This is a genomic window from Mesorhizobium sp. RCAM 05104, from assembly GCF_059683645.1.
The window spans coordinates 4461936-4518696 of the sequence record NZ_CM185033.1; the positions used below are offsets into that span (position 1 = coordinate 4461936).

The 56761-nt window shown below is 63.7% G+C and carries 52 protein-coding genes and 2 pseudogenes (2 of these 54 only partly in view); 34 read left to right on the plus strand and 20 right to left on the minus strand.

The window, feature by feature from the left end; genetic code table 11:
• Positions 1–214, plus strand: the 3' end of a protein-coding gene (locus AC56QP_RS21875; protein WP_489858103.1) for an extracellular solute-binding protein. 863 nt of this gene lie to the left of the window's left edge; 214 of the gene's 1077 nt are visible here — the last part of the coding sequence; its start codon lies beyond the left edge, outside the window; the stop codon is at positions 212–214.
• Positions 211–1521 (plus strand): flavin monoamine oxidase family protein, encoded by a 1311-nt coding sequence (locus AC56QP_RS21880; RefSeq protein WP_489858102.1) that lies wholly within the window; start codon positions 211–213, stop codon positions 1519–1521. The genes AC56QP_RS21875 and AC56QP_RS21880 overlap by 4 nt, the downstream gene beginning before the upstream one ends.
• On the opposite strand, the gene AC56QP_RS21885 is transcribed toward AC56QP_RS21880, so the two are convergent.
• The 3 genes from AC56QP_RS21885 to AC56QP_RS21895 are packed head-to-tail and all read right to left on the minus strand — an operon-like array spanning position 1485 to position 4349.
• Positions 1485–2558: an ABC transporter ATP-binding protein gene (locus AC56QP_RS21885; protein WP_489858101.1), complete on the minus strand. Its 1074-nt coding sequence runs from the start codon at positions 2556–2558 to the stop codon at positions 1485–1487. The genes AC56QP_RS21880 and AC56QP_RS21885 overlap by 37 nt on opposite strands.
• A gap of 52 nt (positions 2559–2610) precedes the next feature.
• The gene (locus AC56QP_RS21890; RefSeq protein ID WP_489858100.1) at positions 2611–3435 is read right to left on the minus strand and encodes an ABC transporter permease; all 825 of its coding nucleotides are present in this window, start codon (positions 3433–3435) and stop codon (positions 2611–2613) included.
• Complete coding sequence (locus AC56QP_RS21895; RefSeq protein ID WP_489858099.1) at positions 3432–4349, minus strand: ABC transporter permease; 918 nt, start codon at positions 4347–4349, stop codon at positions 3432–3434. The genes AC56QP_RS21890 and AC56QP_RS21895 overlap by 4 nt, the downstream gene beginning before the upstream one ends.
• 257 nt (positions 4350–4606) lie before the next feature.
• Between AC56QP_RS21895 and AC56QP_RS21900 the strand changes: the two genes are divergently transcribed.
• On the plus strand, positions 4607–6025 hold the full coding sequence (locus tag AC56QP_RS21900; RefSeq protein ID WP_489863545.1) for an aminotransferase: 1419 nt from the start codon (positions 4607–4609) through the stop codon (positions 6023–6025).
• Between the two features lie 47 nt (positions 6026–6072).
• Here AC56QP_RS21900 and AC56QP_RS21905 read toward each other — a convergent pair whose 3' ends face one another.
• Positions 6073–7275 (minus strand): aromatic ring-hydroxylating oxygenase subunit alpha, encoded by a 1203-nt coding sequence (locus AC56QP_RS21905; RefSeq protein ID WP_489858098.1) that lies wholly within the window; start codon positions 7273–7275, stop codon positions 6073–6075.
• Positions 7276–7789: 514 nt separating this feature from the next.
• Here AC56QP_RS21905 and AC56QP_RS21910 point away from each other — a divergent pair.
• Positions 7790–8200 carry a hypothetical protein gene (locus AC56QP_RS21910; RefSeq protein WP_489858097.1) on the plus strand — a complete coding sequence of 137 codons (411 nt, stop codon included), beginning with the start codon at positions 7790–7792 and terminating at the stop codon, positions 8198–8200.
• A 122-nt stretch (positions 8201–8322) separates the two neighbouring features.
• Here AC56QP_RS21910 and AC56QP_RS21915 read toward each other — a convergent pair whose 3' ends face one another.
• Both AC56QP_RS21915 and AC56QP_RS21920 read right to left on the minus strand, forming a co-directional pair.
• Positions 8323–10410 carry a PAS domain S-box protein gene (locus AC56QP_RS21915; protein WP_489858096.1) on the minus strand — a complete coding sequence of 696 codons (2088 nt, stop codon included), beginning with the start codon at positions 10408–10410 and terminating at the stop codon, positions 8323–8325.
• Between the two features lie 141 nt (positions 10411–10551).
• Complete coding sequence (locus AC56QP_RS21920; RefSeq protein ID WP_489858095.1) at positions 10552–11325, minus strand: response regulator; 774 nt, start codon at positions 11323–11325, stop codon at positions 10552–10554.
• Positions 11326–11370: 45 nt separating this feature from the next.
• Here AC56QP_RS21920 and AC56QP_RS21925 point away from each other — a divergent pair, with 45 nt between their 5' ends.
• Positions 11371–12057, plus strand: a complete 687-nt coding sequence (locus AC56QP_RS21925; protein WP_489858094.1) for a winged helix-turn-helix domain-containing protein — start codon at positions 11371–11373, stop codon at positions 12055–12057.
• Between the two features lie 69 nt (positions 12058–12126).
• On the opposite strand, the gene AC56QP_RS21930 is transcribed toward AC56QP_RS21925, so the two are convergent.
• Together AC56QP_RS21930 and AC56QP_RS21935 are read right to left on the minus strand one after the other, a co-directional pair.
• Positions 12127–12294, minus strand: coding sequence for a hypothetical protein (locus AC56QP_RS21930; RefSeq protein WP_489858093.1), 168 nt, complete (start codon positions 12292–12294; stop codon positions 12127–12129).
• A 40-nt stretch (positions 12295–12334) separates the two neighbouring features.
• A complete protein-coding gene (locus tag AC56QP_RS21935; protein WP_489858092.1) occupies positions 12335–12667 on the minus strand; it encodes a hypothetical protein in 333 nt (110 codons plus the stop codon).
• 352 nt (positions 12668–13019) lie between these two features.
• Between AC56QP_RS21935 and AC56QP_RS21940 the strand changes: the two genes are divergently transcribed.
• Complete coding sequence (locus AC56QP_RS21940; protein ID WP_489858091.1) at positions 13020–13481, plus strand: L,D-transpeptidase; 462 nt, start codon at positions 13020–13022, stop codon at positions 13479–13481.
• A gap of 200 nt (positions 13482–13681) precedes the next feature.
• On the opposite strand, the gene AC56QP_RS21945 is transcribed toward AC56QP_RS21940, so the two are convergent.
• Together AC56QP_RS21945 and AC56QP_RS21950 are read right to left on the minus strand one after the other, a co-directional pair.
• The gene (locus AC56QP_RS21945) at positions 13682–16765 is read right to left on the minus strand and encodes an efflux RND transporter permease subunit (RefSeq protein ID WP_489858090.1); all 3084 of its coding nucleotides are present in this window, start codon (positions 16763–16765) and stop codon (positions 13682–13684) included.
• Positions 16762–18102: an efflux RND transporter periplasmic adaptor subunit gene (locus AC56QP_RS21950; protein WP_489858089.1), complete on the minus strand. Its 1341-nt coding sequence runs from the start codon at positions 18100–18102 to the stop codon at positions 16762–16764. The genes AC56QP_RS21945 and AC56QP_RS21950 overlap by 4 nt, the downstream gene beginning before the upstream one ends.
• 145 nt (positions 18103–18247) lie before the next feature.
• Between AC56QP_RS21950 and AC56QP_RS21955 the strand changes: the two genes are divergently transcribed.
• The 6 genes and pseudogenes from AC56QP_RS21955 to AC56QP_RS21980 all read left to right on the plus strand — a co-directional run bounded on the left by AC56QP_RS21955 (position 18248) and on the right by AC56QP_RS21980 (position 24395).
• Positions 18248–18802, plus strand: coding sequence for a TetR/AcrR family transcriptional regulator (locus AC56QP_RS21955; RefSeq protein ID WP_489858088.1), 555 nt, complete (start codon positions 18248–18250; stop codon positions 18800–18802).
• A 399-nt stretch (positions 18803–19201) separates the two neighbouring features.
• Positions 19202–20530 carry an NAD(P)H-dependent oxidoreductase gene (locus AC56QP_RS21960; RefSeq protein ID WP_489858087.1) on the plus strand — a complete coding sequence of 443 codons (1329 nt, stop codon included), beginning with the start codon at positions 19202–19204 and terminating at the stop codon, positions 20528–20530.
• Positions 20531–20532: 2 nt separating this feature from the next.
• The gene (locus tag AC56QP_RS21965; RefSeq protein WP_489858086.1) at positions 20533–21561 is read left to right on the plus strand and encodes a thiamine pyrophosphate-dependent dehydrogenase E1 component subunit alpha; all 1029 of its coding nucleotides are present in this window, start codon (positions 20533–20535) and stop codon (positions 21559–21561) included.
• Positions 21561–22559, plus strand: a complete 999-nt coding sequence (locus AC56QP_RS21970) for an alpha-ketoacid dehydrogenase subunit beta (RefSeq protein ID WP_497100366.1) — start codon at positions 21561–21563, stop codon at positions 22557–22559. The genes AC56QP_RS21965 and AC56QP_RS21970 overlap by 1 nt, the downstream gene beginning before the upstream one ends.
• Positions 22560–22562: 3 nt before the next feature.
• Positions 22563–23911: pseudogene (locus AC56QP_RS21975) on the plus strand (pyruvate dehydrogenase complex dihydrolipoamide acetyltransferase).
• A 115-nt stretch (positions 23912–24026) separates the two neighbouring features.
• The gene (locus tag AC56QP_RS21980; RefSeq protein ID WP_489858084.1) at positions 24027–24395 is read left to right on the plus strand and encodes a hypothetical protein; all 369 of its coding nucleotides are present in this window, start codon (positions 24027–24029) and stop codon (positions 24393–24395) included.
• A 15-nt stretch (positions 24396–24410) separates the two neighbouring features.
• On the opposite strand, the gene AC56QP_RS21985 is transcribed toward AC56QP_RS21980, so the two are convergent.
• A complete protein-coding gene (locus tag AC56QP_RS21985) occupies positions 24411–25382 on the minus strand; it encodes a sugar-binding transcriptional regulator (protein ID WP_489858083.1) in 972 nt (323 codons plus the stop codon).
• A gap of 261 nt (positions 25383–25643) precedes the next feature.
• On the opposite strand from AC56QP_RS21985, the gene AC56QP_RS21990 reads away from it, so the two are divergent.
• The 6 genes from AC56QP_RS21990 to AC56QP_RS22015 all read left to right on the plus strand — a co-directional run bounded on the left by AC56QP_RS21990 (position 25644) and on the right by AC56QP_RS22015 (position 32657).
• Positions 25644–26630, plus strand: a complete 987-nt coding sequence (locus tag AC56QP_RS21990) for an ABC transporter substrate-binding protein (protein WP_489858082.1) — start codon at positions 25644–25646, stop codon at positions 26628–26630.
• A 96-nt stretch (positions 26631–26726) separates the two neighbouring features.
• Complete coding sequence (locus AC56QP_RS21995) at positions 26727–28430, plus strand: ABC transporter permease (protein ID WP_489858081.1); 1704 nt, start codon at positions 26727–26729, stop codon at positions 28428–28430.
• Positions 28418–29497 carry an ABC transporter ATP-binding protein gene (locus AC56QP_RS22000; protein WP_489858080.1) on the plus strand — a complete coding sequence of 360 codons (1080 nt, stop codon included), beginning with the start codon at positions 28418–28420 and terminating at the stop codon, positions 29495–29497. Before AC56QP_RS21995 ends, AC56QP_RS22000 begins: the two co-directional genes overlap by 13 nt.
• Positions 29497–30660, plus strand: a complete 1164-nt coding sequence (locus tag AC56QP_RS22005) for an MBL fold metallo-hydrolase (protein WP_489863544.1) — start codon at positions 29497–29499, stop codon at positions 30658–30660. Before AC56QP_RS22000 ends, AC56QP_RS22005 begins: the two co-directional genes overlap by 1 nt.
• Positions 30660–31403, plus strand: coding sequence for a 5'/3'-nucleotidase SurE (surE, locus tag AC56QP_RS22010; protein ID WP_489858079.1), 744 nt, complete (start codon positions 30660–30662; stop codon positions 31401–31403). Before AC56QP_RS22005 ends, surE begins: the two co-directional genes overlap by 1 nt.
• Before the next feature lie 105 nt (positions 31404–31508).
• Positions 31509–32657 carry a DUF930 domain-containing protein gene (locus AC56QP_RS22015; protein ID WP_489858078.1) on the plus strand — a complete coding sequence of 383 codons (1149 nt, stop codon included), beginning with the start codon at positions 31509–31511 and terminating at the stop codon, positions 32655–32657.
• On the opposite strand, the gene AC56QP_RS22020 is transcribed toward AC56QP_RS22015, so the two are convergent.
• A complete protein-coding gene (locus AC56QP_RS22020) occupies positions 32654–33328 on the minus strand; it encodes an HAD family hydrolase (RefSeq protein ID WP_489858077.1) in 675 nt (224 codons plus the stop codon). The two genes, AC56QP_RS22015 and AC56QP_RS22020, sit on opposite strands and share 4 nt — an antisense overlap.
• Positions 33329–33422: 94 nt before the next feature.
• Positions 33423–34064 (minus strand): hypothetical protein, encoded by a 642-nt coding sequence (locus AC56QP_RS22025; protein WP_489858076.1) that lies wholly within the window; start codon positions 34062–34064, stop codon positions 33423–33425.
• Between the two features lie 194 nt (positions 34065–34258).
• Here AC56QP_RS22025 and AC56QP_RS22030 point away from each other — a divergent pair, with 194 nt between their 5' ends.
• From AC56QP_RS22030 to ptsP, 5 genes are all read left to right on the plus strand, one after another.
• Complete coding sequence (locus tag AC56QP_RS22030; RefSeq protein ID WP_489858075.1) at positions 34259–34696, plus strand: transcriptional regulator GutM; 438 nt, start codon at positions 34259–34261, stop codon at positions 34694–34696.
• A 166-nt stretch (positions 34697–34862) separates the two neighbouring features.
• Entirely contained in the window at positions 34863–35624 is a 762-nt protein-coding gene (gene srlA / locus AC56QP_RS22035) for a PTS glucitol/sorbitol transporter subunit IIC (protein ID WP_489858074.1), read from the plus strand.
• 16 nt (positions 35625–35640) lie between these two features.
• A complete protein-coding gene (gene srlE, locus AC56QP_RS22040) occupies positions 35641–36645 on the plus strand; it encodes a PTS glucitol/sorbitol transporter subunit IIB (RefSeq protein WP_497100365.1) in 1005 nt (334 codons plus the stop codon).
• A 26-nt stretch (positions 36646–36671) separates the two neighbouring features.
• Positions 36672–37052, plus strand: a complete 381-nt coding sequence (locus AC56QP_RS22045) for a PTS glucitol/sorbitol transporter subunit IIA (protein ID WP_489858073.1) — start codon at positions 36672–36674, stop codon at positions 37050–37052.
• 55 nt (positions 37053–37107) lie between these two features.
• Positions 37108–39093, plus strand: a complete 1986-nt coding sequence (gene ptsP / locus AC56QP_RS22050) for a phosphoenolpyruvate--protein phosphotransferase (RefSeq protein ID WP_489858072.1) — start codon at positions 37108–37110, stop codon at positions 39091–39093.
• 20 nt (positions 39094–39113) lie between these two features.
• Here the strand turns inward: ptsP and AC56QP_RS22055 are convergent, their stop codons facing one another.
• Positions 39114–39917 (minus strand): hypothetical protein, encoded by an 804-nt coding sequence (locus AC56QP_RS22055; RefSeq protein WP_489858071.1) that lies wholly within the window; start codon positions 39915–39917, stop codon positions 39114–39116.
• A 156-nt stretch (positions 39918–40073) separates the two neighbouring features.
• Between AC56QP_RS22055 and AC56QP_RS22060 the strand changes: the two are divergent.
• A pseudogene (locus AC56QP_RS22060) lies at positions 40074–41091 on the plus strand (sugar-binding transcriptional regulator).
• Here the strand turns inward: AC56QP_RS22060 and AC56QP_RS22065 are convergent.
• From AC56QP_RS22065 to AC56QP_RS22075, 3 genes are read right to left on the minus strand one after another with little or no spacing between them, the layout of a single operon-like run.
• Positions 41078–41929, minus strand: coding sequence for a TIGR01459 family HAD-type hydrolase (locus tag AC56QP_RS22065; RefSeq protein WP_489858069.1), 852 nt, complete (start codon positions 41927–41929; stop codon positions 41078–41080). The pseudogene AC56QP_RS22060 and the gene AC56QP_RS22065 overlap by 14 nt on opposite strands.
• The gene (locus AC56QP_RS22070; protein WP_489858068.1) at positions 41926–43200 is read right to left on the minus strand and encodes an FGGY-family carbohydrate kinase; all 1275 of its coding nucleotides are present in this window, start codon (positions 43198–43200) and stop codon (positions 41926–41928) included. The genes AC56QP_RS22065 and AC56QP_RS22070 overlap by 4 nt, the downstream gene beginning before the upstream one ends.
• A 15-nt stretch (positions 43201–43215) precedes the next feature.
• Positions 43216–44256: a class II aldolase/adducin family protein gene (locus AC56QP_RS22075; RefSeq protein ID WP_489858067.1), complete on the minus strand. Its 1041-nt coding sequence runs from the start codon at positions 44254–44256 to the stop codon at positions 43216–43218.
• 195 nt (positions 44257–44451) lie between these two features.
• On the opposite strand from AC56QP_RS22075, the gene AC56QP_RS22080 reads away from it, so the two are divergent.
• The 9 genes from AC56QP_RS22080 (at position 44452) to AC56QP_RS22120 (ending at position 53772) form a co-directional block, all read left to right on the plus strand.
• Positions 44452–45234 carry a DeoR/GlpR family DNA-binding transcription regulator gene (locus AC56QP_RS22080; RefSeq protein ID WP_489858066.1) on the plus strand — a complete coding sequence of 261 codons (783 nt, stop codon included), beginning with the start codon at positions 44452–44454 and terminating at the stop codon, positions 45232–45234.
• Positions 45231–46610, plus strand: a complete 1380-nt coding sequence (locus tag AC56QP_RS22085) for an FGGY-family carbohydrate kinase (protein ID WP_489858065.1) — start codon at positions 45231–45233, stop codon at positions 46608–46610. The genes AC56QP_RS22080 and AC56QP_RS22085 overlap by 4 nt, the downstream gene beginning before the upstream one ends.
• Positions 46607–48151, plus strand: coding sequence for a sugar ABC transporter ATP-binding protein (locus AC56QP_RS22090; protein ID WP_489858064.1), 1545 nt, complete (start codon positions 46607–46609; stop codon positions 48149–48151). Before AC56QP_RS22085 ends, AC56QP_RS22090 begins: the two co-directional genes overlap by 4 nt.
• Positions 48148–49164 carry an ABC transporter permease subunit gene (locus tag AC56QP_RS22095; RefSeq protein WP_489858063.1) on the plus strand — a complete coding sequence of 339 codons (1017 nt, stop codon included), beginning with the start codon at positions 48148–48150 and terminating at the stop codon, positions 49162–49164. Before AC56QP_RS22090 ends, AC56QP_RS22095 begins: the two co-directional genes overlap by 4 nt.
• Positions 49165–49241: 77 nt before the next feature.
• Positions 49242–50180, plus strand: coding sequence for an ABC transporter substrate-binding protein (locus AC56QP_RS22100; protein WP_489858062.1), 939 nt, complete (start codon positions 49242–49244; stop codon positions 50178–50180).
• Between the two features lie 69 nt (positions 50181–50249).
• Positions 50250–51143 (plus strand): sugar phosphate isomerase/epimerase family protein, encoded by an 894-nt coding sequence (locus tag AC56QP_RS22105; protein ID WP_489858061.1) that lies wholly within the window; start codon positions 50250–50252, stop codon positions 51141–51143.
• Positions 51144–51281: 138 nt separating this feature from the next.
• On the plus strand, positions 51282–51635 hold the full coding sequence (locus AC56QP_RS22110; RefSeq protein ID WP_489858060.1) for a cupin domain-containing protein: 354 nt from the start codon (positions 51282–51284) through the stop codon (positions 51633–51635).
• A gap of 211 nt (positions 51636–51846) precedes the next feature.
• Positions 51847–53331, plus strand: a complete 1485-nt coding sequence (locus tag AC56QP_RS22115) for a multicopper oxidase family protein (RefSeq protein ID WP_489858059.1) — start codon at positions 51847–51849, stop codon at positions 53329–53331.
• A gap of 6 nt (positions 53332–53337) precedes the next feature.
• Positions 53338–53772: a YqaA family protein gene (locus AC56QP_RS22120; protein ID WP_489858058.1), complete on the plus strand. Its 435-nt coding sequence runs from the start codon at positions 53338–53340 to the stop codon at positions 53770–53772.
• A 35-nt stretch (positions 53773–53807) separates the two neighbouring features.
• On the opposite strand, the gene AC56QP_RS22125 is transcribed toward AC56QP_RS22120, so the two are convergent.
• The 3 genes from AC56QP_RS22125 to AC56QP_RS22135 all read right to left on the minus strand — a co-directional run bounded on the left by AC56QP_RS22125 (position 53808) and on the right by AC56QP_RS22135 (position 56552).
• Positions 53808–54368 (minus strand): cytochrome b, encoded by a 561-nt coding sequence (locus AC56QP_RS22125; RefSeq protein WP_489858057.1) that lies wholly within the window; start codon positions 54366–54368, stop codon positions 53808–53810.
• 207 nt (positions 54369–54575) lie between these two features.
• Positions 54576–54752 carry a site-specific integrase gene (locus tag AC56QP_RS22130; protein WP_489858056.1) on the minus strand — a complete coding sequence of 59 codons (177 nt, stop codon included), beginning with the start codon at positions 54750–54752 and terminating at the stop codon, positions 54576–54578.
• An 804-nt stretch (positions 54753–55556) separates the two neighbouring features.
• A complete protein-coding gene (locus tag AC56QP_RS22135) occupies positions 55557–56552 on the minus strand; it encodes a LysR substrate-binding domain-containing protein (protein ID WP_489858055.1) in 996 nt (331 codons plus the stop codon).
• Between the two features lie 141 nt (positions 56553–56693).
• Between AC56QP_RS22135 and AC56QP_RS22140 the strand changes: the two genes are divergently transcribed.
• Positions 56694–56761: the start of a cupin domain-containing protein gene (locus AC56QP_RS22140; protein WP_497103660.1), read on the plus strand. 337 nt of this gene lie beyond the right edge of the window; the window shows 68 of its 405 coding nt (coding positions 1–68); its start codon is at positions 56694–56696; the stop codon falls past the right edge of the window.

Here is a 56761-nt window from a genome sequence, read left to right on the forward strand (position 1 = left end):
TGCGCCTGGCGTGTCGGACTACATGGTCAAGACCTTCGGCTACGGCCACGGCAATGGCGCCGGCATGGCAGCAATCGACCACAAGGTGCTGGTCGACCGTGGCTTCGACAATCTCGACAAGTTCCTCGACAAGACGCTGTTCCAGCAGCCGGTGGCGCCGGAACTCAAGCAGCGGATGGTCGCCGAGTTCGAGAAGATCAAGGCCGGCTATTGACGAGCGAACCGGAAAGAACCGACGTCGTCATCGTCGGTGCCGGCTTTACCGGCCTGTCGGCAGCGCTTGAGTTGAAGGCAGCTGGCATCGATTTCGTCCTGCTCGAAGCGCGCGACCGTGTCGGCGGGCGCGTCGAGGCGACATCAAACGGCCTTGGCGAGCGCGTCGACAGCGGCGGTCAGTTCCTGTGCGAGGATATGCCGGAGCTGATGGCGCTGCTGCGGGCGCGTGGCAAGACGCTGGTCGAGACTTTTGTCGACGGCGAATTCGTCTCCCAGCCAATCCTGTCCGCGAGAGAGGCCGAGCGCACCTATCTCGCCTCGATGGCGATCCGCGACCGCATGAATGCGATCGCACCGGACGATCCGACCATTGCCGGCTTGACCGTCGCCGCATGGCTCGATCGTCAGAGCGACCCTGAAGCGGCCAAGGCGGCGTTTCGCTCGATGATCGAAGGCCTGTGGTGCCAGGCACTGGAAAAGATGCCGCTCTGGCACCTTATCGACAATGATCGCCGCATCACCAATGAGGTGTCTGAACTGCAGTATTTCGTGCGCGAAACCATGCATTCGCTGGCCGACGATCTGGCCCGCGATCTCGGCGATCGGCTGCGGCTGAGCACAGCGGTCACGGTGATCGAACACGGGCCGGGAAGGGTTCGTCTCGCCTCGACGGCTGGCACCATCGAGGCTCGGACGGTGTTGATCGCAGTGCCGCCGGTGATGGCCGCGAAACTGGATTTTTCGCCACCGCTGCCGGCGGCCTTGGCCGGGGCGCTCGGCGTCTGGGAAAGCGGCGCCGTGATCAAGGTGCTGGTGCGCTATCCCACAGCCTTCTGGCGCGACCACGGCCTGAGCGGCATGGTGATGTGGCGTGACCTGCCTGGGCTTTTTGCCTGTGATGCCGGCAAGGACGATGACCATGCGGCGCTGGTGGTCTTTATCGGAGGGCCGCTCGCCTCGCGCTGGCGCGAACTTGGCGATGCTGCACTGCGCGTCGAAGTGACGGCGAGGCTGGTCGAAGCTCTTGGCGCGCAAGCGGCTGGCATCCTTGATTTCAGCTGTCGCGACTGGACGCATGACCGCTGGAGCGGCGGCGCGTACGGCGATCTCATCATCGATACGACGGCAACCGATGCCGAGCGCACGCTCCTGGCAGGTGCCGCGCCGGTCCATTTCGCCAGTTCGGAATTGTCGCCATCATTCCCAGGCTATGTCGAAGGCGCGATCGTTGCCGGGCGCATCGCCGCGCGCAAGGTCATGGCAGAGCTTCAGTCCGCCATCGCCACCAGCGCTTCTGGATCATAGGCGAGGCGGATCGAGGTGCCGACCGGGATGTCGTCGGCGCCGAAGTCGTTGGTCTCGGTCACCGACAGCGGCTTTTCCAGTCCCGGTATCTCGACGATCAGATGGGTGATCTCGCCGAAGTAGTGGCGTTCGACCACCTTGCCGGCGACTTCGAACTTGGCTGTCGCATTGTCCCACAGCACGCGCAGGCGTTCAGGCCTGATGCCGAGCGTGGCGGCGGCGCCGTTGCGCACAAAGGCCTTCGGCTTGTCGGTCTTGACGCGGCCGAAGCCCAGCGTGTCGACGACCAATGAGGCGCCGTTCTCCTCGACGATCTCGGCCTTGACGAAATTCATGCCGCCGAGGAAGTCGGCGACCTGGCGGTTGACCGGCCGCTGGTAGATTTCCTTGGGCGAGGCGACCTGCGCGATCCTGCCGCCGAACATCACGGCGATGCGGTCGGACATGGCCAGCGCCTCATACTGGTCGTGGGTGACAAGGACGAAGGTGATGCCAACCGCCTGCTGCAGGCGGCGCAGCTCGACCTGCATCTGCTCGCGCAGCTTCTTGTCGAGCGCCGACAGCGGTTCGTCGAGCAAGAGCACCTTGGGACGCATCACCAGCGCGCGGGCGAGCGCCACCCGCTGCCGCTGGCCGCCGGAAAGCTCGGTGGCAAGGCGCTTGCCGAGGCCAGTCAGCGAGACCTGCGCCAGCGCCTCCTCGACACGGCGCTTCTCTTCGCCGCCCTTCAGCTTCAGCCGCTTCAGTCCGTAGGCGACGTTCTGCTCGACATTGAGATGCGGGAAGATCGCATAGCTCTGGAACACCATGTTGGTCGGCCGGCGATTGGCCGGGATGCCTTCCATCGGTTGCCCGCCGACCGAGATCGAACCGCTGGTCGGGTTGTCGAAGCCGGCGATCATCCGCAGCAGCGTGGTCTTGCCGCAGCCTGAGGGGCCGAGCAGGGAGAAAAATTCACCCTCCTTGATGGTCAGCGAAGCGTCGTCGAGCGCCTTGAACGCCCCATAGCTGCGGGTGACGTTGCGGATCTCAATCATGGGCCGATCAGTTTGGGGCCGCTCGGACTGGGCACGCTCGCTCTGGGACTGCTCAGGCATAGAGGCCTCCCTCGTTCTGGGTGCGTCTGGCGGCACGGCGGCGCAGGATTTCGGCGATTGTCATCAGCAGGAAAGAGGCAACCAGCAACAGCGTGCCCAGCGCCAGCACGCCTGGCAGTTTCGCCGCGAAGCGCAACTGACCCCAGATGTAGATCGGCAGCGTCGCTTCGGTGCCGGTCAGGAAGAAGGCGATGATGAACTCGTCGAGCGAAATGGTGAAGCAGACCAGCAGGCTGGAAATGATGGCCGGCGCCACCATCGGCAGCGTCACGCGCCGGAAGGTGCCGAAGGCACTCTCGCCGAGATCGGCGGAGGCCTCTTCCAGGCTGCGGTCGAAGCCTTCGAAGCCGGACGTCAGCACGGTCATCGAATAGGGGATGCAGACCAGCACGTGGCCAAGCACCACGGTGAAGAGCGACAGACTCAAGCCCAGTTGCAGCATCACCAGCAGCATCGAGATGGCGACGATCACTTCGGGCAGCACCAGCGGCGCCATGATCAGGCCGTTGATGGCGCGGCGGCCGGGGTAGCGGTAGCGGGTGATCGAACGGGCGGCGAGGATGCCGAGCACGGTGGAGAGGATCGCGGCCGACACGCCGACGATCAGGCTGTTCCAGGCGGCGTCGAGCAGGGCCGGGGTGCGCGGCAGGTCCTCGTACCAATGCAAGGTGAAGCCGGTGAGCGGGAATTTCGGCGTCGCCGCCGTGTTGATCGAGAAGATCGGCAGGAAGATCACAGGCAGATAGAGGAAGACCACATAGAGGAACGCGTAGGCCGGCAGCCAGCCGCCGGCCAGGAAGCGCCGCGCCGCCGTCATCGCGCCAGCCTCTGCAGGGCGCGGATGATCAGCACCGTGGCGCCCGCCATCAGCGTCACGATCACCATGGTGGTGACGGAAAGGGCAGCGCCCAGCGGCCAGTTGGAGGCCTTGCCGAACTGCGCCTGGATGGCATTGGCGATCATGACGCCGTCCTTGCCGCCGACGAGCTTCGGCGTGACATAATCGCCGACGGTCGGGATCATGACGATCAGCGCCGCCGAGATGACGCCGGGTGCGGACAGCGGCAAGGTCACGCGCAGGAACGAGCGCAGCGGGCCGTCGCCGAGATCGGTGGCTGCCTCGACCAGTGTGCGGTCGACCTTTTCCAGCGAAACGAAGATCGGCAGGATGGCGAAGGCCGCCCAGGCATGGGTCAGCGTGATGATCACGGCGCTGGAATTGTAAAGCAGCGCCGTCGACGGCTCGTCGATGATGCCAAGGCCCATCAGGCCGGAATTGAGGACGCCGTTGTAACCGAGGATGACCTTCCACGACATCACGCGCAAGAGATAGCTGGTCCAGAACGGGATGGTGATGAGAAACAGCCACAGGCTCTTGTGACGGCCGCCATGGAAGGAAATGAAATAGGCGATCGGATAGGCCAGCAGGACGGTGAGCAGACTGACCGTCAGCGAGATGTAGAGCGAGCGCCACAGCAAATCCCGGTAGATCGGCTCGGTCAGCGCGATGCGGTAGTTCTCCAATGTGAAGCTGCGGTCGATGGTCAGGTAGTGCTGCGTCCAGAAGGAATGGGCGATGACCACCAGGATCGGCAGGACCAGAAGGATGAGCGCGTAGACAAGGGTCGGGCTGATCAGGGCAAGACCCTGCACGGGTTCGGACTGCAGAAGGGCATTTCGTCTGGCCCGCGTCATGCGCAACGGGGGCGACCCTTCCGCAGTCGCCGTCATTGCAGGGCTCCGGGTGTGACCTCGGTTGCTGGCCTGGACCGTTCCGCCATGCGGCATCCCATTGTGCTGGCGCCGGCTCTCTGTTCCCCTTGCCGGCTTTCTTTCATCATGCGCGCATACGCGGATTGAAATCAAGCGCCAATTCTGCGATATTGATTGAACGGACATTCAAAATTTGATGGAGTAAGCCGGCATTTCCGGCGTTAGCACCGAATTTCATGTCCGAGAAAAATTCGACGAAATGGTGCGAGGCAATGATGGCGGCTGCCAGGGATATGAAGGCGACGGAAATGGCCCGGGCCGCGGAGGACGATGCGGTCGAACTGGCCAAGCGCCATCTCATCCAGCCCTGGCCGTTCGCCGGCTCGGTCGGTGCCGAGGCGCGCGCGCTGATCGGCGAAGGCGACGGCATCTACATCACCGACAGCACCGGCAAACGGTTGATCGACGGGCCTGCCGGCATGTGGTGCGTCAATGTCGGCCACCGCCGCGAGGAACTTGCCAAGGTGATGTACGACCAGGCGATGGCGCTGTCCTACAACACGCCCTGGTACACGATGAACGCGCCGTCGGCCGAACTTGCCATGCGCATAGCCGGCCATGCGCCGGGCGATCTCAGCCACGTCTTCTACACCACCGGCGGCTCTTCGGCCGTCGAGACGGCGCTGCGCTTCATGCAGTTCTACAACAATGTGCGTGGCCGGCCGGAAAAGAAGCTGATCCTGAGCCGGGGCGGCGCCTATCACGGCTCGACCTATCTGTCGGCCTCGCTCAACGGCCGCCCGCGCGACCGCGACTGGATGGACGGCGCCGACGAGCTGGTGATCAAGCTGTCTTCGCCGGATCCGTTCCGCCGTCCACAAGGCATGAGCCTTGCCGCCTTCACCGATTTTCTCGTCGACCAGTTCCGCGACACGGTCGCCCGCGTCGGCGCCGACAGGATCGGCGCTTTCGTTGGCGAGCCGGTGCAGGCATCCGGTGGCGTCATCGTGCCGCCCGACGGCTATCTCAAGCGCATCCGCGAGATCTGCCGCGACAACGACATCCTCTATGTTTCCGACGAGGTGGTGACGGCTTTCGGCCGGCTAGGCCATGTCTTCGCCTCTGGCGACGTGTTCGGCATCGATCCGGACATGATCACCTTCGCCAAGGGCGTCACCTCGGGTTACTTCCCGCTTGGCGGCGTCATCATATCGGAGCGTCTGCTGGAGGAACTGCGGCGTTCGAACCATCCGGACGCGATGTTCGGCCATGGCCTGACCTACACCAGCCATCCCATCGGCTGCGCCGTGGCACTGAAAAACCTCGATCTGCTGGAGGAGAGTGTGCTTGCCCACACGCAAGAGGTCGCGCCCTATTTCCAGGCGCGACTGAAGACCTTGGAAGAGCTGCCGCTGGTAGGCGAGGTGCGGGGCGTGGGGCTGATGGGCTGCGTCGAATGCGTCGCGGACCGCGAAAGCAAGGATCCGCTGCAGCTCGACAAGGATGTCGGCAAGCGCATCGATGCGCATTGCCACGAGCTTGGCCTTTTGGTCCGGCCGCTGATCAACATGTGCGTGATGTCGCCACCGCTGATCATTTCGCGAGAGCAGATCGACGACATGGTCGGCATCTTGCGCGAAGGCATTTCGCGCACGATGGATGATCTCAGGAAAGAAGGGGTGTGGCGGGGATGACGGCCGATCTCCCCAGGTGAGGGAGATCGCCAGCTCTGCCTTCGTGCCTACGACCGCGACCTGAGCGCGTCGTTCAAATTCCACATGTCCTTCTCCTCGGGCGCGGTCTCCAGCCCCAGCACCGGCAGCATCTTGCGCAGATGGTCGTGATGGGTGCGCACGCCATATTCGAGATCCGAGAGGTAGAAGCCCTCGAAGGCTTCGGACAGCATGGATTCGTTCGACCACACCGAGAGCTGCACGTCTTCCGACATCGTATCGCGGTCGATGCGGAAGGACAGGTAGCGGGCGGCGGCCTGCTCGCGGCTTTCGTCGCGATAGCGGTAGATGGCGCCGCGCAGCAGCGTCTCACCCGTCGACAGCGGAAACTCCTGATAGAACTGCACCGATTCCGGCATCACCGAGATGACCGCATTGGGGAAGATGCCGTAATAGACCCAGGCCTTCTTCAGATAGTCCGGCAGATGCGCCGGCTCCGGCGCGATCTTGACATAGTTCCTGACGCTCCAGCGGCGGCCGGCATGCGGGTTGTAGGTGGCGAAGGAGCGTGACACGCCATTGATGAAGGGTTCGTCGAAATAAGTGGCGCCATAAAGATCCTGCAAGGCGGGATGCGCCATGGCGACATGGTAGCCTTCATTGTCGACGTCGCGCACCGACTTCCAGTTGACCGGGGTCTTCTGGGTCCAGATACCCCAGGAAGGCACCATGTCGGCGGCCTTGTAATGCGCGAATTCGGGCTCGATCGGCTTCATCAGCTCGGCGACCGACGGCTGCGGGCCACCGTTGCGGAAGCGGATGAAGATGAAGCCCATCCAGACTTCGAGATCGAGCGGCATCAGGCCGAACTCGGTTTTGTCGAGATCGGGGAAGGAGCGCGGCCGCGCCGCACCGCGCAGCGTGCCGTCGAGATTGTAGACCCAGCCGTGGAAAGGGCAGACCAGGGCGTTCTTGCAATTGCCCTGGCTGTCGGCGACGACGCGGCTGCCGCGATGGCGGCACATATTGTTGAAGCCGCGCACCACGCCGTCCTTGCCGCGCACGATCAATGCCCGCTCCCCAACCACGTCCATGGTCAGATAGTCGCCGACATTCGGCAGGTCGGAGACGTGGCCGACGATCTGCCAATGATTGCGGAAGACATGCTCTTTCTCCAGCTCGAGAAGGGCATCGGAGTGATAACTCCAGCCCGGCAGGCCTCGCCTGTCCCAATCATTGGGGATCGCCACGTCACGGAGGTGCGGGTTCATGGGCGGGTCTTCTTTTTATTGAACGACTGTTCAATAAAATCATATTTTTCATTGAAATGCAATGGCTTGTAGAAATACGAGGCTCGCATGAACCCTCATTGGAGCCGCCCTGAAACCGGTGCGGCCGAAGAAAACCCCGAGAATTCCGAGCCTTAACATGGGTTGTGGAGCGCGCTTTCCGCGTCGGCATCAACGCTTGATGCGGGAGAAATCTCGCCCGTTTCCCGCAGAAAAAATGTGCCCCGCTGGCCGGAGTGTGAGGTCGCTCATAGTTCGACTGGCTGCGTTTGAGCTTTGCTGCCTAACATCGATAGCTCAGCAACATCCTGATCGCGCACATGAAACAGCTTCGCAAACGAACCAATGCATCGGAAAGTGACCGATTTTGCCCGGATATGCCCGTATCCGTTGTTTCGGAGCTGTTACACGGGCATCCCTCACGTATCATTCGCCCGTTACCAAGTGCGGTTAAATTCGTTTTATAGAAAAAAGAAAATCGACGAAGGGAACGACGATGCATGAGAAAGTCCAGATTGCCAGCGCCGAGCGCCGCCTCCAGGCTCCAGAGCGCTCTGACCGCCGCCCGAAACTGGCACTGCGCCAGCGCGCCAGCGACCACCCCATGGCGATGTTCATGGCGCTGGCTGCTTGCGCCTTCGCCGGCATGGCGTTCACCCCGACGGTCGGGCCAGCCTTCGCTTCCTTGAATCCGCCAGCCAACATCGTCGAAGGCGCATCGACAACGACCAAGACCGCGCGCCTGCCGGTGCCGACGATCGATTTCGCCTGCAAGGGGCAGTCATGGGGCGCCGAGAGCGTGGATTGCCTGCGCGCCATCGCCGAGCAGTCGGGGACGCACAAGGCCCGCGCCATCCGCATGATCGCCAACGCCGCGCCGCTGACCAACACGCCGAACATTTTCTGATTCTTGTCGAAGCATGATCCCGAAATTCGGTTCCCACTTCGGGACCATGCTCTGACCTCCCCGAGCGCTTCCTCCAGCGCTCCCTTCGGCTCCCGCCCGCATGTCGGCCGGGAGCCTTTTTTCTATCCTTTGAATGTCGCCTGTTCGGCAATGGCCGACAGCACGCTGCGCACATCCAGCGTGCTGAACGGTTTTTCCAGGATCTGCGGCCGCTGCTGCGCCGGCAGGGCCTCGATTTCGGCTTTCGCGCCGATCAGGTCGCCGGTGACCAGCACGAAACGCCGGGCCAATCCAGGCCTTTCGGCAAGCAACTCCCGATAGATTGCAATGCCGCTGGTGCCGGGCATGCGCAGGTCCGAAAAGACGATGTCCGGCGGCATATGGCCGTCCAGGGTGGCAGCCCCGGATTCCCAGACGGGTGCGACCCGCGACTTGATGCCCATCAATTCGAGAATGTCGGAGAGCGAGCCGGCGACATCGGGCTCGTCATCGATGATCAAGGCATGGCGCAAGCCGCTCGAGCGCGGCTGGTTCTCGCCGGCAATGGCGATGCCAGCCGAAATGGCCGGCAGCTGGACGACGAAACGCGCCCCTCTCGGCAGCACTTCCTCGAACCAGACATTGCCATTGTGCCGCTCGATGATCGATTTCGAGATCGACAGGCCGATGCCGGTGCCGACGCCGACCGGCTTGGTGGTGAAATAGGATTCGAAGATGCGGTTGCGGATCGCTTCCGGCACGCCAGGGCCATTGTCCTCGACCGAGAAGCCGGGTTTGCCCAGTTCGCTGCGGAAGGTGCGCACCTTGATCAGCCGGTCGCCGGCGACGCCGGCCAGCGCATGCTGGCTGTTGATGAGGAAATTGGCCGCCACCTGTGTCACATGATCGGCGTCGGCCATCGCCAGCAGCGGACCGGCAGCGAAATCGGTGTCGATGATGATGCCGCTCGATCGCGCGCCATAGGCGGTCACCTCGAGTGCCGCGCGGATCACCTGGTTGAGATCGGTCTCGGCTTGTGCCGCGGGATGCAGGCGGACCATCGACAGGAAGCTCTTGACGATGCGGCCGCAGCGCTCGGCGGCGGCACGCACTTTCTCGGCGCGGACCTTGGTCTGCGGATCCGAGGCGAATTCGTGCAGCAGCGTCGATTGCGCCACCACCACGGCCAGCGGGTTGTTGAGCTCGTGCGAGACGCCGGCCAGCAGCGAGCCCATCGCCGCCATCTTCTCGTTCTGATGCAGCTTTTCGCGCTGCCGGTTGATCTCCTCCTCGGCGCGCAGCCTGTCGCGCAGGTCGCGGATCGACCCGAAGATCAGGCGACGGTCGGCGACGCGCATCTCGGTCGCCGTCAGCTCGATCGGAAACACCTCGCCGGCGGCATTCTGCGTCACCGTCTCGAGTCGCTGGCCGACCATCGGCGCGCCGCGGCCCGACATATAGTCGGCGCCCGACGAATAGCCCTTGCGGTAGTATTCCGGCACGACGGTATCGAGCAGGTCCTTGCCGAGGATGTCGCTGCGCTGGAAGCCGAACATCTTTTCGGCGGCCGGGTTGAATTCGATGATCGATCCGGCCTCGTCGATGACGATGATGGCGTCGAGCGAGGCCTGCAGCATGGTGCGGCGGATGACCTCGCTGGCATGGGCATCGGAGGGCGAGCGTTCGATGGCGTCGCCGATGGCGAGCGCGATGATGTGCAGCGTCGCCTCTTCCTCGTCGGTCCACTCCCGCTCGTCGACGCAATCGTTGACCGCCAGTGTGCCCCAGAGATGGCCATGCGCGAAGACGGACACCGACAGGAACGACTTGATGTTCTGCTTTTCGAAATCGGTTCTCAGAAAGCCCTCGAGGTTGCGCGTATGGCCGGCGAAGACCTTGCCTTGCCGTTCGTCCTCGGCCAACCGCTCCAGCAGCGGATCCGAATTGACGATCGATTGCATGATAACGGTGGGCGACGCCAGCTCGCCGCCGAAATCCGGGTCGATCCAGTAGGCGGCGACCGACTGGGCGAAACCCTGGCCGGGCAGCTCGCGCAAGCGGAACAGGATGCCGCGCTGGCATTCCATGGCGCGGCACAGCGTTTCGAGGATGCCCTCCATCTCGCGCTGCCAGTCGCCGGCCTCGCGCAGCCGGCGAACGACACGCACGGCCGCCATCGCCGCGCCCTGGCGGTCGCCGTGCATGTCCGTGCGTGCTGCGTCAGTGGTCATGGTCAGCAGTCATGGTCGGCTGTCATCTAGACCCACATTAGCAAATTTTGGAATTTGGTGGGTCTGGATTTGAAAATTCCCGGCGCCAGGACCGCCAAGGTAGCCCGAACGCCGAACCTTCTCACCAGGCCGTTGCGCGGCTCAGTTGCCGTCGCCGGCCGGCAACGAGAAGATATAGCCTTCACCGCGCACCGTGCGCAGGAATTTCGGGTTGGCCGGGTCGGTCTCGATCTTCTTCCTCAGGCGCATGATGCGAATGTCGACCGCGCGCGATGATTCAGGATCCTCGGTGAAGCCGATCGCCTCGGAGATCGCGGCACGCGTCAGCAGCCGGTTGGCGCGGGTCAGGAAAACCTCCAGCACGTCGAATTCGCTCTTGGCCATGTCGATCACCGCCCCGTTGGCGCCGGTGACCAGCCTGCCGTCGAGATCGGCCTGGAAGGGACCGAAAGCAACGGAACGGCGGTCCGTCCTGGCCTTCTTGTCCTGCGGCTCCGTCGGCTGCGGGACGCGGCGCAGCACACTGCGTACTCTCGCCAGCACCTCGCGCAATTCGTATGGCTTGACGATGTAGTCGTCAGCACCGAGTTCCAGCCCGACGATGCGGTCGAGCGCGGTGCCGGCGGCGGTCGCGTAGATGATGCCGATCGGCATCCGCGAGCGCAGCCAGCGGCCGAGCGAGAGGCCGTCCTCGCCCGGCATGGCGATGTCGAGAATGGCGAGATGGAACGACTGCGTTTCCAGCAGGGTTCGTGCCGCTGCAGCGCTTTCAGCGGTGACCGTGTCAAAGCCGGCGGCTCCGAGATATTCGGCGACCGCGTCCCTCAGGTCGGGCTCGTCCTCGACGATGATAATTCTTGCCCGCACGATGCTCTCGCTCCCACTTTCAGTGGAAAGTAGATTGGGTATAAACATGATGTCCAGCACTCATATCTGGTTGCCAGGGAACGGTTGGAAAACATGGCCGCACGATCCGTCATCGCGCTTGTTTCCGTAGCCGAAGTGGTCGCGACCGAACTCGCCGACCATCTCGAGCGGCGTGGCCACGATGTGCGTCAGGCGCGGCAGCCGTGGGAGGCCGAATCGCTGCTCTCGGGGAAGGGCATCGAGGTCGTCGTCGTTGGCGACAGCCTCAGCCAGGCGGAAGGGCGTGATCTGTTGCGGCGCCATGGCGGCGAGGACGGGCCGGATTTCATCCTGATCTGCCGGCCGGCCGATCTTGTCGACAAGGTGCTGGCGCTCGAGCTCGGTGCGGCCGATGTCGTCGAAAGCCCGCTCAATGTCAGGGAGCTCGCCGCCCGTGTTGGCGGCCTGCTGGCGCGGCGCGGCAGGCCGGCCCAGGAGTTGATTGTGCTGGAAAATGCGACCGTCGATCTGAGGTCGGCCATGGTCATGCATCGCTCCGGCACGGAGGAGCAGCTTTCGCCGGGTCAGGTGGCGCTGCTCAGGCTGTTCCTGGCCAGTCCGCGCAAGGTGTTGACGCGTGACGACATCATCGCCGCGGCGCCAGCCGAAAACGCCGACGCCTTCGACCGCTCGATCGATTCGCGCATCGTGCGGCTGCGCCGCAAGCTCGATACCGAGACCATCATCACCATACGCGGCGCCGGTTACCGGTACGATCCACCGCGGCAATTCGACGACTGACGGCCGGGCGCTCGCGCTATTTCCTTGGCTGAGCATCGGATTTTCCACTTGGCCCGATGCCGCCGGAGCTTAACGCACCACGAGAAGCGATGGCCCCATGGGCGTGTCGTTGCCCATGGTTAGTTCGCTGGCATGGGCGCGGTCCCTGAGGAGCACGGTGGCGAGGCCAGCAAAGCCGAGCAGGCCCTGCGCGTAAAGCAGTGCGGAAAGCACCGAAGCTGCGAATTTCGTTTTCATCGTGGCAATTCCCCAAAAAATCAATGTGTTGCAGGTCGCTTCAGGAAACCTCCGAAGTGCCCGCGCCGCCGGTGGAGCCCCCCATCGCGGCGCGGGCACTCGGTCCTCTCGGCAGCAAGTAGCCGGAGGGGCCGCGCATTCTCATCAGCCGAAGGCCGACCCGCCAGAGGGCCTTGAGCCGGGTGATGCGCAGGCTGGAAACAATCCAGACCGTGACGAAAAACAGGGTGGCGTGGAGGGTTGAAACTTCGCTCGAGGTCATCGCCGCGAGCTTGCCAGCCGGGCTGCCGGCGATCGTGCCGACGCCGCCGATGACTGCTGCCGCGATGCTGATCCTGAGAAACCAGGACTGCGTGTTCGTTTTCGTTCCCATGGTCGTTGCCGTCTGCTTTCGTTAAGTCAACCCTGACGGCGCGCTGTTTCCGGATCATGCCGCCTGAAGCCGCGCTTTGTTGCAGTTTGGTTTCGAAACTGACGGCGATTCTTTCGTATGCTGGAAATTCGCACTTTCGTTTAAGGGCAAGTCCCTATGTTCCTGGCCAGGCTGCTCGTCAGCAGATGGTGTCCATCCTCTCTTTTCCACGCCGCGAACAGTTCCGTTTGTTAACCACGGGAAACATATTCGAAACACAAACGAGCATTTTGCGAAATCTGCCCGAAACATTACGCAGGGATAAGCGGCCATCGAATTGGAGCCGGCCAAGTCCGGCAGAGAGAGGGACATCATGCACACCGCCATTTCCGCCAAGCTCATCCACATCACCGCCGCCGCCCTGACGGGTGCCGCACTTCTGTTCGGCGCCGGCTCAGGCGCCGCCCACGCCGCCAACAAGATCGTGGCGCGCGTTTCGCTTTCACAGCAGATCATGGAAGTCTCGGTCGATGGCCGGCCGACCTTCGCGTGGAAGGTTTCCACGGGCGACAAGGCGCATGTGACGCCGACCGGCTCGTTCAAGCCGACGCGCATGCACCAGATGTGGTATTCGAAGAAGTACGACAACGCGCCGATGCCGCACTCGGTCTTCTTCAGCGGCGGCTATGCGGTGCATGCCACCTACGCGATCAAGCGTCTCGGCCAGCCGGCTTCGCATGGCTGCGTGCGGCTGCATCCCGACAACGCCGCCGATTTCTATCAGCTTGTCGAAACGTTCGGGCCGACCAACACCAGCATCGTCATCGTCAAGTAGCAGGCTGCGAAGGCCGGCTTACCGCCGTGCGCTTCTCACAGCTCCCGCCGGAAAGTGTCCTGCGGTATTGAGTACAGCTCAACCGGCGGTATCGAGCGCAGCCAAAAAAGAGGCCGGAATTTTCCGGCCTCTTTTTTCTGTCGTCTGTCCTTGCGCAATTGGGGACGGAAAAACCGCTACACACTTTTCCTGAGATTGCCCTAGTTCGGCAGTGCCGGCATCAGCTTGGGATCCGGCTTCTCGGCCAGATGAGGCAGGTCCTTGCTGGCGATGAAAGTGTAGAACATGGGCACGACGAAGAGCGTGAAGATGGTGCCGACCAGGATGCCGGTGAAGATGACCAGGCCCATCGAATAGCGGGCCGCGGCACCCGCGCCACTGGAAACGATCAGCGGCACCACGCCAAGCGCCATCGCCGCCGTCGTCATCAGGATCGGCCGCAGTCGCACCTTGGCCGAGGCGATGATGGCGTCGCGCCGCCGCATGCCATGGATTTCGCGCTGCTGGTTGGCGAACTCGACCAGCAGGATGCCGTGCTTGGTGATCAGGCCGATCAGCGTGATCAGGCCAACCTGCGTGTAGATGTTGAGCGTGCCCAGACCCAGATTGAGCGGCACGATCGCACCGAAGATGGACAGCGGCACCGCCATCATGATGATCAGCGGGTCGCGGAAGCTTTCGAACTGCGCCGCCAGCACCAGATAGATGACGAGAACGGCGGCGGCAAAGGCGATCAGGATGGTGTTGCCCTGTTCCTTCTCCTGCCGGGACTGGCCCGAGTAGTCGATGAAGAAGGTGTCGGGCAGGCTCTCCTTGGCGATGTCCTCGAGGGCTTTCAATCCATCGCCGGTGGTGACGCCGGGCAGCGGAAGTGCGGAAATCGTCGCCGAATTCAGCTGGTTGAACTGCTCGATCGCGGCCGGCGACGCATTGGTCGAAATCTTCACCACCGCCGACAGCGGCACCATTTCGCCTGTCACGCTGCGCACGAAGTATTGGCCCAGCTTTTCGGGATTGTCGCGGAACTCCTGCGGCACCTGCGGGATGATGTCGTAGCTGTTGGAGTCGCGGTCGAACTGCGCCACTTCGGCGCCGCCGACCAGCAACGTCAGCGTCCGCCCGATATCGGCGATCGGCAGGTTCAGCGCCGCGGCGCGGTCACGGTCGATGGTTACCGTCACCTGCGGCGCGTCATAGGCCATCGAATTCTGCACGACGATGAAGCGGCCGGAGGCTTGCGCCTTGTTCTTGATCTGCTCGGCCGCCTCGTAGACCTCGGAAGCATCGCCGGTCGAACGCACCACCATCGCAATGGGCAGGCCGCCACCGGAGCCCGGCAACGTCGGCGGCGCAAAGACGAAGGCCTGGACTCCCGCCACCTTGGCGATACGAGCCGTTATGTCGGCCTGCAATTCCTTCGAGCTGCGCTTGCGCTCAGCCCAGTCCTTGAAGGCAAAGCCAACGAAGGCGCTGTTTGTCTGACCACCGAAGGCGACGGCCGAGAACTGCGCCCGCGTCTCCGGAATGTCCTTCACCAGGCCAAGTATCTGGTTGACGTATGTCTCGGTGTAATCGGACGTCGCATAGCGCGGCGCTGTCACGATCGAGAGCAGAAAGCCCTGATCCTCTTCCGGCGCCAGCTCGGTCGAGGTCTTGGTGAACATGAAGCCGGTGACGCCGACAAGCGCAAGCACGATGATCAGGGTCAACGGACGATAGTTCAGCGAACCGGTTACGGCCCGCTCATAGACACGCTCGACCCGTGCGAAGGTGCCGTCGACAATGCGCTGGAAACGGCCGGGCGTGCCGGCCTTCAAGAGGCGTGCCGACATCATCGGGGTGATGGTGATGGCGATGATGCCCGACAGCACCACCGAGCCGGCGAGTGTGACCGCGAATTCGCGGAACAGCGCGCCGGTCAGGCCGCCTGTAAAGGCCAGCGGCGCGAACACGGCAGCCAGCGTCATCGTCATGGCGACAATGGCCGACGCGATTTCGCGCATTCCGCTGAATGCCGCCTGCATCGGCGACATGTGGTCTTCCTCCATGTGGCGATGGATGTTCTCCACCACCACGATGGCATCGTCGACGACAAGGCCGATCGCCAGCACCATGGCCAGCAGGGACAGGAGGTTGATCGAATAACCCACCGCAAACAAAAGGAAGCAGACGCCGATCAGCGACAGCGGGATGGTGATGATCGGCATCATCACCGATCGGAAAGAGCCAAGGAAGAGCAGGATGACGACGACGACGATGGCAACCGCTTCGGCGATGGTCTTGAACACTTCTTCGATCGAGGCGCTGATCTGCCCGGTCGCATCGTAGACGACCTCGATCGTCATGCCTTTCGGTAGCGTCTCCTGAATTTGCGGCACGAGCTTGGTGAGCGCCGCCGCCGTGGTCAGCGGATTTGCCGCCGGGGTCGGGAAGATGGCAAGGAAGGTACCGGGCTTGCCGTTGAAGCTGACCCTGGTATCGGTGTTCGCTGCGGCGAGTTCGACGCGAGCCACGTCGCGCAGGCGCACCACATTGCCGTCGGTCGAGCGCAGCGGGAGCTCGGCGAATGCCTCCGGCGTCTGCAGCGTCGAGCGGACGGTGATCGAGGAGACGACATATTCGTTCTGGGTGTTGCCGGGCGCGGAGAGGAAGTTGGAATTGTTGATCGCGGTCAGCACGTCCGATGCCGTCACGCCGCGCGCGGCAAGCTTGACCGGATCGATCCAGAGACGCATCGAGTATTCCTGCGCGCCGAAGATCTGCACGTCGGCGACGCCTTCGACCGTCGACATGCGTGGCCTGATGACGCGTTCGATATACTCGGTCAGCTGCTCCTTCGTCATGTTCGGATTCTGCATCGAGATGTACATCATCGCGAATTGCTGGCCGGTGCCCTTGACGATGACCGGGTCCTTGGAGGCGTCCGGCAAGGTGCCGCGCACGCCCTGGACCTTGGACAGCACTTCAGTGAGCGCGATGTCCGGGTTGGAGCCGAGCTTCATCTGCACCGTCACGGTGCTGGAGGACGGTCGGCTCGACGAGGTGACGTAGTCGATGTTCTCGGTCGAGGCGACGGCGCGCGCGATCGGAGCGGAAATGAAGCCCTGGATCAGGTCGGCGCTGGCGCCCGGATAGGCCGTCGTGATGGTGATCGCCGTTTCGTCAACCTTCGGATACTGCCGGATCGACAGGTTGAAGATGCCCTGGAAACCCAGGAGCAGGATCATGCAGGCAAGGACCGTCGACAGGACAGGCCGGCGAATGAAGAGATCGGAAAAGCTCATTGCTGGTCGGCCTGCTTGTTCGCCGATTTGGTCGGGTCGATGGTGTTGTCGACGGCGACGGACATGCCGTTGAAGAGACGGTTCTGTCCGGCGGTGACGACCTCGTCGCCGGCCTTCAGCCCCTCGATGATCTCGACCATGCCTTCATTGCGGCGGCCAGGCTTGACGAACACCTGCGACAGCACCAGGGCAGGCTTGTCACCTTCGGCCGCCGGCTTGGCCGCATCTGCCGCCGCCTTGTCGGCGGGCTTGGCCGCGTCGGCGGCAGGCTTCGCGGCATCGGCTGCCGGTTTCATGGCGTCGGCCGGCTTGGTATCTGCTGGCTTTGTGTCCGCCGATTTGTCGGCTGCCGGCGCGGCCGGCTTTTCTTCCGGCTTGGCTGCCTGCGCAGGCGGCGCGGCGGCTGGCTTTGCCGGCTGCACCACGAATATGTAGTCGCCATAGAGGCTCGTGGTCAGTGCCGTCTGCGGCAGCGTCAGCACGTTCTGCTCTTCGGGCAGCTCGACACGCACCTGCACGAACTGGCCAGGGGTCAGCTTGCCGTCGGGATTGGCGACTTCCGCCCGGACATTCACCAGCCGGCTGGTCGCGTCGATTTTCGGGTCGATGCCGCGAATGGCGCCGGCAAATGGCATATCCCCACCGCCGAGGCCCAATCGAACCGTCTGGCCGATCTTGAGCAGCGGCAGCTGTTGTTCGGGGACCGAGAAATCGACACGCATCGTGTCGAGATCCTGCAGCGTCACCACGGCGGTGCCGGGCGCCAGATACTGGCCGATGTCGATTTTCGGAATGCCCACCGTGCCACCGAAAGGCGCCGTCAACTGCTTCTGTTCGAGCACCGCCTGCAGCTTGGTGACCTGAGACGCCGAGGCCGAGGCCGCCGCGCGCGCGGTGTCCAGCGTGCTGTCGGAACCGACGCCACGCTTGGTCAGTTCGATGGCGCGGGCCAGCGATGTCTGATCGAGCGCGGCCTGCGCCTTCTGCGCGTCGAGATCGGCACGCTCGACCGCGTCGTCAAGCTGCAGCAGGGTCGCGTTGGCCGCCACCTTCTGGTTGGCATGGAAAAGGATGTCCTTGACGATGCCGGTGGTCTCAACCGTCAGGTCGACACCGCGCACCGCCTTGACCGTACCGATCGCCTCGACGCCCGGCGTCCAGCTCGACGGCTTGGCGATCGTCGTCGACACGGTCGCCGCCGGCGGTTTCATCGAGGCGAAATACTGCTTGATGCCGTTGTCGCGCAGGAAGTTGAAGCCGACAATGCCGCCGACCACGACGATGAGCACGGCCAGGACCAGAACGATGAGAAAGATACGGAGTATGCGCTTAAACAAGGAATTCCCCTCGGTCGAAATCCGGCGCGAAGCGCGGATATCGGGACACATATCGACTGCGGGTCCCGATTTCAAATGACGGCGGTCTTACTGTACCGTCTGGACGGTCTTGTCAATTGGGCCTAAGCTTGCGATGGGAGGCGCCATGAGAGTCCGAAGATCGAATACGCGCGAGAAAATTCTTGCCGCGGCGGCCGATGTTGCTCGGGAAACCGGGCCCGGCAGCCTGTCGCTGGATGCGGTCGCCAGCCGCGCCGGCGTATCGAAAGGCGGCCTCCTCTACAATTTCCCGACCAAGGCCAAATTGATGCAGGGGTTGGTCGAGGAGTATCTGCGCGAGTTCGAGCAGGCGCTCGAATCCGCCCGCACCAACGACAGGGGCGAAAACCCGCTCGCCGTCTATATCAGGCTGTCGGCCAATGACTGCGAGGAAACGCAACCGTCCGCATCGTGGATCTTTTCGGCGATCGCCGAGGATCCCGATTTCATGACACCGATTAAGACATTCAAGCGGCAGCTGTTCGAGCGGCTGAAGGGAGAGACGCCGGACCTCAAGTCGCTGCTGGTCTGCTATCTCGCCATCGAGGGGTTGCGCAGCATGAACCTCTTCGATTCGGATGTCCTGTCGAAAGACGAACGCCAGTTGCTCGTCTCGTCCTTGCTGGAAATCGCCGGCTCGATGTCGCCGGTGCTTCCCTGAAGCGCTCCTGACGGCCCATCGCCAGCGGCTCTCGCCCGCCCCGCATTGCCGAGCCGCCTGCCCATGCCGTGATCTTCATCGACGTGGATGGCGTGGTCGTGCATTTCCACGATTTCCCAACCGGCGCCGCCTTTACTCACTGACAGCCCAGCGAGCAAGTTCCGGCTGTCCTTGCCGGGAAGGGCGGCAACGCCTGACTTCATGTCGGCCGCGCGCTTTCCAGCGAACCGTTGGGCTGCGCGAGATCGGGCTCTCCCAGCCACTTTTTTTCGCACCCGGACCGGGCTGCTGGAAAGGGTCCTAACCGTATGCAAATTGGACATTAGTCTTGACAGAAATACAGATGTTCAATACCCGTCAAGCAATTGAACAGCCTGCAATGTGGGAGGAATGAGCGGTATGGCTTCCAATGTTTCGTTGACGGGCCTTGCCCGTGATCTCGAGGATCGCGCCAAGTCGGGCAAGCCCATCCGCATCGGCCTGATCGGCTCCGGCGAGATGGGGACCGATATCGTCACCCGCGTCGCCCATATGTCCGGCATCGAGATCGGCGCCATTTCCGAGCTGAACCTGCCCGCCGCCAGCAGGGCGGTGGATATCGCCTTCCAGGAAACCGGTCACGCGCGCGAGGTGTCGAACGCTTCGGCGATGACGGCGGCGATGGAGGCCGGCAAGATTGCGGTAACCAACGACGCCAACCTGGTCATCAACAACGACCTCATCGATGTGGTGATCGATGCCACCGGCGTCCCTGCCGTCGGCGCCGAGATCGGCCTGCGCGCCATGGAGCATGGCAAGCATCTGGTGATGATGAATGTCGAGGCCGACGTCACCATCGGCGCCTATCTGAAGAGCGAGGCCGACCGGCTTGGCGTCACCTATTCGCTGGGTGCGGGCGACGAGCCGTCCTCCTGCATGGAACTGATCGAGTTCGTTTCGGCGATGGGCCATCCGATCGTTGCCGCCGGCAAGGGCAAGAACAATCCACTCAACATCGATGCCACGCCACCCGACTATGAAGAGGAAGCCAAGCGGCGGCATATGAACGTGCGCATGCTGGTCGAATTCGTCGACGGGTCGAAGACCATGGTCGAGATGGCGGCGATCGCCAACGCCACCGGGCTGGTTCCCGACAAGGCCGGCATGCACGGCCCGGCGGCGACGCTTGGCGAATTGTCCAAGGTCCTGGTGCCGCAGAAGGACGGCGGCGTGCTGTCGAGAGTCGGCGTCGTCGACTACTCGATCGGCAAGGGTGTGGCGCCCGGCGTGTTCGTCGTCGCCGACATGTCGCATCCGCGTATCTCGGAGCGCATGGAAGATCTGAAGATGGGCAAGGGTCCGTACTTCACCTTCCACCGTCCCTATCATCTGACCTCCCTCGAAGTGCCGCTGACCTGTGCTCGCGTCGTGCTCTACGGCAAGGCCGACATGGTGCCGCTGGCGAAGCCCGTGGCCGAAGTCTGCGCCGTGGCCAAGAAGGACATGAAGCCCGGCGAGAAGCTCGATGCGATCGGCGAATATTGCTACCGCGCCTGGATCATGACAGCGCCGGAGGCGCGTGCCGCCAAGGCCATTCCCTGCGGCCTGCTGCAAGGCGGCTCGGTGACCGCGCCGATCAAGAAGGGCGAGCTCATCACCTATGCGAACGCCGCCCCCGCGGCGGGCTCCAAGATCGCCGAACTGCGCGCCCGCCAGGACAAACTCGTCTACGGCACCGTGGGAGCGTGATCATGGCCGGAGCCAGCAAAGCCGTCGCGGACAGTCGTGCCAACCTGCCCTTCGTCTATCGCCAGTACAGCGCCGAGCAGCTCAAGCAGGTGCTCCACAAGATGTACCTCATCCGCCGCTTCGAAGAGGGCGCGGAGGAGTGCTACACGCGCGGCCTCATTCATGGCACCATGCACCTGTCGATCGGCCAGGAAGCCAGCGCGATGGGCATCTGCATGCCGCTTGCCGAGGATGACCAGATCACCTCGACGCATCGCGGCCATGGCCACTGCATCGCCAAGGGCGCCGAGGTCAAGCGCATGTTCGCGGAGTTCTTCGGCAAGACCACCGGCTATTGCAAGGGTCGCGGCGGATCGATGCACATTGCCGATGTCGCCAAGGGCAATCTCGGCGCCAATGGCATCGTCGCCGGCGGCATCCCGATCGCCGTCGGCGCGGGGCTGTCCTCCAAGATGATGAAGACCGGCAAGGTCGTGGTCTCCTTCTTCGGCGATGGTGCCAACAATGAAGGCGCCTTCCACGAGGCGCTGAACATGGCCGCGATCTGGAAGCTGCCGGTGATCTTCGTGTGCGAGAACAACGGCTACGGCATGTCGACATCGACGGCCCGTTCGACCGCCGTCAAGAACATAGCCGACCGCGCCGCCGCTTATTCGATGCCCGGCGTCATCGTCAACGGCAACATCTTCTCCGAAGTCGCCGAGGCATCGCACCAGGCTGTCGCCCGAGCCCGCGCGGGCGAGGGGCCGACGCTGATCGAATCCAAGACCTATCGCCATCGCGGTCATTCCAAGAGCGACCGCAATCGCTATCGCACCAAGGAAGAGATCGAGGACTGGATGTCGAACCGCGATCCGATCACCCTGTTCGAAAGCGAGCTGCGCGAATTCGGCTTCATCGACGACAAGGGCATCGAGGCCATTCGCGGCGCGGTGGCGCAGGAGATCGCCGACGGCATCGAGTTCGCCAAGGCGAGCCCGTCTCCGGATATCGGCACCATTCAGGATTATGTCTATACGGAGCAGGCTTGATGGACGCGATGGTGCGTGAACTGAGCTACGCCCAGGCGATCCAGGAAGCCATGGCGATCGCCATGGACATGGATGAACGCGTCTTCCTGATGGGCGAGGATATCGGCGTCTATGGCGGCGCCTTCCAGGTAACCGGCGACCTGGTCGAGCGTTATGGCACCGAGCGTGTGATCGACACGCCGATTTCGGAGCTGGGCGGCGCCGGCGTCGCAGTGGGTGCCGCCGTCACCGGCATGCGGCCGATCTTCGAGTTCCAGTTCTCCGATTTCGCCACGCTCGCCATGGAGCAGATCGTCAACCAGGCGGCGAAGATGCGTTTCATGCTGGGGGGCGAGGTTTCGGTTCCCGTGGTGATGCGGTTTCCCGCCGGCTCCGGCACCGGTGCGGCGGCCCAGCACAGCCAGAGCCTCGAGGCCTGGCTCGGCCATGTGCCCGGGCTCAAGGTCATCCAGCCAGCGACGCCCCATGATGCCAAGGGCATGCTTTTGGCGGCGGTAGCCGATTCTGACCCGGTGATGATCTTCGAGCACAAGCTGCTCTACAAGATGAAGGGCCCGGTGCCGGAAGGCTACTACACGGTGCCGATCGGCAAGGCCGACATCCGTCGCGAGGGCCGGGATCTCACCATCGTCGCCACCTCGATCATGGTGCACAAGGCGCTCGAAGCCGCTGCGGCTCTCGAGGCCGAAGGCATCGACATCGAAGTCGTCGATCTCAGGACCATCCGGCCGATGGACAAGCAGACCGTCATCGACAGCGTGAAGAAGACGTCGCGGCTGATGTGCGTCTACGAAGCGGTCAAGACGCTGGGCATTGGCGCCGAGGTCAGCGCCATGATCGCCGAGAGCGAGGCGTTCGATTACCTCGACGCGCCGATCGTGCGGCTGGGCGGCGCCGAGACGCCGATCCCCTACAATCCCGAACTGGAGAAGGCGACGGTGCCGCAGGTTCCCGACATCATTGCCGCCGCGCGCGACCTCGTGAAAGGGGTTCGCTGAGCGATGCCGACCGAAGTCATTCTTCCCAAGGTCGACATGGACATGGCGACCGGACAGATCTCGCGCTGGTTTGCCGAGGAAGGCGCCAGGGTCAAGAAGGGCGATGTGCTGTTCGAGATCGAGACCGACAAGGCGGCGATGGAGATTGACGCGCCGGCCAGTGGCGTCCTGCGCGATGTCACCGGCAAGGAGGGTGTCGATATTGCCGTCGGCGCGGCGGTGGCGTGGATTTATGCCGACGGCGAGGCTTATGGGACCAAGCAGGACGCGGCGCCGATCTCCCCCCTTAGGGGGGAGATGTCGGCGAAGCCGACAGAGGGGGCGCTGCCCCGCCAACGTCGCATTCTGTCACGCCCCCCTCTGCCCTGCCGGGCATCTCCCCCACAGGGGGGGAGATCGGCCAATCGCCGTCGGGTACACGTGCCACGCCTCTGGCCCGACGGCTGGCTCGGGAAGCAGGACTGACCCTTTCAGCCATATCGGGCACCGGCCCGCATGGCCGGGTGGTGAAGGCCGATGTCGACGCGGCGATTGCCGGCGGCGGCGCCAAGCCTGCCGCGAAGGCTGCGCCCACTGGCGCTCCGGCCGCGCCAGTAAAGGCGATGTCGGACGATCAGGTGCTGAAACTGTTCGAGCAAGGCTCCTACGAGCTCGTTCCGCACGACAATATGCGCAAGACCATCGCGCGCCGCCTGGTCGAGGCCAAGACCACCATCCCGCATTTCTACCTGACGCTCGACTGCGAACTCGATGCGCTGCTGGCGCTGCGCACGCAGATCAATGCGGCAGCGCCGATAAAGAAGACCGACAAGGGCGATGTCCCGGCCTACAAGCTGTCGGTCAACGACATGGTCATCAAGGCGATGGCGATGGCGCTGAAGGCGGTGCCGGATGCGAATGCCTCATGGACCGAGAGCGCCATGGTCAAGCACAAGCATGCCGATGTCGGCGTTGCCGTGTCGATCCCTGGTGGCCTGATCACGCCGATCATCCGCAAGGCGGACGAAAAGACGCTGTCCGCCATCTCCAACGAGATGAAGGATCTGGCCAGCCGGGCGCGCAGCCGCAAGCTGAAGCCGGAAGAGTACCAGGGCGGCACCACGGCGGTGTCGAACCTCGGCATGTTCGGCATCAAGGACTTCGCCGCCGTCATCAACCCGCCGCACGCGACCATCCTGGCCGTTGGTGCCGGCGAGGAGCGGGCGGTGGTCAAGAACGGCGAGATCAAGATAGCCACGGTGATGTCGGTGACGCTGTCGACCGATCATCGTGCCGTCGACGGTGCGCTGGGTGCCGAACTGCTGGTCGCCTTCAAGCGGCTGATCGAGAACCCGATGGGCATGCTGGTGTAGGGCCTCCTGTCGCGAGCCGGCGCCAAATGATGCGCCGGCTTACAACAGAAACGACTTGTCAGGTGCGAACCCTTGACCCATCTTCCAGGTGGATTGCGATCCAGGGAGGCCAAACATGCCAGCATTCGACCCGTCCGACGTCAGAACATTGTTCAGCAAGGTCATGGGCGCGTCGCCGTCCGACATCAAGCTGGTGGCGCAGCGCCTGCACGATCACGCCTTCGAGCCGCGCATGTCGGCGGAGGAAACCAGGCAACTCGTCGTCGGCCTCGGCTATGACAGCCTGGATGCGTTCTGCGCCGATATCGGCCTGTCGGCGCATATCGCCGAGCGGTGGAGCCGTTTTGGCGTTTCCGGCGAGATGAAACAGGTGTTCACGCTGCTGGCGGCCCAGCGCAAGCGGGTGGCCGAAGCGATCGCCGAGTTCGAATCCATGACCCATGTCGGCGTCGAGGATTTCTTGCGCGAGCGCGGCCTGATCTGACCACGCCGCCGAGTCTCAGCCAGCCTTGGCCAGCAGCGCCGTGGCCGTATCGCTGTCGGTGATCAGTACATTGGTGCTGACGGCTTTCAGCGCGGCGAGGATCGCCGCGACCTTGCGCTTGCCGCCTGCGGCCAGCACCACGTTCGGCACCTGGCCGACCACATCGAGATCGATGGCCATGACGCGTCCATTGACCTCGTGATCGACCAGCCTGCCGGCGGCGTCGACGAAATAGCACAGGATGTTGGCGACCGCGCCCTTTGCCTTCAGCGAGGGGATCAGCGATGACGGCACGATGCCGTGACGGAAGATGGTGGCATCGGGAGACATGTCGCCGACCGTCAGCAGCGCGATGTCGGCCGCAGCCGCTCGCTGGCGCACGTCCTGCAAGGTCGGCTGCGCCCAGAGGAGATCGCGAAGCGAGGGATTGTCGACCGTCACCGGCGCGGTGATCTGATAGCTGTCGACCTCGAAGACATCGGCGACCTTGGCGGCGACGATCGACGGATTGATCCATTGCGAATGCGGCAGGCTGCCGACCAGCGCCACCACCGAAGCGCGCTTCAGTTGCCGGCGGGCGAGGAAGCCGAGGCTGGCATGCAGCGTCGCGCCGCCGCCGATCGCCAGCGTCATGCCGTCCCGCATCTGCTCGCCGAGATAGGCCGCGACGGCATGGCCGATCGCCTTCTCCAGATGCTCGTGCGCCGAAGGCGTCGGGATGACGACGGCGGCGTTGAGATTCCAGCGCTTCTCCAATGCCCGTTCGAGCGAGACCTGCTCGGCGGTCGGCGCGTTGATCATGGTGACGACGATGCCCTCGGCGGTGCAGGCGGCCAATGTGCGCATGACTTTCACCCGGCTGACATCGAGCTTTTCGGCGATCTGCTCCTGGGTGAACCCTTCGACATAGTAGAGCCAGGCGGTCTTGACGTTGAGGTCCGACGACACCATCGGCAGGCGAGCCGGTCTGGGTTTTTCCGTGGGCATCGGTTCTCGTCCCTCATGAGCCATGGCCTGGCCGCATTCCCTCTTCGGAGAAACGCCGGCCGGATGTCAACTGATGCCGGATCACCGGCCCGTCGATTGTCGCACAATCCTGTTCATTTGTAATTGACAATGTACATATGAACATATTTTTTGGGTTTCACGCGCTGTGTCATCCACCAGTCATATGCGCCGTGCAGGGAGGAAGAGACGGGGAACTGGCCTGGGCCGGACCGGTCGTGCACAGACAAGACAGGAGGTCACATGAAGACGCTATTCATCAAGCTGCTGGCCAGCCAAATTGCGCTCGCGGCAACTTTGTTTGCCGGCTCGGCCGGCGCCGAAACACTGACGCTCTATACATCCCAGCCGGAAGCCGACGCGGCCAAGACCGTGGATGCCTTCAAGAAGGCGCAGCCCGGCATCGACGTGACCATCTATCGCTCCGGAACCAGCGACATCCTCACCAAGATGGCAGCCGAGTTCGCCGCCGGCAGCCCGCAGCCCGACGTGCTCTTGATCGCCGACGCGGTCAGCATGGAACTGCTGAAGAAGGATGACCGGCTGCTGCCTTATCCCGAGGCTAAGCTCGACGGCATCGAGGCGGATGCCTATGACGCCGACAAGACCTATTTCGGCAGCAAGCTGATCACCACCGGCATCGTCTACAACACCGCGGCGGCGCAAAAGCCGGAGCATTGGGCCGATCTCGCCAAGCCGGCCTATGCCGATGGCCTGGTCATGCCGAGCCCGCTCTATTCGGGCGCGGCCGCCTACCTGCTCTCGGGCTTCGTCGGCGACGCCAACTATGGCTGGGATTTCTTCCAGAAGCTGAAGACCAACAACACCGTCAGCGTGCGCGGCAATGGCGCCGTGCTGAAGTCGGTGGCATCAGGCGAGAAGCCCTATGGCATCCTGGTCGACTTCATGGCGATGAACGCCAAGAAGAAGGGCTCGCCGGTCGAATTCGTGTTCCCCAGCGAAGGTGTGCCGGCGGTGACCGAACCGGTCGCCATCATGAAGACCGCCAAGAATGTCGATGGCGCCAAGAAGTTCGTCGACTTCATTCTTTCGGACGAAGGCCAGAAGCTGGCGCTGTCCATGGGCTACCTGCCGGCGCGGGCCTCGGTTGGCCGCCCCGAGTGGCTGCCGGAAGGCGTCAAGGTCAAGGTGATGCCGTTCGACACCAAGGCGATCGTCGCCAGGACCGACGCCGACAAGGCGAAATTCTCGGAGCTGTTCGGCGGTTGAGCCGGCAATCGCGGCGGGATGCCGTCTCACCAGCATCCCGGCCGCTTCGGGCGAAACTCGATCGCATCGGCTGATCGATCTTCAGGAAAAGCAATCATGTCAACATCGATCAGGGAGAGTCGGGGCCAGGAGATGGCCCTGACGGCGGCGGTAGCCGTCGTGATCGTGCTGCTTTCCTTGCTGCCGATGCTGCGGCTCATCAAGGAGATCGTAGCGCCCGGCGGCACTCTGTCGACCGTGGCGATAAAAGCCGGGCTCGCCAGCCCGGCGACCTGGATCGCGACCTGGCACACGCTGGTGGTCGGCATCGGCGGCACCGTCCTTGCGGTGCTGTCGGGGACGCTGGTGGCCGTCCTCATCACACTGACCGACATTCGCGGCCGCAGCGCCCTGGTGCTCTGCTACGTCATGCCGCTGATGATCGCGCCGCAGGTGACGGCGCTGGCCTGGCTGCAATTGTTCGGCCCGGCAAGCCCGTTCCTCAAGCTGTTCGGCGCAGCACCCCCGCTCGGCACGAAGAACCCGCTCTATTCCACATCAGGCATCATCCTGCTGCTCGGCGTGCAGTATGGCCCGCTGGTCTTCCTGCTGGTGCGCGCCGGCCTGCGCAAGCTGCCGCGCGAACTGGTCGAGGCGGCTCGCGCCGGCGGCGCCGGCTGGTTCACCGTGCTGGTGACCATCGTGTTGCCGCTGATGACGCCGTCGATCATGGCGGCCGCCGCACTCGCCTTCGTGTCCTGCGTCGGCAATTTCGGCATTCCCGCTTTCCTCGGCATTCCCGCCAATTATCTCGTGCTTCCGACCTTGATCTACCAGCGGCTGGCAGGCGGTGGCCCCGCCGTGCTCGGCGAGGCGGCGTTCCTGTCGGTGCTGATCGGCGCCATCGCCATGGCCGGCATTTTCGCCCAGGAGGTCATCAGCCGCCGCCGCGACTACCGCATCAGCTCGACATCGCTGCCCGCCGAGCCCTACGAGCTTGGCCGCTGGCGGCCCGCGGTCCAGGCCGGTATGTGGCTGCTGATCGTCCTGGTGTTGTTCCTGCCGCTATTCGGGCTGGTGCTGACGTCGCTGGTGCCGGGTTACGGCATCGCGCTCAACGCCAGGACGGCAACGCTCGACAATTATCGCTTCGTGCTGTTCGAGCATGACGCGGCCAGCCGCGCCTTCTTCAACAGTTTCTGGCTGTCGATCGCGGCAGCCTTCTTCGCGGTCCTGGTCGCCGTGCCGATCGGCTATCTGATCGCCTGGGGCAAGCAGCGCTGGGTGAGGCTGCTCAACCTGTCGGTCGAACTGCCCTACGCCTTGCCCGGCGTGGTGCTGGCGATCGCCTCGTTGCTGTTGTTCCTGCGGCCGATCCCGCTGACCGGCATCCAGCTCTACAACACCGTCTGGATCGTCCTCTATGCCTACCTCGCCCGCTTCCTGGTGCTGGCGCTGCGGCCGACCATCAGCGGCTATCACCAGATCGACCGGGCGCTGGAGGAAGCAGCGCAGGTGGCGGGCGCCGGCCTGTTCATGCGCATGCGCACGATCATCTTTCCCCTGGTCGCACCGGCGGCGATCGCCGGCGGCCTGCTGATCTTCATGACGGCGCTCAGCGAGCTCACCGTTTCGGCGCTGTTGTGGTCCTCGGGGTCCGAGACGATCGGCGTGGTGATGTTTTCCTTCGAGCAGGGCGGCGATTCCAACTACGCGGCGGCGATTTCTGTCATCACCGTGGCGGTCACCTTCGTGCTGATGCTGGTGACCAATCTGCTCGCCCCTTATCTTCCGGCCGGAGTTCTGCCATGGCGCGATTGAGCCTGGACCATGTGACCAAGAGCTTCGCCGACTTCGATGCGGTGAAGGATGTGTCGATCGACGTCGCCGACGGCGAGTTCCTGGCGGTGCTTGGGCCCTCCGGTTGCGGCAAGACCACGCTGCTGCGGCTGATTGCCGGATTTGAGAAGGTGACGTCAGGCGAGATACGCATCGGCAGCGAGACCGTGTCGGGCAAGGGCGGCAGTGTCGCGCCGGAAAAACGGCGCGTCGGCATCGTTTTCCAGAACTATGCACTATGGCCGCACATGACGGTCGCCGAGAACATCGGCTATTCGCTGAAGGTGGCCAAGCTGGACAGGGCCGTCGCGCGCCAGAAGGTTGAGGACGCACTGGCCCTAGTCAATCTGCAGGGGCTGGGCGAGCGCAGACCCGCCAATCTCTCCGGCGGCCAGCGCCAGCGAGTGGCCTTGGCGCGCTGCCTTGTCTCGGCACCCTCGCTGGTGCTGTTCGACGAGCCACTGGCCAATCTGGACGTGCATCTGAGAGCCTCGATGGAAGACGAGTTCGCCGCCTTCCACAAACGCACGGGCACGACCATCCTCTACATCACCCACGACCAGGCTGAAGCGATGGCGCTGGCCGACAGGATCGCGGTGATGGATGGTGGTCGCTTAGCGCAGTTGGCGACGCCGCGCGAGCTCTATCATGAGCCGGCAAATGAAATGGTGGCTTCCTTCATTTCGCAAGGCATTCTGCTCCCGGCCGATGTGCTCAGCGCGGAGGAGGCCGGTCGCTGCAAGGTCAGGGTTCTCGGGGCCGAGCTGGTCGTCCGTTGCCGCCCCGGCGAGCGGCCTCGGAGCGGTGCCAGGATCTGCTGCCGGTCAGCGGATCTCGATATGTCGCCCGACGGCCCCGGCTTCGACGGGCTGATCAAGAGGGTGATCTACCAAGGCGGCGCAGCGCGCATCGAATTCGCGCCTTTCGCCGCCCCCGACCTCACCTTGCATTTCGAACAGCCCGACCCGGTCGTGCTGGAGAGCGGAGCGCGGGCCCGCCTGCGGATACGATCGGGCTGGCTCATCCCGGTGGCGGGAGCGGCACCGTGATGATGCTCGATTTGCTTGGCGGCTTTGGGGAAAAGGGCCGCACCAGCCTCGCTATCAGCAGCGGCAGCGACCGCATCCTGCTCGACGTCGGCATCAAGGTCGGCGCCTCGGGGGCGGAATACTATCCGGCGCTGAATGGTTCGCTCGCCGAGATTGACGCGCTCTTTGTCTCGCATGCTCACGAGGATCATGTCGGCGCGCTGAGCTGGCTGTTGTCTCGCGGATATAATGGACCGATCTTCATGACCGCCGAGACCTACGATGAGGCTCCGGCCACGCTTGCCGCCTATGCCAATCCCGGGGACCTCAGGAAGTTCCCCTTTCCGAGCCATCGCATCGCTCTTTTCGAACCTGGCGACACGCTGAGGAGCGGGGGTCTCGCGATCAGGACGGGGCGGTCTGGGCATGTCGTGGGCGGCGTCTGGTTTGCCGTCGATGACGGGAAAAGCCGCGTTGCCTATTCGGCCGACGTCGTGCCGGACAGCAACGTGTTCGTCATGGACACGATTCCGCGCTGCGATCTGCTTGTACTCGATGCTTCCTACGGCGCCGATCCCGTACCTGGGGCGGCGCGGGCGCGAGAAATTTCGCGTTGGGTGGCGAGACATTCAAACGGATGCCTGTTGCCGACGCCGTTGTCGGGCCGGTCGCTGGAGCTGATCGCGGCCTTGCCGGGGCCGTTTGCCATCCATGCCGGCATGCGTTCATCGCTCGAAACGCAGATCGGCGCCACGACGGCCTTGTTGCCAGGTGTTTCCGAACTGCTGCGGCGCCGCTTGCTGGACGCGGCCGACTGGACCGAAGCCGACCCGTTGCCGCCGATGCCGTTGCTGGCCGATGACGGCATGGGTGAGGCCGGCCCGTCATCGCGCCTTCTGCCGCGCGCCGACGAGGCCGGTTTTCCGGTGCTGCTCACCGGGCATCTGCCATTGGGTTCCCCGGGTGATCTCTTGCACAAGGCCGGCCGGGCGGACTGGGTGCGCATGCCGACACATCCGACGCTGTCGGGCAATGTCGATATTTGGGAGAAAGCGGGGCGACCCGCAGCGCTCGGTCATTCCTGCGCGAGCGATCTTCTCGGTGACCTGCAAAACCACATTCCGTCGCTGCGCATGCAATGCCGTACCGGCCAGCGCATCATCGTGCCGCAAGGAAGCAAATAATGAGAATTCTGATCTGCAACGATGACGGCATCGACGCGCCGGGCCTTGCCCGGCTGGTCAACGCCGCCAGCGGTTTGAGCGACGATGTGTGGGTGGTCGCGCCCGACGGCAAGCGCACCGCCGCCGGCGCGTCGCTGACGATCGCCAGGCCGTTGGCGATGCGGCACGTCAAGGTGAACTGGTATTCCTGTTCCGGCACGCCGGCCGATTGTGTGGTCAGCGCGATGACATGGCTGTTTGCTGACGCGCAGAAGCCGGACCTGGTGCTGTCGGGCGTCAATGACGGCCGCAATGTCGCTGAGGACCTCGCTTATTCCGGCACGCTGGGCATTGCCCGGGAAGCGACCTTCTGGGGGGTGCCGGCGATCGGTTTTTCTCGCGTGAAAAACCCGGATTTCATGGATGCCGACGACGCGTGGCTGGGCGCGCTGATCGCCTCATTATGGCAATCGCGCGCCGACTGGGCAACGGAAGGCCACTGGCTGAGTGTCAATCTACCGACCGCGTTGCCAGCCGAGATCCGGCAGCCGCGCATCGGCCGTGACAAAATCGGCCGCACGGCGGAGGTGGTGGAAAGCGACGGAGATCGCACGGTCATCACGGTTCCGCGCGGGCGGGCTCATGCCAGCCAGCCGGGCGACGAAAACGCGGTGATCGACGCCGGCTTCGCCAGCATCAACCGGCTGAACTGGTTTGGAGAAACGCGGCTGGACGAACGGTTTGTGGGCGAGATTCTGGGCTGACCTTCTGCGCGTAATCAGCCAGATCACCAAGCTGTCAGCGGTCAAATTGCGCCAATCCTATCCTTATGCTTGAAGCCGCCGCTATTTCATTCCACATCGGGCGCAATGAACGGCAAGATACGAGAGTGGTTTCGCAATTGGCGATGGGCCTTGGCCGTATCGCTGATCCTGCATGCCTTGATCGCAGCGTTCTTGTTCTTTGGCGTGCCGAGATCCGAGCAGCAGCCGGATCAACAGGAACAGCCCGTCAATGTCGCGATCGTGCCGCCGCCCGAGAAGCCCAAGCCGAAACCTGCTCCAAAGCCGCCGGAGCCGACACCTGAAAAGAAGGTTGAAAAGCCGCCCGAACAAAAGTCGCCTCCGAAGCCGCCGAAACCGTCAGACGACCAGGTTCTGAAGCGCGTTTTCCAGTACGGCCAGAAAGATACGGGGCCGGAGAAATCGCTCGACGGAAGCAGCGCTGAGCTCAACACGCCGTCACCGGCCAAAGATGAGGCGGCGAAGCCGCCTATGACACCGACACCCGCGCCGACCCAGCCCGCCCCGGCCGCAACGCCACAGCAGAAGGCAGAGCCCAGCAAGCCCGACGAGAAGCCGGCCACCATTGCGCCGGACGAAAAGCCCGCGCAAGGCGAGGAAAAGCAGGACGCCGCCGCGCCGGACGCCAAACCCGCGCAAAACGAGGAGAAGCAGGCGGTTGTGACGCCAAAGCCATTGGCGGCTGAGACCGGTGGTAAGCCGGCGCCTCCAGCCTCAACTGGAAAGGTAAAGCCCAAACCTGCCAAGACGTTGACGTTCAAACCCGCAAGAGCCTTCAAAGCACCGATCGGGAATGCTGGAAGGTCAAATCCCACCAACAACGACGTTGCAGGATCGCCAATCTATTCCGGCCTTCCGGGCGTCAGAAAGCTTTACTCGCAGGGAGCGACCGGCAATGCCTTCGCCACAAGCTCCATGGAGAATGTGCCGCGCGGTCAGCGCGTGGCCACCCTTTGCGGCAATGTCCTGAGCCAGGAACTGCAAAGTGCCGACTTTCCGGTCAAATGGGTGCCAACCATTACGCTGGACAAAGGCAATGTTCTCAATCCTGCTCAGGCGGCCTTCAGCACCAGAAACACCTGGTATAATCTAAACTTCCGATGTGAAGTCGACCCCAATGCGACGAGGGTCCTATCCTTCAACTTCCGTGTGGGGTCATTAGTCCCGCCTGGCGAATGGGCCAGCCGTGGATTCACTAAGTATCCGCTAAACTAGGCCGGCACGCCGATCCTGGCCAATTGCCGGCTAACTTCGTGCCAGTCGGCGCAGACGAAATCGGCACCGGCTGCTGTCAACCGTGCGCCATGCTCGGCATAGGTATGCCCGCCACCAGTGTAGCCGATGGCCGTCATGCCGGCGGCAACCGCACCCTGGATGCCGAAGGGCGAATCCTCGATGACGATGCAGTCGGCGGGATTGGCGCCCATCTTGTCGGCGGCGAACAGGAAGATGTCGGGCGCGGGCTTGCCGTTCTTGACCATGGAGGAGCTGTAGATCGCGTCGCCGAAGAAGCGCGCCAGTCCGGTCACCGCAAGGCTGTGGTTTATGCGCTCGACGGAGGATGACGAGGCAACGCAGCGGTCGCCGGCAAGCGTCTCCAGAAACGCGGTGATCCCTGGCGTCGGCTTCAGTTCCTCCGAGAACAGGATCTTGGTCTCGGCCCAGATATCGCCGCCCGCCGCCGATGGAAACTGATGGCCGGTCAATTCCCTGATCCTGACGATGATGTCGGACTGTTTCATGCCGATGCACTGGGCGATGATGCCGCCATGGACGCCGGGCATGCCATGCTTTTCATAGACACGTTCATAGGCCCTGGCGGCCAAAGGCTCGCTGTCGACGAGAACGCCGTCGCAATCGAAAATGATAGGCCTTGATCGCGCCACGCGCATCTCCCCGGAGTCAATTTCGCACATCGCTATCGACAAAAAGTCAAATGTTCAATAGCGCGGTGTTTCGGTGGAGCGAGACCGGCGAGACTCAAAGCTGGCGCAGCGCATCGCTCGCGCGCGAGGATCCAAGCGCCCTTTGCATGGCTTGCCGGGACTGCGCCCGGTCCGGCGTGATCCAGTTCGGCTCCGCGCCAAGGAAGCGATCGAGGAAAGCCACCGCATAGGCCGGCATCTCGGTCACATTCTCGCGATACGACCACCAGGTGCGCAGGTCGTCGGCGCATTTGTCGATGCTCGGCGCGCTGCCGAATTCCTGCTCACAAATCGCCGAAATCACCGACACGCAGTAGTTGGTATAGAGGAATCCTTCCGGCCAGAAGCGGACGATTTCCAGCGTTCCGGAATTCGAATCCGTTTCAATCAGCTGGGTAAGGCCGGAGACCTCCCTGGCCGGTGCCTGTCTTATCAGTTCGCGCAGCACTAGGCCGGCGGCAAAGACGATGAAGTCGGCGCGGTCGATCGCGGCGAAGCGTTTCTGCGCCTCCATGATCTCGACCCAGTCGAGAAAGGCCCTGGTGAGCTTGGCCTCATCGATTTCGAAGCGCACGCCGAACGTGTCGGACACCACCTTGGCGCTGCCGCGAAAGGTGGCGCGAAACCAGCGCAACTGCCGCAACCGGTGGCGAAGGTCGGGCATAAGGGCCAGTTCGTCCCTGAAGGGCAGATCCATGTTCCTCGTTTCCTGTTTCCCGGCAAGACTAGCACAACAGCGCCGCCGCCGAAATCGATCAGCGTCCCCTGTGGATGACGACAGCAACGTCAATATCATACATATTGACATTCTCGGAAACAAATGTTCTCACTTTGCTGTTGTCACGCGCCGGGCCAAGGTGCGGTGCGACGGAGGCTTCGGGAGGAAACCGAATGGCGATTTGGCAGTGGGGACTGCTTCTGCTGGTTATTGTGTGGGCGCTGCAATCGCTCGGCGTCTGGCTGCAGATGCGGCACTATTCGGACGTCTTCCGGGGCGTCACCGATCAATACAAGGAAGGCTTCGTCGGCGCCGGCAATTTTCGCGGTCGATTCGCCAAGGGAACCATCGCGCTGGTCGTGGTGACGCCTGACCTGATTGTGCGCCGCCTGATGATAATGAGCGGCCGGTCCGTCTTCACCAAGTTCAAACGACATCAACAATTCGAGGGCGTTCCCCTCGATCGACTCCGGTCCAATCCTGCAATCATGGGAGAGGGGGAACCCGGTGTGGCCGAGGCCGTGAAGCGGGCGATCGAACAGATCGACAAAGCACGGTCGGAGCCGGGGAAGAGGCCGGGCCTGTCCGGCTTGAACGTAGCAAGGGCCTAGAGTCGGATGATTTCAGGTCGAATCGACCTGAAATCTGAATCCGCCTCTAAATCAAAGGGTTAGAGCATGATGTCGCCCGAAAACCGCTTCACACTTTTCGGCATCATGCTCTAGAGGACGCCGTGCGCCGACTGGGATAACCGGCGGGACGGCATAAGGAGGAGAAATGTCTGTATTTTCGTTGTTGGCGCAGCATGCCGACATGGCCATGCACAATCTGCATGTTGCAGGTACCATGGTCTCGGATGCCGCATTGCATGGCAAGCTCGCCGTCGAGCATGCCTCTGACCATCTCGTTGTCCTGGCGCAAGCGGACAGCGGGCCGATCACCGTCGATCAGTTCAAGGAAAAGCTGAAAGAGGTCCAGCAGGAGGAGCAGCTCGGCTGGCTGACCGCCATCGGCAAATACTTCATCGGCATTTTCCAGAAGGGCGGCGAGGTTTTCGCCGGCTTTGTCACCGGCATCATTCCGACGCTGGTGGTGCTGATGACGGCCTTCTATGCCGTCACCGAACTGGTCGGTGAAGAGCGTGTCCACGGTCTGGCGCGTGGCGCCGGCCGGATCGCGCTGACGCGCTACACGCTGTTGCCGTTGTTGGCGGTGTTCTTCCTCACCAACCCGATGGCCTACACGTTCGGATCGTTCCTGGAAGAAAAGCACAAGCCGGCCTTCTACGACGCGGCCGTGTCCTACGTCCACCCCCCGCTCGGCCTGTTCCCGCACATCAATCCCGGCGAATACTTCGTCTGGGGCGGCATTCTGGTCGCTCTGCTGGAGCTGGAAAAGAAGGGCGCCGTCGTCGCCGGCTACCACGTCAAGGTGGCGATCTGGTACGCCATTGTCGGTCTCGTCGTCATCCTGCTCAAGGGCATGCTGACCGAGCGCATCACCGCCATCATGGCACGCCGCCAGGGCGTCGAGCTGTAAGGGCGGGGAGGACATCATGGCCAAGACATACAAAGCCGTCCGTATCTCCAGGGGCAACACAGGCTGGGGCGGTCCGCTCGTCATCGAGCCAACCGAACAGCGCAGCAAGGTCGTGTCCGTCACCGGTGGTGGCATTCACCCGGTGGCACAGCTCATCGCCGACATGACCGGCGCCGAAGCCGTCGACGGCTTCAGGGCGCCGCCGATCGAAAGCGAGATGGCGGTGGTCGTCGTCGACTGCGGCGGCACCGCACGATGCGGCGTCTATCCGCGCAAGCGTATCCCGACCGTCAATCTGACGCCGGTCGGACAGGCTGGGCCGCTCGCCCAGTTCATCACCGAGGACATCTACGTTTCGGGCGTGAAGCCGGCCAATGTCACAATGGCGGACGGATCCGAGGCGGTCACCACTGCGGGGGGAGCAGCATCGATGAGTTCAAGCAACAACAATGCGCCCGCGGCGCCACAGGCGCTGCCAAGCGAGGGCGGCGTGATCGGGCTGATCAGTTCGATCGGCCGCGTCATGGGTCGTGTCGTCGGCATCTTCTTCAATGCCGGCCGCCGCACCATCGACCAGGTCGTGCGCAACGTGCTGCCGTTCATGGCCTTCGTGACCATGCTCATCGGTCTGATCCTGTACACCGGCATCGGCGATGTGCTGGCGCAGCCGATGGGTCCGCTGGCCAACAACATCGTCGGCCTGCTGATCATCTCGGCCATCTGCGGCCTGCCGTTCCTGTCGCCCATATTGGGACCGGGCGCGGTCATCGCGCAGGTTATCGGCGTGGCCATCATCGGTCCGCAGATCGCCAATGGCACGATTTCGCCTGCGATGGCGCTGCCGGCGCTGTTTGCCTACAATACCCAGGTGGGCTGCGACTTCGTTCCTGTCGGCCTGGCGCTCGGTGAGGCCAAGCCGAAGACGATCGAGATCGGCGTTCCGGCGGTGCTCATCAGCCGCCAGATCATGGGGCCGATCTCGGTGCTGATCGCCTGGGTCGTCAGCCTGATCGTTTTCTAGAGAAAGCACGAAATGAGGTTCGCCATATGACGGTTCTATTGAGAACACGGGTCACTGCCATCGGGCCCGAAGTGGCGGACCTTGCCGAAGGGGGCGTGGTCATCCTGTTCGCGGATGGCTCGCCGCCGGAGCTTGCCGAGGTTTCCGTGCTCCACAAGACGGAGCACGGACCCAGTGACGGCGCGCCCGACAAGGGCGCGTCGATCACCCTTGGACCGGTTTCCGCAACCATCACAGCGGTCGGCTCCAGCGCCTGGAGCAAGGTGCTCGAAATGGGCCATGTCGTCATTTCGTTCAACGGCGCCACCGAGGCCGAGAGGCCGGGCGAGATCTGCGCATCGCAAGTCGACAGCCAAGCGCTCGTGGCCGCGCTGAAGACGGGTGCGATCATCACCATCGCCGCCTGACAGCATTCGTGCCGCAGCCTATGTTGGGAGCGGCGCCCAAAACCAGAGTATTGCCATGGAACGCTCGACCATCGTCAGAGTGCATGAAGGTTTGCACGCCCGTCCCGCCACGCGGTTCGTCAAGCTCGCCAAGGGTTTCGAATCCGAGGTCGAACTGGTCAAGGACGGCAAGGCGGTCAGCGCCAAAAGCTCCGTCAAGCTGATGCTGCTGGCGGTCAAGGAAAACCAGGAGGTCACGGTGCGGGCGAACGGCGCCGACGCCATCGAGGCCATCGAGGCGCTGATCGGCTATCTCGAGAATCCGAAGGCGGGCCTCGACGATGAAGCCGAGTCGCAGAGCCCAGCGAATGACACCGGGCAGAAAACAGCACCCGCACCAGTGCCCGAAGCCGCGCCGCCTGCACCTGGTGGAGCAAGCGGCCTGCGCGGCGTGGCGGCAAGCGAAGGGTTCGCCATCGGGCCGGCCTTCGCGCATTTCCCGCCGGATATCGCCGGACAAGGCCGCCTGCTGCAGGCTGAGGAGATCGCGGGCGAGGTCGACAGGTTCCGCGCCGCCGTCGCCGCCGTCCAGGCGCGCATGGACCGGGTGTTGGGGCAGGACACACTGTCGGCGGGAGACCGTGGCATCGTCGCGGCACTCAGGGATATTGCCGCCGACGACAGCCTGACCAGCGAGGCCGAGGGGCTGATCAAGGGCGGCAACGACGCGGTCTCGGCCGTCATCACCGCCGCCTCCACCATCGCCGCCGATTTCAGCGCCGTCGACGATCACTATCTCAATGCGCGGGCGGACGACGTCCATGCGGTCGGACGCCAGATCTGCCTCGTGCTGCTCGGGCAGGACGACGTCAGCCTCGAAAACATCCCCGAAGGGGCCATCCTGATCGCCGACGACATCGGCGCCTGGGATCTGGCGCGTGCGCCGCTGAAACGCATCGGCGGCGTGGTGTGCGGCCATGGCGGCGCCACCTCGCACATCGCCATCATCGCCCGCTCGCACGGCATCCCGGCGGTGCTTGGCCTCGGCGATCAGGTCAATGCCTTGCGCACCGCGCGCGAGGTGGCACTCGACGGCAATGCCGGCCATGTGATCATCGATCCCGATGCGGCGACCCGAGCCGATTTCGCCAACCGCGTTGAAGCGGCCGCAAAGGAGCGCGACGGGCTGACGGTCTTCAAGACGGTGACGCCGAAGCTCGCCGATGGCACGATCATCGAGGTCGCCGCCAATATCGGCTCGCTGGAGGAAATCGAAGCGGCACAGGAAGCCGGCGCCATGGGCGTCGGCCTGTTCCGCACCGAGCTTCTGTTCATGCGCCATATGCATCTTCCCTCGGAAGACATGCAGGCGGAAACCTACGCGGCGCTGGCCAAGGCATTCGCCCCATACCCGGTCATCGTACGCACGCTCGATATCGGTGGTGACAAGCCGATTGCCGGCATCGAGTTTCCCGACGAGGAAAACCCCTTCCTCGGCTGGCGCGGCATTCGCATGTGCCTCGACCGGCCCGACATCTTCAAGCAACAGTTGCGGGCACTGCTGAGGGCGGCCGTCCATGGCAACATCAAGGTGATGCTGCCGATGGTGTCCGACATATCGGAAGTGAGGCGGACGCGCGGCCTGGTCGAGGAATGCGCGGCGGAACTGAAAGCCGAAGGCGTGCCGCATGCGGCGTTCGATCTCGGCGTGATGATCGAAACCCCGGCCGCCGTGCTGATTGCTCCGGCGCTGGCCAAGGAGGTGGCGTTCTTCTCGATCGGCACCAACGACCTGACCCAGTACATCATGGCCGCCGACCGGCTCAACCCGACCGTGGCCAAGCTCAACGACGTCACCAATCCGGCCGTCATGATGGCGATCGAAATGACGGCCAGAGCGGGCGTCGCCGCCGGCATCATGGTCGGCATGTGCGGTGAGGCCGCCGGCCGACCCGATCTCATCGCGACATTCGTCAAGATGGGGCTGACCGAGCTCAGCATGAGCCCGGCCTCGATCCCGCGCGCCAAGAAGACGATCATGGCAATGGCGGGCGAGGACTGAATCCCCGCCGCTGGCCGAGCTTATGGCAAGTGCGCAAGCAAGGTGGTGAAAACGGAGGTCAGTTCATCGATGGCATTCGCCTTGGCGCAGGCCTGAGCAATGCGATCGTGACGGATATCCGCCGCCAGGATCGCGATCTCGAGCATATCTGGCTCGGGCGAACCGTCTCGACCGGTGGTCGCCAGGCCGCAGGCCAGAACGAGCGGCGCCAGGCAGCTTATGTCGAGCGCCCGGCCACTCAGCGCCGCCGGTGTTTCCAACGCGGTTTCGGCAAAACGGACAGGGCGCTGGTTGAGGCACTCGACCAGCAGCGCCGAACAGGTGGCCGCAATCGCCCGCAGCCCGGCGTCAGGCGCGGTCAGTGCGGCCAGCAGGTCGCCGTGCCGCTTGCGCATCGTGGCATGGACGGCGGCAAAGTCGGCTTCGTGAATACGGGCATTGTCGATGTTCAGGCCGGCAAGCACCGCCTTGGTCAGATAGTACATATCGCGCCGGAACAGCCGCTCCGCGCTCAACTGGCGGTCCTCGTTGCCGACCGGGAAATAGGTGCCGAGGCCTTTTGCGGTCGTGCCGTCCACCTTTACCGGACGCTCATGCGGAACAAACGATTCGGCAATCGACAGCGCTTCGTCGACGGCGCTCGCGGCATGGCTGAGCAGGCCTTCGATGCCCTTGCCCGGAAACGGCGGCAGATGGCTGGTTGCTTCGCGCAAGACACTGGCGTCGCCAGTGCCGTCGTGGCGGCTCTGGCGGATGACATCGCGGACTTCCCGCAACCGGTCCTTCAGGTTGACGCGGACATCTTCGGAGATTTGTCGGAGCATCGCGGATCGCCTCGAATTCATGCGGCTGGCCGCCAGCAGGAGGCCAGTCGCCTACTCTACATTGTTCCTATCGATTGGTAGATCAATAGGGGATATTAGACCAGCAGGCAGAATCGGCGACGGCGGGCGCGTCCATCGCCGCGGGGGAGGGTAGATTTGGCCAGGCGGCGACAGAGCGAAAGCGACGACGGTCGGGCGGGAACCGGGGCAACCGAGCAGGTTGTCAACGAAAGCCGGACGGATCGCCTCAGGATTCTGCGCCGCGTGGATGTATTTCGTCGAGCAGATGACGCAAAACGAGATCGCCGACGTGCTCGGCGTCGGCCGCGTCACCATCGTGCGCATGCTGGCGGAGGCCCGCTCGCGCAACGAGGTGAAGATCAGCATCGAGAGCGAATTGTCGGAAATCGTGCGGCTGGAGCGGGCGCTTGAAAAGACGTTCGGGCTGCAGCAGGCGCTGGTGGCGCCGCTTTCCGCGCCCGACGCCGATCCGCTAGCGGCAATCAGTGCCAAAACCGGCAGTTTCCTGTCCGACACGATGAAATCCGGTATGCGCGTCGGCGTTGGCTGGGGCCGGACGCTGTTCTCGAGCCTGCCCTTCATCAGCGCCAAATCGCTCACCGACTTCAAGGTCATTTCGCTGCTTGGCGGTGTCGGCGTCGTGCGCCGGTTCAACCCGGCCGAGTTCGCCTGGCGCTTCGCCCAAATCTTCCAGGGCGACGGCTATCTGATCCCGACGCCGGCGGTCGTCGACAGCGTCGAGACCAAGATCGCGCTGGTCGAGCGCTGCGGCCTGCAGGAGGTTTTTGAAATGGCCAACGTGCTCGATGCCGTTTTGCTGAGCGTCGGCGGCATCGCTTCGGCCACGACCTTCTCTCGCGGCGGCTTTCTCAGGGAAGCGGATCGGGAGGCCCTGCTTGCGCGTGGCGCCGTCGGCGACCTTCTGTTTCATTTCTTCGACCGCAATGGCGATCTGGTCGACCATCCGATCAACAGCCTGGTGATGTCGGTGGATGTCGACCGGCTGCGCAAGGCGCCGATCCGGATCCTGACCTCCGGCGGCGAGGAGAAGATCGAAGCGCTGCTCGGCGCCATGACCCTCGTCGCGCCGACGATCCTGATCACCGACGAGGAAAGCGCAAGGCGCATGCTCGAGGCGGTCAGCGCAGGCTGAAGGAAGCCGTGATATAGTCCGGCCAGGCCTTCTCTTCGTCGAAAACGACGGAGAGATCGGGCGTGTCCGCCAATATTCCACTCAGCACCAGCGCCGTGGCGATGCCGGCGCCATTTCCCCCTGCTATGTCGTGCTCGACGCTGTCGCCGACGCAGACCACGGTGCCGCGGTCCGGCTTGCCGGCGAGCGCAAGCGCCGCGTCGTATATCGCCGGGTAGGGCTTGCCGATGCGGGTGACGCTGCCGCCGAGGTTTTCGTAGAGATCGGCGATCTCGCCTGCGCCGAAGCGAGGTCCGACCGCCGTCAGCATGATCCTGTCGGGATTGGTGCAGAAACACGGCGCCTGCCGCGCCGCCGCCGGGGCAAGCAGCCGGCGATAATGGCCGAGGTCGTAGCGGTCACCTTCGCTGGCCGAGATCAGCACCAGTTCGGCCTTGTCGCCAGCCTCGGTCAGGACAAAGGGCAAGCCTTCGATCGCCGTGCGGTCGTTGTCGCGGCTGATCAGCAGGCAGTTCGTATCGGGACGCAACGCTCCGGTTGCCGCCATTCCGTGGAAGGATCGCCACGCCACCTCGCCGGAGGAGACGAAATGGTCCCAGCTTCCGGCTGCGAAGCCGAGCTTCAGCAGGCGGTCCTCGTTGGGCCTTGCGCGCTTGCCGGAATTGGAAATCAGCACCACGGTCTTGCCGGCGCGCTTCAGCGCCGACAACGCCGCAACCGCGCCTGGATAAGGGGCCGAGCCGTCATGCAGTACGCCGAACTGGTCGAGCAGGAAGACCTCGTAGCGCTCCGCCAGCGGCCCGATGTCATCGAGGCGCACGACCTTTCTGGCGCTCATAGAAGCCCCGCCTTGCCTGCGCCGATCAGCGCCAGCCGCGCCGTCCCGGCGGCGGCCTCGTCGGAAAGTGCTGGCAGGAAATCGACCCCAAGCTTGCGCTGTCGGATCGCCGTCCAGGCCGGGTTTGCCGCGCCACCGCCGACGCTCCTGACCGATGTCAGGGCAGGGGCGCCAAGCTCGGCAAGCCTGTGATAGCCAAGAGCTTCAATCGCGGCGATGCCCTCGAACATCGCTTTCAGATAGTCGGCGTCATCCGCTGGCCGTGGTTCAAGGCGTGGCGGCAACGCCGGATCTGCGATCGGAAAACGCTCGCCGGCCGTGCTTAGCGGATAGTAGTCGAGGCCAGTTTTCGTCGTGGGGTCGATCGTGGCGCTGAGCTCGATGATCCGCGCCAGCGAAAAATGCTGTGCCAGAACCTTGCCGCCGGAATTCGATGCGCCACCGGCCAGCCAGGCGTTGCCGAGCCGATGGCTGTAGATGCCGAAGCGCGGCGCCGAGATCGGCCGGTCGGACAGGATCTTGATGGTCAGCGAGGAGCCCAGCGCGGTGACGCCGTCGCCGGCTGTCACAGCACCGGTCGCCAGGAACGAGGCGCAGCCATCCGTGGTGCCGGCGACCACGATCACATCGCGCGGCAAGCCGAACACATCCGCGACGGCCGCGGTCAGGGCGCCGGTGACATCACCCGGCTCGACGACGCGCGGCAGCAAGTCCATGCGTATTCCGGTCGTCGCGATCCAGTCCGGCCAGCGGCGGGCCTCGACGTCATAGCCTGTCTTCAGGGCATTGTTCTCGTCGCTGACATCGAAACGGCCGGAAAGTTTTCCGGCGATCCAGTCGGCCTGGTGCAGCACCGCCGCAATGCCGGGCAGATGCTGGAACCACAGGGCCTTGGCGAGGCCGGATGTCGCTCCGTGCGCGGCGCTCGCGGCCGGCGCCTCGCGGGCGATCACGGCCAGGGTGCCGTCATCGTCAACCTTGTCGTTGTACATTAGCGGCTCGGCAAGGGGCCGCCCGGCACCGTCGACCGGCAGCAGCGTGCCGGACGTGCCGTCGACGGCGATCGCGCGGACCGAGGCGCGGTCGATTGCTGAAAGCAGCTCCGTCAGCGCGGCGCCAACGGCTGCCCACCAGGCCGCGGGATCGCGGGGGTTCTGGCCGAACCTGTCGAGCGGAACGGCGGAACGCGCGGCAATGGAAAAATCCGGACGCATGGCGACGGCGCGCGCGCCCGACGTGCCGATATCGATGCCGATGACAAGTGGCATCATGTCATCTGTCCTTTGCTAGCCGCCCGCGGCATTCAGTTTCTGGCGATACTGCTCGGCATCCCAGTTGACCAGCTCGTCGTTCTCCGCGTCGGTGAGATAGTTCAACGTCGCTGTAACATCGACCCGCGCCGTCACGTCGGCAAGGCAGCGTTGCATGGCGTCGGCGCCGGCACTGGCATCGCCGCGCATCAGGACGCCGGCGCCGGGAAACAGGATCGCCGCTGGCGCGGTGCCCAGCCGCGCGCCAACGCGCGCCACATCCTCGCCAGGCCTTGCCACGACGGAGCCCTGGCCGAGGAAGATGACGTGGTCCGGATAGAGGCTGCCGGCCTCCGCCATGCGCCGGCTTTCCGGGTCGAGTGCAACCGCATGCGCTTCGACATCCGCCGGCAATCGGTAGCTGTCGCCGGCGAGCGCCGTCAAGGCCGCGATGTCGGGCGCCGGAGTCGCGCGCGCCGGCCGTGCCAGCAGCGACCGGACGCGGCGCAGCAGAAGCTCCGCTTCGGCGACGGTTTCGGCTGCGACGACCAACCCGTGATTGCCAAGGATCAGCACGTCGACATCCGGCCGAAGTTTTTCTGCAATGCCGCGCGCAAGCGGCAGGCCCGGCCGGAAATAGGGGACATAGGCCCATTCGATCCCGTCGAGCCGCCTGGCAACCTCGGTCTCGCCGTTGGCCTGTACGGCAAGCGAGATCGTGTCGACACAGTGGACATGCAGAACCACGCGCTGCGGCATCAAGGCGTGCACCGTGGTCTCGATCGACGGGCGCAGCCCCCGCGGGTTGAGCGCAGCAATGGTGAAGGCCTGCGGCTGGTCGGCGGCGCGGTCGCGCTGTTCGACGGCCTTGAGCAGCGGCGACATTGCCACCGGCACCATGATGTCCTCGGTGAGCGCGTCCTTCAACCAGGTGCCGGAGGCCTTGATCCATAGAGTGTCGCCGGCTTTCAGCGACGTGTTGCCGCCCGCCGCCTGGGTCAGGTGCGGGCTCTGCCCGATGCTGGCCGAAAGCGTCCGCAAGGCAGCCAGTTCCTGCGCATCAGCTTGGATCGCCATGGTGCCTTTCCTTCCAACGGCTAGGTCGTGTCCCGCACGAAATCCCGTCACCGGGATCGATGTCGGCGCTGATATCGCAGATACGAGCGATCTACGTCAACTGTGATCTACTATCGTCAAAACTGGCTTGCAATCTGACCGATGTTGAGTAAGTTGCGCCAATTGCCGTGAAAAATGGCATCTGGGAGGGAAGAGTTGAGCGAATCCGGCCGCCAGCGTCAGATCGTCGAACTGTTGCGGGACCGCCCGTTCGCCTCGGTGCGCGAGCTGCAGGAGCGGCTTGGCGTTTCGGCCGCGACGGTCAGGCGCGACATCGACAAGATCGACGAGGCCGGCGAAGCGCGGAAGGTTTATGGCGGCATCTCGGCGCTTGATGGCGCCTCACAGGCCGGCGTCGCCTACGCAAAGCCCTATGATGAGAACCGCGATCTCGCGGTCGAGGCCAAGCGGCAGATCGCCGCCCTTGCCGCGACCATGGTGCGCGATGGTGATGCGGTCATCGTCCATGGCGGCTCGACCTGCTTCCACCTCGGGGTCAAGCTCGCCGAGCGCAACATCCGCCTCTATACCAACTCGATGCCGCTCGCGGCCTATCTGAGCGATCACGGCCATTGCAGCCTGACGGTTGCGGGCGGCGAGTTGCATCGCGAACCCGGCATCATCCACTCGCTCACCCAGGGCACCCCCTTCTATGCCTCGAAATTCTTTCTGGGCGCGCAAGGCCTTAGCCAGGAAGGCGTGCTGGAATCGCATCCGCTGCTGGTGCGCTCCATCGTGGAGCTCAGCCTATGCGCCGACCAGATCGTGGTGCTGGCCGACAGCCGCAAACTGTCGATCCACGCCCGCAATGTCGCGCTGCCGCTCTCCCGCATCGGTACGCTGGTAACCGATGACGGCCTCTCCGACATCGATGCACGCATGCTGGAGGACGCCGGTGTCATGGTGCGCATCGCTCCTTCCTCGGGAGCAGTCCAGTGAAAATGGCGGTGCTCGACTTCGGCAAGACCAATTCGAAGCTGTTTGTCTTCGGTCAGGACGGACGCATCCTCGACGAGCGCCGGACGCAGCCGAAATGGGTGCGCCTAGGCGGCTTCAGCGTGCTCGACGAGGCCAAGCTCCACGACTGGGCGCTCAGTGCCGTCGCCGACGCGGTCGACAGCCACGGGGTGGAAGGGCTGATGGTGTCAGGCCATGGCTGTACCTTTGCCCTGATCGACGAGACGGCGCTGACCCATCCGATCCTCGACTACGAACAGGAGCCGCCGGCCGAGATTGCCGCGCGGATCGATCGCCGCATTCCGGATTTCACCGAAACCTTCTCGCCGCGATTGCCGCTCGGCTTCAATTATGGCCGGCATATGCTGTGGCTGCAGGAGGTCGAGCCCGACGCTTTTGCGGCGGCGAAAGCGATTCTCGGCTACCCGCAATATTGGAGCTGGCGCCTTGGCGGCCGGCCGGTCTCGGAAGTGTCCTATCTCGGCTGCCATTCGCATTTGTGGGCGCCCCGCAAGCGTGATTTCTCCTCGCTGGTCGATGCCCAGGGATGGCGCGGCCGGATGCCTTCCTTCGAACGTGCCGGCGCCGTCATCGGCGAGCTGCGCCTCGGCGATACGGCACGTCCGATCGCCATCCACAACGGCGTCCATGACTCGAATGCGGCGCTGCATGCCTATCGCCGGCAAGAACTTGGCCCGGTCACCGTCGTTTCGACCGGCACCTGGGTCATCGTGCTCAATCCCGATTGCCCGCTCGACGCGCTCGACCGCGACCGCGACATGCTGGTCAATGTCGATGTCGATGGCGGGCCCGTGCCGACCATCCGCTTCATGGGCGGCCGCGAATTCGCTGTCATCAGCGGCGGCTGGCAAGGCGCGATCGCGCTGCCGGCGATCCAGCGGGTGATCGACGCCGGCATCATGGCGCTGCCGAGCTTTGCGCCGGGCGGACCGATGTCCGGCTGTTCCGGCGAAATCATCGGCGCCACGCCCAGCTCCGAGGAACGGGCGGCCGTGGCCTTGCTCTACGTGGCGCTGATGGTCGACCTGTCGCTCGACCTCATCCATTCGAACAACACCGTCATCGTCGATGGCGGGCTGAACAATGGCGGCCTGCTTGCCAGCCTGCTGGCGCAGCTGCGTCCCGGTCAAGCCTTCCTGCAGGGTGCCACGCTGGAAGGCAGCGCCACGGGTGCCTCGGCGCTCGCCTTCGAGAGCGTCGGGCGCGAATTCGCCGCCGAGGCGCCGGAGCCGGTGCGCGCTTCGGGTTTCACGGGGTTGGCCGGCTATCGCGATGACTGGCGCGCTCTCGCCATGGATCGCGGCATCGCTGGCGCGGCAGCGGGAGGCGTGCGATGAGCGCCGCCGCCGAGGCCGAGACGGCGCGCCAGCCGGTGCTGGAGATGCGGCACATCTCAAAGACGTTCGGTGCAATCCGCGCCTTGCAGGATGTCTCGCTCAGCGTCCATGCCGGCGAAGTCCACGCGCTCATGGGCGAAAACGGCGCTGGCAAGTCGACCTTGATGAAGGTGCTGTCTGGCGCCTATCGGCCGGATCCCGGTGGCGAGATCCTGATCGATGGCATGCCGGCCGCGACCGGTGATCCGATCAAGGCGCGCGCCAGCGGCGTCGCGGTGATCTATCAGGAGCTGTCGCTGGCGCCCAATTTGACGGTGGCGCAGAACATCTTCCTCGGCAACGAGCCGCGACGCTTCGGCATCGTCGACCGCGACCAGTGCGACCGGCGCGCCGGGGAGATCATCGCGCGGCTCGGTGTCTCCTTCTCGGCCCGCGATGCGGTCTCCAGCCTGTCGCTTGGCGAGCGCCAGCTGGTCGAGATCGCCCGCGCGCTGTCGACCAATGCGCGCATCATCGTCATGGACGAGCCGACCACGTCGCTGACCTCGCGCGAGACCGACCGGCTGATCGAGGTCATCGCGACACTGAAGTCGCAAGGCATCGCCATCATCTACATCAGCCACCGCATGGAAGAGGTCTACCAGCTTGCCGACCGCGTCAGCGTGCTGCGCGACAGCGGTTATGTCGGCACGCTCGAGCGCGCCGATCTCAGTGCCTCGCGGCTGGTGTCGATGATGGTTGGCCGCGATCTGTCGGCTTTCTACAAGAAGGACCATCGCCCGCCGGACGAAAAGCGCGCGGTGGCGCTGTCGGTGCGCGGCATGTCCGACGGACGTCTGCTGAAGAACTGTTCCTTCGACCTGCACAAGGGCGAGGTGCTGGCGCTGGCAGGTCTGGTTGGCTCCGGTCGCACCGAGCTTGCGCGGCTGATCTTCGGCGCCGACAGGCGCACATCGGGCACGCTGGAACTCGACGGCAAGGCGATCTCGATCGGTTCGCCGCGCGAGGCGTTGGATGCCGGCATCGCCTATCTCACCGAGGACCGCAAGGAACTCGGCCTGTTCCTCGACATGTCGATCTCAGACAACATCAGCATGGGTGTGCTCGCCAGGGACGCACGGGCAGGGGGGCTGCGCGATTTCGCCGCCGCGGGGCGGCGTGCCGCCGGGGCCATCGCCGATCTGTCCATCCGCGCCCGGTCCGTACAGGCCAATGCGGGCTCGCTGTCGGGCGGCAACCAGCAGAAGGTGCTGCTCGCCCGCTTGCTCGAGACCGAGCCGCAAGTCGTCATCCTCGACGAGCCGACCCGTGGCGTCGATGTCGGTGCGAAGTCGGAAATCTACCGGCTGATCGACAATCTCGCCAAGAAGGGCATCGCCATCCTGATGATCTCCAGCGAGTTGCCGGAGGTGATTGGCGTTGCCGACCGCGTTCTGGTGATGCGCGACGGCACCATCGCCGGCGAGGTGACGGCATCGCAGGACCGCCCGCTCAGCCAGGAGGCGATCATGGAATTTGCAACGGGAGCAGCTCAGCGATGACCGACAAGTCGATCGAGACCGGGGCGATCGGAACGACGAGCGCGGGTGAGCAGGCGGCCGGGCGAAGCCGGCGGCTGCGCACCGCCTTCGCCGCGCTCGGCATGCTGCCGATCCTGATCCTGCTGGCAGCCGGCTTCCAGTTCCTCAATCCGCGCTTCCTTACCGAGACCAACCTGTTGATCGTCACCCAGCAATCGTCGATCAACATCGTGCTGGCGGCCGGCATGACCTTCGTCATCCTGACCGGCGGTATCGACCTGTCGGTTGGCTCGATCCTGGCCGCCTCGGCGATGGTGGCGGTGATGGTGTCGCTGGTGCCGGACTGGGGACTGCTCGGCGTTCCGGCCGCCATCCTGGCCGGTCTCGGCTTCGGCCTCATCAACGGGCTGCTCATCGCCTACATCAAGCTACCGCCCTTCATCGTCACGCTGGGCTCGCTGACAGCGGTGCGCGGCGTTGCCCGCCTGCTCGGCCAGGACACGACGGTGTTCAATTCGGACCTGCCGTTCGACTTCATCGGCAACGGTTCGCTGTTCGGCATTCCGTGGCTGGTCATCATCGCGCTGTCGGTCGTCGTGTTGTCCTGGCTGGTGCTCAAGCGCACCGTGCTCGGCACCTGGATCTATGCCGTCGGCGGCAATGCCGAGGCAGCGCGGCTGACCGGCATCAAGGTGCCGCTGGTGCTGCTCTTCGTCTATGGCGTTTCCGGTCTTCTGGCCGGCCTTGGCGGCGCCATGTCGGCGGCCCGGCTCTATGCCGCCAACGGGCTGCAGCTCGGCCAGTCCTACGAACTCGACGCCATTGCCGCCGTCATCCTCGGCGGCACCAGCTTCGTCGGCGGCGTCGGTTCGATCTGGGGCACGCTGATCGGCGGCCTGATCATCGCGGTGCTCTCCAACGGCCTCATCCTGGCCGGGGTTTCGGACATCTGGCAGTACATCATCAAGGGATTGGTCATCATCGTGGCGGTCGCCCTCGACCGCTACAGGCTCCAGGCCGGAGCAAGAACGTGATTGACCTTAGTCGCCGGTCAACGAGCCGGTTTGTGTGTAACGCACCGTGAGAGGCGCGGGGCAATCGGAGGAAGAAAATGAAGACCATCGCCAAACTGCTCTGCGGCGTCGCACTCGCGGCCGTCGCCATCGCGCCTGCTTCGGCCAAGGAGCTGAACAAGGTCGGCATCTCGGTCGGCCTGCTCGGCAACCCCTTCTTTGTCGCCACCATCAAGGGCATCGAGGACGCGGCCAAGAAGATCAATCCGAAGGTCGAGGTGACGTCGGTGTCGGCCGACTATGACCTCAACAAGCAGGTCTCGCAGGTCGATTCGTTCATCGCCGCCGGCGTCGACGTGATCATGCTCAATGCCGTCGATGCCAAGGCGATCGCGCCGGCGGTGAAGAAGGCGCAGGCGGCCGGCATTATCGTTGCCGCCTTCGACGTTTCGGCGCCCGGCGCCGATGTCACCGTGATGACCAACAACGTCAAGGCTGGCGAGGAGGCCTGCCAGTATCTGGTCGACCACACCGGCGGCAAGGGCGACTACGTCATCCTCAACGGCCCGGCATCGTCGTCGATCCTGGAGCGGGTCAAGGGCTGCAAGAACGTGCTTTCGCAGCATCCGGACATCAAGATCCTCTCCGACGACCAGAATGCCGAAGGCTCGCGCGACGGCGGCCTGAAGGTGTTCCAGTCGCTGCTCACCCGCTTCGACAAGATCGATGCGGTGTTTGCCATCAACGATCCGACGGCGATCGGCGCCCAGCTCGCCGCCAAGCAGCTCAACCGCTCCGAGTTCATCTTCACCGCGGTCGATGGCGCCCCGGATATCGAGAAGGAACTCGCTTCCGGCACGTCGATGATCAAGGCCTCGGCCTCGCAGGATCCCTATGTGATGGCCGGCCAGTCGCTGACGATGGCGGCTGACCTGCTGGCCGGCAAGAAACCGGCCGAGGCAACCGTGCTGCTCGACCCGAAGCTGATCACCGCCGAGAACCTGAAGGACTACAAGGGCTGGACCGCGGCCCGCTGATCCGTCCAACACGGGCGCGGCCGACTTGACCCGGCCGCGCCCATTCCCATCCGCAAACCGGAGACGATCATGTCGCGCATCGGAATCCATTCTTTCGTCTGGTCGGCGAGTTCGGCGCAGGCCGAGCTCGAACGGACGCTGGCCAACACCAGGGAGGCCGGCTTCGACCTGATCGAGTTCTCCTATCTCGACCCCGCCAATGTCGATATCGGCCGGCTCGCCAGGCGCATCGCCGATCTCGGGCTCGGCGTCGCGATCAGCATCGGCCTGCCGGCCGACGGCGACATTTCCAGCCCTGACAAGGCGGTTGCCGGGCGCGGTGTCGACATCCTCAACAGAACCATCGCGCTGACGCGCGATCTCGGCGGCCAGAAGGTCGGCGGTATCCTCTCGGCCAGTCATGGACTGCAGGTCGAGGCACCGACGCGCGATCAATGGAACCGCAGCGCCGCCACGCTGGCGAAAGTCGCCGATACGGCCAAGGCGGCCGGCGTCACGCTCAACCTCGAAATCGTCAACCGCTTCGAAAGCAACCTGCTCAACACCGCCGCGCAAGGCCTGGCCTTCATCGAGGATACCGGCTCGGACAACATCTTCCTGCATCTCGATACCTTCCATATGAACATCGAGGAGGCCGATGTCGGGCTGGCCATACGCCACGCCGCAAGCAAGATCGGCTATGTCCATATCGGCGAGAGCCATCGCGGCTTCCTCGGCACCGGCAATATCGACTTCGCGGCGATCTTCGATGCGCTCACCGCCATCGGCTACAGCGACGACCTCAGCTTCGAATCCTTCTCCTCGGAAATCGTCGACGAGAACCTGTCGAAGAAAACCGCCATCTGGCGCAATCTGTGGACCGACAACATGGCGCTCGCCAAGCACGCGCGCGCCTTCATCGGCCTCGGACTGGAGACGGCGCGGCGCAAGGCCGAGCTTGTCTCGGCGCAGCACAAACCGTAACCCGCCGTCGAACCGGATGTAGCGCCGGGCCGCACGGCGCACGGCGCGCGGCGCCGCCATTGCCCGCGGCAGGGGCATCGGCTATCTGACCGTCCAGGCACATGATGCCAGCACATCGGACCAGACGGAGCCCAGGGCATGACACACGAGACGATTCTCAAATTCGGCGCCGTCGAGAACGCGGAAGCCGGCGATCTGGCCGGCTGGGTCGTGGTCGAGGGCAACCCGACCATGAAGACCGCGGTCCAGCACACGACCGAAGACGGCAAGGTGATGTCGGGCACATGGCAAGCGACACCCGGCACCTATCATGCGACCTACACCGACTACGAGTTCGTGCACATGATCGCCGGCCGCATCATCATCACGCCCGACGGCGGCGCACCGGTCGAAGTGGGTCCCGGCGATGCCTTCGTGGTGGAAGCCGATTTCAAGGGAACCTGGAAGATCGTCGAGCCGGTGACGAAGCACTTTGTCGTCAGACTTGGCTGAAAGGCCTGTTCGCGCGGGCTGCTGATGGTCGGCGCCCATGGCGGATTTTCGGCGCGATGGTCGCGCGCACTACCCGATCATCGAAGAGCTTTCCAGCGGCCATGAACGCTAGGCCGACCAGGCAGTCCAAACGCCGCATTGACCCGGCCGTGCGTAGGCAGTCTTCTTGGGATCAACCTTGGCGTTCAATGGCTGATCGAGGAGACGACAGATGCATCGACGCGGTTTTCTGGCGGCAGGTCTTGCGACGGTTCTCGTCAGCAAGCGTGCCACCGCCCAGATGAAGATGGACGACATGCCCGGCATGGATATGGGCGCCGCGCCGCAAGGCGCGGCCGTGCTGCCGGAAGGAGAAGCCCTTCGCGACTTGTCCCGCCTCGCCAATGAAGCCGATACGCCCGGCCTGTTCAAGGCGAAGCTGACGGCTGAGTCCGCCACGGTGCGTTTCGCGGAAGGGCTGGACACGCCGATCCTCGCCTACAACGGCACCAGCCCCGGGCCATTGATCGAGGCGGTCGAGGGCGACCGCGTCGAGATCACCTTCGCCAACCGGATTGCGGACGAGGCAAGCACCATCCACTGGCATGGCATGCCGGTGCCGGCCGACCAGGACGGCAATCCCATGGACCCGGTCGCGACGGGCACCGATCGCACCTACAGCTTCGACCTGCCGGAAGGCAGCGCCGGCTCCTACTGGTATCACCCGCATCCGCACGGCAAGACGGCCGAGCAGGTCTATCGCGGCCTTGCCGGTGCGTTCGTGGTCAAGCCGAAGGCCGATCCGATCCCGGCCGCCTATGGCGACACCGTGCTGGTGTTCACCGACCTGCGTCTTGCGGCCGATGGCAGCTTGCCCGACAACACGATGACGGACCTGATGAATGGGCGCGTCGGCGACCATGTGCTGGTCAATGGACAGAAGAATCCAATTCTGACGGTCCCCTTCGGCACGAAGCGGCGCTTCCGGTTCTACAATGCGACCAACGCGCGCTTTTTGCGGCTCTCCTTCGACGGCGCGCCGATGACGATCATCGGAACGGACGGCGGTCTGCTGGAGGCGCCGGTCGCGGCCGACGACATCCTGCTCAGCCCGGCGGAACGGCTTGAACTGATTGTCTTCTTCGAGAAGCCCGGCACCGCGACGCTGTCCACGCTCGACTACGATCGCGGCTGGATGGGCGCTGGACGTCCCGCCGATGCCGGTCTGACGCTGTTCACGGTCAATGTTTCGCAGACGCCGGCCGAGCCGGCCCCGCCCTTGCCTGACAGGCTGCGGCCGATCGCGCAACTCGGCGCTCCTGCCGTCAGCCGGCGCTTCGTCTTCACCGAAACCATGACCATGAACGCCACCGACATGGAGATGGGGTTCCTGATCAACGGCGCCGCTTTCGACATGAAGCGCGTCGACATCGTCGCCAAGGCTGGACAGGTCGAACTCTGGGAGATCGTCAACAAGGCGGACATGGATCATCCATTCCATGTGCATGGGACGCAGTTCCAGGTGGTCGAGCACGAGCGCCGCGGCGAGATATCAAAGCCGGCCTATCGCGCCTGGAAAGACACCGTCAACGTCGCGCGCGGAGAGACGGTGCGGCTGCTGTTGCGGCAGGACCGGCCAGGGCCGAGGATGTATCACTGCCATATCCTCGAGCATGAGCAGCTCGGCATGATGGGCATTGTCGACGTGCAGGCATAGTCCGGCGTGGTGGCGCTCTATGGCGCGCTGTTCCTCAGTGCGTTCCTCGCCGCAACCATCCTGCCGGTTTCATCGGAGGCGGTGCTCGCTGGCCTGATCGTCGCGGGCCGCGGTGATCCGGGGCTGCTCCTTGTGGTCGCCACGATCGGCAACACGCTCGGCTCCGTGGTGAACTGGGTTCTGGGGCGGGGCATCGACTCGCTCCGAAACAAGCGCTGGTTCCCCGTCACTGCCGATCGTTATGAGCAGGCAAGCCGAATCTTCCGACGCTTTGGCGAATGGACACTGCTGTTTGCCTGGCTGCCGGTCGTCGGGGATGCCTTCACCATTGCGGCGGGCGCGGCACGCGTGAACCTCGGTGTGTTCGTCGTTCTTGTCGCAATAGGCAAGGCCGCGCGCTATGCGGTGATCGTTGCGGGGGGATTGTGGGCGATGGCGTGAACAGCCGACCTCATCGTCGCCCGCAAGCGCACATACTATCCCCGCGAGGCCGTGGTCGGCCGACTGAAGACCATGCTTCGCATGACGCCATCGCGCAACAGCACGAAATGCGCCAGAGCACCCAGGATGTGAACACCGGCAAGCCCAAGCATTATCCAGACCAGCTTTGCATGGACAAGCGCGAAACCCCTTGCCGACAGTGCGCCGACGGATGGCGCTAACGGCACGGGCAAGGTTCCGAAAAGCCGTGCGGGCGGCATGAAGGGCATTGGCCGGTAGCCCAGCCATCCCGTTATCAGGACGGCAAGAATCGTGACGTAGAGAGACACGTGGAAGAAAGCTGTCGCAAACCGCGCGAGCCGTGAGGTTTGCCTGACTGGGGCCCGGGTGCAGACGCGCCAGCAAAGCCTGAGCACGATGATGGCGAAGATCGTCGCGCCGATCGACATGTGGAGCGGAAGCCAGTTCATCGTCGCCATACCCGGCCCGTTCATCGGTCCGAAGGCTATGGTGATTTGTGCCGCGAGCGCGACTACGGTCAGCCAATGCAGCAGACGAATGACGAAATGCCAATGCAGGCGGGGATTCTCTCTCACCTCCGAGACCCGACAATTATCAAATGGGCGCACGCGGGCGGGATGGTTTCGTCCTCTCCAATGACTAAATCTTCGCAAAAGTGCGGCGATTCTTCGCTAAACGATCGAAAAGCACGATGATCCCGACAAGAATCGATCCGTGACCTGCAGATTAGGAAACTTCCTCCGATCATTATAGCTCAAGGCTTTGCCGTCGCCATGTCGCAGTCACTGCAGCGGCGAGGCCTCGGTATTCGCCAGCTCTGCGGCAACATCAGTCCTCGGGAACACGTGGCCGTAGGTGTCCATGATCAACGTGATGGAACTGTGGCCCAAACGCGCTTGCACCATCTTCGCCGGCAAACCCAAGCCGCCATATTCCCTGCGATTGATCAGCCATGACACCTAGAAATGGCTCAACGCGTGAAGGCCGGTGTGCTTGACCTGTAGGGCGGGCTGGCCTGCGGCGCCCTTGTCGCCTCGCGCTCCTGAGCGCCAGCAGGGCGACGCCGGCAGGCTCGTTTTTGCTGCTTGGTGGGAACCGTAATTGGGTTGCGGAGTTCACGTAGCGCGACCTTTGTAATGGAGGTAGCCATGAGGATTCAGCTTGCACCAGAAACCTGCAACGTTGCGGCTGCAGCCGACAGAATCTTGAGCGAGCCAAAGGGGGAAGTCCCCCTCTCTGTCACAGAGGCGGTTTCCCTACTCCGACAGAAAACCGGATCGATGCGATCGGATGCCGATCTGGGGGCTCTTATCGCAAAGATGGCTGCGGCTCGAGGCGTCGCCCTGGTGATGGACAGGAAGCCTGACCAATTCGTGCCTTGGTAAATGCCCAGCCCGGCTCTCGGGCCGGGCGGGCTTTTTTGTTCCGGGAGGGATAGGGCCCATTTGACTTGGATCAAGAGTCCGAGGAGCAGCACGACTTACGCTTTCACAAAAATGGGAGAGCGGCTCATGCCTTTCGATTCACTCGTCATCGTGATTTCTGTGTCTGCTGCATTCGTGTTCTTTTCCGCAGTCTTGGCATTTGGGCAGATCACATCCAGCGGCCGGTAAGCCCTGGCTGGCCCTCGTTAAGTCTCTGTCGCTGGCACGCTCACTCAGTGGCGAGTTTTGTCGCTCAGGTCGGCGGCCTGGCAAATTTGCGCTGCCGAACTCCTTCACTCCGCTGGCATATCAACCCGGAATCGGCACAACAACAGCACCTCAGAGCGGTCCTCTATCGTCCGGGCGGATCGGAAAATGCACCTCGTCCAGAGGCGACAACAAATCAAGCACGAGCGAGCGCAGCCAGCCTTGTTCGAGACTGGTCGTATCGCGTGAGCGCCAGTACAGGAACATTTCCACCAAAGGCATTTCGAAAGGCAGACGGAAGATTTCGAGCCCAAGCTTGTCCGCGACCGAAAGGGCGAAGCGGGTCGGCAGCACTCCAATAAGATCTGTCTGCGCAACGATCCGTCCGACTCCATAATAACCAGGCACGGACATTTGCACATGCCTTGCCCGGCCAATCCGTGAAAGGGCAGCATCCTCGAAATGGGTGAATTCCTCGGTCACCGAAAATATCACCTGTGGAAGCCCGCAAAACAGATCGAGTGGCAGGGTATCGCGCCGCCGCAATGATCCAAGCAGTCTATGGCCGCGCCGCGCGACCACGGAGTTAGACGCCCTGAATGCCGGGTTGCGCTCCACCCATGCCGGTGTGTCCACGCCGATCGACAACGCCATGTCGAAACGGTTCGCCGTCAGCATGGCGCCGAATGTCTCTGTTTCGGCTGCCAGCAGCTTGAGCCTGACATTTGGCGCTTGGATCGAAACGATGCCGGCAAGTCTCGGCATGAGCATTTCGTGAAAAAAGTCTGATGCGCCGATCACGAAATTTCGACTGATGTGAGCAGGGTCGAAATCGCCTCCACCCGAGAGAGCCGATTCAAGATTGTCCAGCGCCGAGCGGACTGGCTCCTGCAGCGACAGTGCGAAGTCGGTCGGCACCAGCACCTGCCCCTGGCGGACGAAAAGCGGGTCGTTCAGAACATCTCGCAAGCGCCGGAGGGCAGAACTGACCGCAGGCTGGCTGAGCCCGATCGATTCTCCCACGCGGGTCGTGTTGCGCATCGCCAGCATCCCGTCCAGCACGCGCAAGAGATTCAAATCAAAGGTTCGGAAATTCACACGGTCAATACCTAGGATAGCAACAATCAATTTCGATTATGCCGAAATTCGCACGATAAGTCACCACGACGCCGGCCGGCTTCGCTTGACCTGAACAGCACGAAGGAAAGCAAAATGTATCAGACTGTGGACGCATTCCCCGCCGGAACCTCTGTCTCATGGCTCCAGTCGGTGTACACCATCCTCATCACGCCAACTGAAACGAATGGTCTGCTCGGCATGTTCTCGGCTGTCGTGAA

Coding starts and splice junctions, on each gene's coding strand:
- AC56QP_RS22000 (WP_489858080.1), top strand. CDS start 28,418: ATGGCGCGATTGAGCCTGGACCATGTGACCAAGAGCTTCGCCGACTTC.
- AC56QP_RS21915 (WP_489858096.1), bottom strand. CDS start 10,410: ATGACCACTGACGCAGCACGCACGGACATGCACGGCGACCGCCAGGGC.
- srlA (WP_489858074.1), top strand. CDS start 34,863: ATGTCTGTATTTTCGTTGTTGGCGCAGCATGCCGACATGGCCATGCAC.
- AC56QP_RS21905 (WP_489858098.1), bottom strand. CDS start 7,275: ATGAACCCGCACCTCCGTGACGTGGCGATCCCCAATGATTGGGACAGG.
- AC56QP_RS22030 (WP_489858075.1), top strand. CDS start 34,259: ATGGCGATTTGGCAGTGGGGACTGCTTCTGCTGGTTATTGTGTGGGCG.
- AC56QP_RS21920 (WP_489858095.1), bottom strand. CDS start 11,325: ATGTTTATACCCAATCTACTTTCCACTGAAAGTGGGAGCGAGAGCATC.
- AC56QP_RS21925 (WP_489858094.1), top strand. CDS start 11,371: ATGGCCGCACGATCCGTCATCGCGCTTGTTTCCGTAGCCGAAGTGGTC.
- ptsP (WP_489858072.1), top strand. CDS start 37,108: ATGGAACGCTCGACCATCGTCAGAGTGCATGAAGGTTTGCACGCCCGT.
- AC56QP_RS22100 (WP_489858062.1), top strand. CDS start 49,242: ATGAAGACCATCGCCAAACTGCTCTGCGGCGTCGCACTCGCGGCCGTC.
- AC56QP_RS21995 (WP_489858081.1), top strand. CDS start 26,727: ATGTCAACATCGATCAGGGAGAGTCGGGGCCAGGAGATGGCCCTGACG.
- AC56QP_RS21890 (WP_489858100.1), bottom strand. CDS start 3,435: ATGACGGCGGCGCGGCGCTTCCTGGCCGGCGGCTGGCTGCCGGCCTAC.
- AC56QP_RS22095 (WP_489858063.1), top strand. CDS start 48,148: ATGACCGACAAGTCGATCGAGACCGGGGCGATCGGAACGACGAGCGCG.
- AC56QP_RS21945 (WP_489858090.1), bottom strand. CDS start 16,765: ATGAGCTTTTCCGATCTCTTCATTCGCCGGCCTGTCCTGTCGACGGTC.
- AC56QP_RS21955 (WP_489858088.1), top strand. CDS start 18,248: ATGAGAGTCCGAAGATCGAATACGCGCGAGAAAATTCTTGCCGCGGCG.
- AC56QP_RS21885 (WP_489858101.1), bottom strand. CDS start 2,558: ATGATTGAGATCCGCAACGTCACCCGCAGCTATGGGGCGTTCAAGGCG.
- AC56QP_RS22005 (WP_489863544.1), top strand. CDS start 29,497: ATGATGCTCGATTTGCTTGGCGGCTTTGGGGAAAAGGGCCGCACCAGC.
- AC56QP_RS21940 (WP_489858091.1), top strand. CDS start 13,020: ATGCACACCGCCATTTCCGCCAAGCTCATCCACATCACCGCCGCCGCC.
- AC56QP_RS22015 (WP_489858078.1), top strand. CDS start 31,509: ATGAACGGCAAGATACGAGAGTGGTTTCGCAATTGGCGATGGGCCTTG.
- AC56QP_RS21935 (WP_489858092.1), bottom strand. CDS start 12,667: ATGGGAACGAAAACGAACACGCAGTCCTGGTTTCTCAGGATCAGCATC.
- surE (WP_489858079.1), top strand. CDS start 30,660: ATGAGAATTCTGATCTGCAACGATGACGGCATCGACGCGCCGGGCCTT.
- AC56QP_RS22070 (WP_489858068.1), bottom strand. CDS start 43,200: ATGATGCCACTTGTCATCGGCATCGATATCGGCACGTCGGGCGCGCGC.
- AC56QP_RS21965 (WP_489858086.1), top strand. CDS start 20,533: ATGGCCGGAGCCAGCAAAGCCGTCGCGGACAGTCGTGCCAACCTGCCC.
- AC56QP_RS22065 (WP_489858069.1), bottom strand. CDS start 41,929: ATGAGCGCCAGAAAGGTCGTGCGCCTCGATGACATCGGGCCGCTGGCG.
- AC56QP_RS22110 (WP_489858060.1), top strand. CDS start 51,282: ATGACACACGAGACGATTCTCAAATTCGGCGCCGTCGAGAACGCGGAA.
- srlE (WP_497100365.1), top strand. CDS start 35,641: ATGGCCAAGACATACAAAGCCGTCCGTATCTCCAGGGGCAACACAGGC.
- AC56QP_RS21960 (WP_489858087.1), top strand. CDS start 19,202: ATGGCTTCCAATGTTTCGTTGACGGGCCTTGCCCGTGATCTCGAGGAT.
- AC56QP_RS21985 (WP_489858083.1), bottom strand. CDS start 25,382: ATGCCCACGGAAAAACCCAGACCGGCTCGCCTGCCGATGGTGTCGTCG.
- AC56QP_RS22115 (WP_489858059.1), top strand. CDS start 51,847: ATGCATCGACGCGGTTTTCTGGCGGCAGGTCTTGCGACGGTTCTCGTC.
- AC56QP_RS21895 (WP_489858099.1), bottom strand. CDS start 4,349: ATGACGGCGACTGCGGAAGGGTCGCCCCCGTTGCGCATGACGCGGGCC.
- AC56QP_RS21980 (WP_489858084.1), top strand. CDS start 24,027: ATGCCAGCATTCGACCCGTCCGACGTCAGAACATTGTTCAGCAAGGTC.
- AC56QP_RS21970 (WP_497100366.1), top strand. CDS start 21,561: ATGGACGCGATGGTGCGTGAACTGAGCTACGCCCAGGCGATCCAGGAA.
- AC56QP_RS21990 (WP_489858082.1), top strand. CDS start 25,644: ATGAAGACGCTATTCATCAAGCTGCTGGCCAGCCAAATTGCGCTCGCG.
- AC56QP_RS21910 (WP_489858097.1), top strand. CDS start 7,790: ATGCATGAGAAAGTCCAGATTGCCAGCGCCGAGCGCCGCCTCCAGGCT.
- AC56QP_RS22105 (WP_489858061.1), top strand. CDS start 50,250: ATGTCGCGCATCGGAATCCATTCTTTCGTCTGGTCGGCGAGTTCGGCG.
- AC56QP_RS21930 (WP_489858093.1), bottom strand. CDS start 12,294: ATGAAAACGAAATTCGCAGCTTCGGTGCTTTCCGCACTGCTTTACGCG.
- AC56QP_RS22055 (WP_489858071.1), bottom strand. CDS start 39,917: ATGCTCCGACAAATCTCCGAAGATGTCCGCGTCAACCTGAAGGACCGG.
- AC56QP_RS22025 (WP_489858076.1), bottom strand. CDS start 34,064: ATGGATCTGCCCTTCAGGGACGAACTGGCCCTTATGCCCGACCTTCGC.
- AC56QP_RS22090 (WP_489858064.1), top strand. CDS start 46,607: ATGAGCGCCGCCGCCGAGGCCGAGACGGCGCGCCAGCCGGTGCTGGAG.
- AC56QP_RS21900 (WP_489863545.1), top strand. CDS start 4,607: ATGGCGGCTGCCAGGGATATGAAGGCGACGGAAATGGCCCGGGCCGCG.
- AC56QP_RS22045 (WP_489858073.1), top strand. CDS start 36,672: ATGACGGTTCTATTGAGAACACGGGTCACTGCCATCGGGCCCGAAGTG.
- AC56QP_RS22075 (WP_489858067.1), bottom strand. CDS start 44,256: ATGGCGATCCAAGCTGATGCGCAGGAACTGGCTGCCTTGCGGACGCTT.